The following is a 42246-nucleotide window of genomic DNA, read 5'->3' on the forward strand; positions in this document are numbered from 1 at the left end:
GACTGACCGGGGCAAGGTGGCTGCAACGCGATGACTGCAACGAGGTCATTGCGGTGCGGTGACCGGGACGCGGTGCCCGGAGCGCGGGCACTCAGGCAGCAGCAGCGACAACATCGCAGCCATAAGACACAACAATGGGCGGGCTGAGTGCTTTGCTGAAGCGGATAAGGCTCGCGACGGATAAATCCAGGAAATAGTCTTTATTATTTACGCAGACATGCACGCTATTTACTTGGGATTGAGCAAGCGGAGTTTGATCCTAATCGCTCAAGCACTGGGTGACTTCCTTGCGAGCGGGGTAATTCTGAGCCAAAAATGCTGCTACCAGTCGTTGTAGTCAGTTTTACCTACCGGCGAGTTTGGACTGAATTTCCGCCGTTAGCTTGTTGATATCCCGGTCAATGGTGTCTTGGGCGACGCGACGCTGCGGGTCATTCATACGCTCGGAGTTCTGCACGGCGGCTGTCAATCCATCTAGGCGTGCCAAGACGTCGCTACGGAATTTTTCGCTCAGTACATCTTCATTGCGCACCTTCTGGCGGATGGCCTGGACGCGTCCCTTGAGTTCTGTGCCTTGGTTGGAGAAGTTTCCGGATGGTGTCGTGGGCAGACCTGCTGCGCGGGAACGCTGATTGGTCTGGTTCTCCTGCCATGCGGTCAGGCCACGGTAGACCAGCGGGATCAGCACGGGGATGAGGATGCGGGAAGCGCCCACGAGCTGTTTGGCTTTTTTCTTGGTCAGGCCGGATTCCTCGATTTTTTTAAGTTCGGTCTTTGCCAGCTGCGCTTCGTGCTTTTGCTTGCGTTTTAGGCCTTTCTTTTCTTCTTTAATTAGGCGCTTTTCTGCACGGTCCAGCAGCTTGGCGGTGTGCTTATCGGCTTTGGCTTCTTCTTTGGCTAGCTGGCGGGCTTTTGCTTCAGCTGCCTTGATTTCTGCTTTGGTTTTGGCGCGGGCTTTGCGGATGGATTCAAATAGTCCCATGGGTGTGCCTCCTGCTCCAGGTGTGTTTGCTTTTGATTCTTCGGTTCAACTTTACCCATGTTGTGCCGTTAGGCTTGGTGGCGGTGGAAAGAATGGATCGTGATGAGACAACGCTTGTGCGGGCGAGCGACCTCGTGGGGTGTAGGTATCGTCTGCGGCAGCGTTTGAGCCATCCTGCTGTCCCGCCGCTTCCGGAAGCATTGGAGCGCCAGCCCCAGGTGGATGCCGGGCGTGCGGCGGTGTTCGGGCTTCTGCCGAGGCGTCGGGCGGTGGGGGATGGGCGCAGAAAATCGTTCTCGGCGGTTCATCTCGACCCAGCCTTGCCTATCGACGAGCGCGAGGCCGCCACGCGCGCCGCCATCAAGGATCGCACGACGTTGATCGTGGATGGGGCGCTGACCGGCAGGATTGATGGTGTGCCGGTGCTCGCCGAGGTGGATATCCTCGTGCGTCAGGATGATGGCACGTATATGCCGGTGGTTGTGTCGAATCATCGCGTTGCGCGCCCTGCCTCCACGCACACGGCGAGTTTCGTGCCTACGCGTCGCCTCGGCTTGGGCACCCCGATCGAGACTCATGCGAAACTACGCCACCACACGGTCGATGGTTATCGCGTGGCACTCGCGCATGTGCTTCTCGACGTACACTCGGCCGGCACCGCCGCCGCCATCGGCCAAGACCGTGAACGCGCCTACCTGGTTGATCCGTTAAATTACGTGGAGCCGATGCGAACTGCGCTGGCGCAGCCAACCCCGACGCAGCCGTCGCGCCTCAAACAGTGCGCGAGCTGCCGCTACTGGGCGTTGTGTGAACCCGAGCTGAAGGCGATGGATGACATTTCGCTGGTGTTCCCGGGACAGAAGGCGGGGGTGTTGCGGGAGGAGGGGATTGGGACCGTCGAAAAGGCTATCGGTGCTGGTCTGGGTGAGACTAGCCGGATTGCGCGCGCCTGGCGTGAGGGGATCCCGGTGTTGGCGCGCACGGATTTTACGCCACCGGCGGAGTTGCGCGGGGACGTAGAAATCGACGTGGACGTGGAGGCCTATCTTGACCAGGGCGCCTATCTGTGGGGTGCTTTTGATGGGACTACATACCGTGCTTTTGCCACGTGGGAGGACGTCGGCGCTGACAGCGCAGCCGAGGAGACCAACTTCTTCGCCTTCTGGTCGTGGCTGCAAGCCACCCGCACTACCGCCCACGCGGAGGGTAAAACCTTCCGCGCCTACTGCTACGCGGCGGGCGGGGAAAACCACTGGCTCATGGCGTCTGCGCGCCGTTTCGCCTCCATCGATGAGGCCGCGGTCCGCGCCTTCATTGCCTCCGACGAATGGGTTGACGTCTTCGTTTCCGTCCGCCGCCACCTCGTGGGCACGGAAGGCCTAGGGCTGAAAGTCGTGGCACCCGTCGCCGGCTTTGAATGGGAGGATGCGGATATGGATGGAGAGCGGTCCGTGGCGTTACGCCGCGAAGCTCGCTTTGGCAGTATCAGCGCCCGCGATACCCTCCTTCGGTATAACGAGGATGACTGTCGCGCTACCGCCGCCGTACGCCACTTCCTCAGCGCCGGCGCGCCGGGGATTCCGCGGCTTCACTCACTGGGCTGAGCGGATGTGGGGTGAGCGCTTCACGGTGACAGCCAGCCACACGGCGATAGCTGCCAGCACTGCCGACACACCGGCAATCGCTGCGATGAAGCCGCGCCAGCCGGTGTGCTGGAATAACAGGCCCGTGGCAGCGCCCAAGGCGGAGGAGCCGACGTAGTAGAAGAACACGTACGCACTCGACGCTTCCGCGCGGTCCCGCGTGGCTACCTGCCCCACCCAGCCAGAAGCCACCGAGTGTAGGGCGAAGAAACTCGCGGTGAATAACAACAAGCCGACCAGCGTCAACCACAGATTGCCGCTCATCAGGGTGGTTGCACCGAGGAACATAAGGGCAGAGGCAATCACCAAAACTCGCCCGCGCCCGACCCGCTGCACATAATTGCCGGCCCTGGCGGAGGACCACGTACCGGAGAGGTACATGAGGTAGACGAGGCCGGCGAGGGCCGTCGGCAAGCCAAAGTGCTCTACCGCGCGGAACCCAAACATGTTGTACACGGAGACAAACATGCCCATGCCCAAGAACGCGGTGGCATAGAGCCCCACGAGGTGGCGGTTGGTCAGGTGGCGCAGCATCGCAGTGACTTCATTGCGGGGGTTGAGTCTTTTCGGCGTGAAACGCTGCTGCACCGGGAGTAAAGCCCACATGATGAGCGTGAAGGTCAGGGCCGTTGCAGCACCCGCGAACATTGCCCACCGCCACGTAGTGACTTCCATGGCGAAGGAGGGGATGAGGCGCCCCAGCAGACCGCCGATGGAATTGCCAGCGACGTAGAGCCCCATCGCGCGAGCAGCATCGCGAGAATCAATCTCCTCCGCGATCCACGTCATGGCCACCGCCGGGGTGCCCGCGATGAGACAACCCTGGATGAAGCGCATGATGATGAGCTGGTTAGCTGACTGCGCCAAGGGGAGCGCCAGACCAACCGTGGTGGCTAGCAACGCGGAGACGATGAGAACCCTGCCACGCCCAAAACGCTCGGAGAGGATCGATGCCGGGATGACACACAGAGCCAGGCCGCCCGTTGCCGCGGAGACAGTCCACGCGGCTTGCCCCTCCGTCATTCCCAGTTCGGAGGTGAACACCGGCAGTAGTGCCTGGGTTGCGTACAGGGCATTAAAAATGGCGAGACCTGCGAAAAGCAGGGCAAATGAAGCGCGACGGTACTCCGGGGTACCTTTCCGGATCCCCTCCCGCATAGACACCTCACAAAATATTTCTCAAAAGGTCTTGTGTTCTTAGGGCAGCCTTACCTATACTTGCTATCGAGATCGGGTGAACCGAATCTCGTTGCGAAAATCAGGTTGCGTTTTCCCGGATTCCTCCAGCGCCGGGAAAACGTGAAGGGACCGCCACATTCTGGGTAGTGGCGGTCCCTTTTCATATCGCTACAAGGGGGCGACGGAGGGCCGTCGAAAAAGCTATAGAAGCTTAAGCAGAAGCCTTAGCAAAACGCTCTGCAACATCATCCCAGTTGACAACGTTCCAGAATGCCTTGGCATAATCAGCCTTCACATTCTTGTACTGCAGGTAGTAAGCGTGCTCCCACATGTCCAGCATGAGAACCGGAGTGAAGTCAACGGAGATGTTGCCCTGCTGATCGGTCAGTTGCTGGATGACTAGGCGGCCAGCGATCTTGTCGTAGCCAAGCACTGCCCAACCAGAACCCTGGAGGGACAGAGCGACACCCTCGAAGTGCTTCTGGAAGGCCTCGAAGGAGCCGAAGTCACGGTTAATAGCCTCGGCGAGCTCACCTTCCGGTGTGCCGCCACCGTTCGGGGACATGTTCTTCCAGAACACGGAGTGGTTGGTGTGGCCGCCCAGGTTGAACGCGAGGTTCTTGGACAGTGCACGCAGCTTGTCCGGGTTGGCGTCACCGTTACGCTCTGCCTCCAGCGCCTCCAGTGCAGCGTTGGCGCCAGCCACGTAGGTGGCGTGGTGCTTGCTGTGGTGCAGCTCCATAATCTCGGCAGAGATGTGCGGCTCCAAAGCGTCGTAAACGTACGGAAGTTCAGGAAGTTCGTAAACAGCCATTGGTAAACCTTTCCTCTGGGTTTGCTCTTACTCGGCCCATGATAGGCAAAAACCCAAGATCGGGTTGGCGTGCCCGGCCACGAGCTAGAACCCCGGGGCGAAGAGCCCTCGACATCGAGCCAAGATCAAGGACAATGGACTCCATGGTTTTCTTCTTTGGACGCACCCCGCAGCTCGTGGACCCTGATGAGGCTCTGCCCGGCCGGACGGAACCGGTGCTGGCTAGCCCCCGCCCGCACGCAGTGTTGGGCACACCGATTACTGGCCCGTGGCGTGAAGGGCAAAAACGTCTGCTAGTGGGCATTGGGTGCTTCTGGGGTGCGGAGAAAATCTACTGGCAGACCCCGGGGGTGGAGTCCACATCCGTGGGCTATGGCGGTGGTGTCACCCCGAACCCGACGTACCGGGAGGTGTGCTCCGGAGCCACAAACCATGTTGAACTAGTGGAGGTTGTGTACGACCCGGAGCAGGTCAGTCTGAAAGAACTGGCCAAGATAGCGCTGGAGGCACATGACCCAACCCAGGGCTTCCGCCAAGGCAATGATGTGGGGACGCAGTACCGGTCCGCGTTTTATACCACCGGACCTGATGCGGACAAGGAGGCGGAACTCATCCGCGGGTGGGTCGCGGAGTACGGCAAAGCGCTGAAAGATGCTGGGTATGGGGCCATCACCACGGAGGTGGCCAGCGGTGTGGATTACTACCTAGCGGAAGAAGAGCACCAGCAGTACCTACATAAAGTTCCCAATGGGTACTGCCCGCATCACTCCACCGGGGTGGCCTGCGGGATCTAATCCGCGCCGAAGGTTTCTTTCGCGGACTCCTTGGCTGCGCCAGCGGCGGTGGCACGCAGGCGGGTGGAGTCGTGCCTGATCCAGTCATGGATCCGGTCGATCACGTCTTCGGAAAAACAGGTGTCCAGCACGGCATTCCAATAGGCCACTGTTTCACGGTGGTACTGGTGGCCGTGGCCGCCGGGTGGGTTGAGGGAGATCAACTGGTCCACGCCCACTTGCCAGCCGGTGATGAAAGGCATCCACCGCATGGATTGCAGTACGTCAACATGCTGGGCGGCAGGAGCCTTGATACCACGGGAACCAGGCTCATGCAGCCAATCAGGTTGGCTGACAAAGAGGCGCCAGTCCCACCACACGACAGGGTCGGAGGCGTGTTGGGCAAAAACGGTGCGGGGGAATTCCCACTCCTGCTCGTAGGCGGAGCCATCGAAGGTGTGGTGCAGGTGGTCCGGATGTGCGGTGAAGCGGACGTGGCGTCCGCCGTCTACAACGGGGAGACGCTGGGGGCTGCCTAGGTCGCGCCGGCGTGTGAGCTCGGCAATATTGCGGGCGAATCCGGGCGCGCCGGTGAAAACTCCGCCGTCGGTGCTGGTGATGAGCTCATCTGGGGTGGAGAACGAATCGGTCACGCCGTAAGCGCCGAGGGATTCCCCACCAATATAAAGGAGCGGGCGTTTGTCTTCCGGCATGGCAGCCAAGCGTTCTTGGACGGCTTTGAGCAGAGTTTGTGCACTGCGGACAGGTACTTCACGGTCTGAGGCATAGGAGTAGGCCGAGGGCATGAAAGAGTACTGCATGGCCACGATGGCGCAGTCGCCCTGGCTGAGGAACTCGAAGCTGGACGTGTGGAAGTCACTGATCCAGCCGGTGCCGGCGGCACTCATCACGGCGATACGCTTGCGGGACCACGCATTGGTGCGGTCCATCTCCCGCAGAGCCATCTCGGCTTGGTGCTCGGGCGTGCGGTCCCGCAACCCAATGAACACACGGATCGGCTGTTTAACCTGGGAGGACGGAACATCAAGCACGGTGGCAATATCGTGTGAGCGTGGCCCGCCCGCCACCACGGCGCGCCCTTGTCGGCCTAGGTACTTCCACTTCTCCAGGGAAGCGGGGGAGCCGGACCGTTCCTTCTCCCGGGGCTTAGCCGCGCCGGGCAGGAACTCACGGTCAAGGGCATCCGCCTTGCGGTACGCAGTGTTGAGGATCTGGCGGATGACCACCTTGTCTGTCAGCACGGCCCCCAGCGCACTCATGCCTGCCACGGCCAACGGCCAGGACACCACTGGTGGCATCCAGCGGCGCAGCTGGCGGTTGAAGCGCTCCGTGGACATCTGGATACCTTCACCGACTAGCAGCAAAGCGCCATAACCCAGTGAACCAAGGGCGATGCCCGCCAAGGTTTGCAAAGGGCCCCGCTGGTGGGGGTCTTCGACGAGGCGTTCGTGCTCAGAACGTCGTAAAGCAGCTGCGAGATACGTGCCCACCGTGACGGTGCCCATGGCTAGCTGAACAAACGACGCGCTCTTCTCGCGGAAACGGCGCAGCCCGGATAACCCAGCCGCATCGCTGATACTGGTCACCAGATTGGCGGCACCCACGCCCACCGTGTGACCAGCTGCCTGGCAAATAGCCACGTTCGCCGTGGTCACCCACCACGGGTGCGGCAAAAGCGACGGCGAAATAGCGCCCCACGCAGCAACTTCCGCGCCCAAAATGCCCGCCGTGAAGTTCTCCGGTAAACGCCGCAAACCGGACATCCGCACCATCGGAGTCAAGTCCGCGAACAGTTCCATGGCATACAACGGTGCGCGCACGGCACGCTTGCGGTGAGGGCGCAACCGTTTAAGGGCATTCCGCGGAGATGTGAACATATGGTCCATTGTGGCAAATGAAGAAGACATGCGGTGAGCAGAAGGTGAACAACGCGTGATAGTTCGGTGATTTACCCGGTGTGCGGTCGCCTTATCCGGGAGTCGGGCCTACCCTGGCAGACATGATGTTGAAGCCGGACCCGCACATCATCGCCCACCGTGGAATGTCCGGGTTGTACCCAGAATCCACACTGCGTTCCTTTGAGGAAGCATTGAAACTTGATGGGGTGCACGGCATTGAATGCGACGTGCGGCTCACGCGCGATGGCCGCCTGGTGGTCCACCACGACCCCTTTATCAACCGGACCTCCGACGGGGCGGGGCGCATTGCCAAGATGGATTTTGAGCACATCCGCGCATTCAACTTTGGCACCAAGGAAGACCCGCAGCAGATTCTGCTTCTGGACGAATTGCTGGACCTCCTCGAGGACTACCCGGACAAGCACATCTATATTGAAACGAAACACCCCACCCGCTACGGCCCTGAAGTGGACGAACAGACTGTGCGCACCCTGTGGTACCGCGGTATGAAGGAGGACCCGCGCGTCCACCTCATTTCCTTCTCCCACACCGCGATGCGGTACTTCAAGCAGGTTGTGCCTGATTTGGAAACGTTCTACCTGTTCCGCCTGCGGGAGATGAAGTGGAACAAGAACAACACCATGTTCTCCCGCCCTTACGGCGTGGGCCCGGCGTTGGCGCACCTCCGATCCAAGCAGGAACTGTTGGGCTACCGCGGGTTGAAAACATACACGTGGACCGTCAACCTGCCCAAGGACATGTTGTGGTGCCGCGAAAAAGGCGTGGATGCCTTTGCCACGGACCTGCCCCACTTGGCAGTGGACGTGTTCCGCGAGCACCCCATTACGCCAGTGTCTGCAGGGTAGCTCCAGCTCATTAAACTAGCGCACTAAGCTAGTGGGCATGGCCAAAAAGAACCGTAAGAAGGAAGATCTGCCTGAGGGCATGAGCCGCCGTCAAGCAAAGTTGGCGGCACGCGCAGCTGAACGCGCAGCGTTGCAGAAGGATCCGCGCCCGTACTCCGGTCTTGCCGCTGAGGCGGACCTTGTTGCTTTGCAGGAGTTCGTGCCGTCCGCCACCGCAAAGATTGAGGTCAACGGCACCCCGGTCACGTTGGCTACGGTGCTGCCTGGCGCCGGTGCCGCGTTGGTTCGCCCAGAGGAGGACGGCGGGGAGCGCATGGTGGCGCTCCAGGTCCAGTCCCACTCCATCAATCCGGGCCGCGACCTCGCGTACGCCCTCAACTGGGTTGTGAACGCGCAGCCAGGTGACACGCTCGGCTCCACCGTTGCGGATGGTTCGCAGCCAGAGCTCTCCACGCTTTTCGACGCTGCCCAGACCCTCACCGTCACCACCCACGACGACTTCAACTGGTGGTTCACTGACTCAGCCGCCGTGAACCCTCAGATCCAGCAGGCACTGGCCCGCGCCAACGATGCGATCATTCCGTCGGTGCAGGTTGCCTCGGAACTGCCGGGCGCGATCTGGTGGGTAAACCCGGGTGGTGGCAAGGCCCACATTCGGTGGGTCCGCCAGGAAGATGATGAGCGCCTGCTCCTCAACGCCCTAGCCCGCATCGCTGCTCGCGGTGAGCTCAACCTCGGTGAAGGCACCAAGTTCGCCGGCACCTTCCGCACCCATGGCCTCGTCGTCCCCGTCTTCGACCTGGACCCGACGGTGGAACCCGCCTCCTACGCCGATGCGCTGAGCACGCTCAACGCTGCCATCGAAAAGGAATACAGCAAAGACGCCCAGCTGAACGCGGATGAGCGCAAACAGCTGGAAAACATCAAATCCCGCCAGGTCACCATTTAGAAACCGCTCATGTCCACTGCATTTTCCCCCGATTCTGCTGCTTCTGCTGCTTCCGCGCAGGCGCTGAAGCACCGCCCGAAAGGGCTGAACACGCGCCACCTCAACTTCATCGCCTTGGGCTCCGCCATCGGCACCGGTCTTTTCTACGGTTCGGCAGGCGCCATCCAGGCTGCTGGTCCCTCCGTGCTGCTGGTGTATCTGCTTGGTGGCGCGGTGGTGTACTTCATGCTGCGCGCCCTCGGTGAGATGGCGGTGCGCCATCCTGTCACCGGTTCTTTTGCGGAGTACACCCGTGCGCACATGGGCGGTGCCGCCGGCTACCTCACCGGCTGGATGTTCGCTTTTGAGATGGTCATTGTGGCCCTGGCGGACCTCACCGCTATTGGTATCTACATGGGCTTTTGGTTCCCCGACGTGTCCCGGTGGGTGTGGATTGTCGCCGCGCTCCTCATTGTCGGTGCCGCCAACATAGCCAGTGCTAAAGCCTTTGGTGAGTTGGAGTTTTGGTTCACGGTGATCAAGGTCGGCGCGGTTGTTGCCATGATCATTGCCGGTGCTGCCGTTTTGGCGTTCGGCCTGTCTAGTGCTGAAACCACCGGTCCCGCCAACCTGGTCAATGATGGCGGTTTCTTTCCCAACGGTATTGAGGGCATGATCGCGTCCTTCATCCTCGTCCTCTTCGCTTTCGGTGGTACTGAGATCATCGGTGTTGCCGGTACGGAGGCCAAGGACCCGAAGGAGGCAATCCCGCGCTCGATCAACACGGTGCCGGTGCGCATCCTGCTTTTCTACGTGCTGTCCATCCTGATCATCCTGATGATCAACCCGTGGCGTTCCATCACCGGCGACCAGTCTCCCTTCGTGCAGATCTTCTCTGCCCTGGGTGTGAATTGGGCTGCTGGCCTGCTTAACTTCGTGGTCATCACCGCCGCTCTGTCCGCCATCAACGCGGACCTCTTCGGCGCTGGTCGCGTGCTCACCGGCCTGGCCAAGCAGCACTTCGCCCCGAAGATCATGGCTAAGACGGTGCGCGATGTCCCGGTGATGACCACGGTGATCCTCATTGCCGTCATGGTCATCGGTGTTGTGGCCAACACTCTCATTCCGGACCGTATCTTTGAGATCGTGGCATCCTTGGCCACCTTTGCCACCATCTTCGTGTGGTTGATGATCCTCCTGGCGCACCTGGCCTCACGCCGTCACATGACCCCGGAGGACGTCGCCGCCCTACCGTACAAGACGCCGTTCTTCCCGTACGGCCAGTACTTCGCGGTGGCGTTCATCCTGTTCACCTTCGGCATCATGCTGTGGTTGCCGGACTTCCGTGTTGCGTTTTTCGTCGGTGTCGCGTTCAGCATCATCACCGTCGCGATGTTTTACATCACGGGCCGTCATAAGCTTCCCGGCGTCAATGATCATGTGCCCGGAGCCACGCCTATCGACGACCCCAGGTAACTACCGCATTCCCCCAAACAGCTGCCCGGCGGCGGCGTCATCCCACACGGCGACGTTGCCGACCTCGGTGTCAGCGAAGTGGGAAATGGGCACCGTTTCCGTATTAATCCCACCGCGCATAGCCAGGGCGAGCCGCGCCAGGTGCCACACGTGATCATTCTTGCCCACGGTGAACAGGTTGCTCCCCTTCAACGCCAATGGCACCACCCGGAACGGGTTGAACAGCACCTTCGGTGACACAACCGTGTGCATCAACGCGCCGAGGAATTCCCGCTGACGAGCCACCCGGTCAAGATCACCCATCGCCGTGGCACGGGTACGCACATACCCCAGCGCTGTCGGCCCATCCATCACTTGGCAGCCCGCCTGAATATCCAGGTTGGCCAGCGGATCCTGGATTGGTTCTGGTGGGCACAGCTCAACACCACCCACCACATCTGTTAGGCCGGCCAAACCGCCCATGCCCACTTCCGCATAACGGTCCACCCGCAAACCCGTGGCATTCTCCACCGTCTGACTGAGCAGTTTCGGCCCCCCAAAGGCAAAGGCCGCATTGATCTTGTCATAGCCGTAACCAGGGACTTCCACATAGGAGTCTCGTGGGATCGACAGCAACGTTGCCTTCCCCGTCGGTGGGATGTGGAACAGCATGATGGCGTCGGTGCGTCCTGTACCAATATCGCCACCCGTCCCTAGCCGCGCCACGTCTTCTTCTGACAAGCCCTGGCGGGAATCCGAACCCACGATCAACCAGTTCGTCCCCGCTGTATTAGCAATCCGCGCATCCGGCAACGCATCCACCCGCGTCAGCCGCGCATCCGCCACCAACGTGACAACAACTGCGCCCACCAGCACGATTGAGAGCACCCAGCCCAGGAGGTTGAGCGGGTTGCGCCGCCGCCGTGGCTTAGGCATCGGCCGCGGTGCGGGCCGTCCCACGGGCCTCGGCGCTGGCCGCCCACCCGGCCGCCCACCTGGTCGCGCACCGGGTCGCTGAACTGGCCTCGCGGCCTGCCGCGGAGGCAGTGGAGTCCGCCTCGGCTGGTAGGCACCCTCACCAGGCATATGCTGGCGGGGCCTGGGTGGGAGGCGCCTTTCCGGCCTATCCGCTCGCGGCGGTTGCGCCGAGCGCTGGGAGGAGCGTCGGCGGATGGGGCGACCGTACCTATCCAGGACGGGTTCCCCATCTTTGCCCAGCAGAAATTCCCCCGGGTGATCCCGGGGGTCGTTGGAATGCGGGTTGGACATGGGGGACATTCTAAACGGTCCAATCCACAAATCCCTGGTGCGTTACAACCCGAGCCATGACAAGTCGAGGTACAGGTACCCCACGTAAGCCACCACGTCGATGAGGAAGTGCGCCAGAATGAGTGGCCACACCTTCCCAGTGCGGGTGAAGAACCACGCGAACACGACGCCCATCACAAAGTTCCCCAAGCCGGCCGAAAAGCCCTGGTAGAGGTGGTAAGAACCCCGCAGTATCGCCGATCCAGCCACAGCGCCCCACACCGGCACATTCAACTGTCTCAGCCGAGTGACTAGCCACAGCACCACCACGATTTCCTCACTGAAGGCATTCACCGCAGACCACAAGAGCAAAAGTGGCACGCGCGAGGCATCCGTCGCCGGCACCACCTCCGTCGAGAACCCCAGGTGGTACGCCCCCACGTACAGGGCCAAACCCGGAATACCGATGAGCGCCGCCAGCCCCGCACTCCATGCGAGATCCCGCCACGTAGGCCGCTCCACAGGCCGTTCCAGTAGGTAGAGCGCCAACGCGCCCCACGCCAGCAACGTCACCGCGGAGGCGAGCTGGAGGGAGATGTCGAGCCAGGGGAGGGCCGAGACGGCGTCGTTAAGCACAACCTTGTGTTGGTTGAGTGGGGACCGGGCGGCGTCGATAAGCCTTAAAAGGGCCTTGACCCCCGCCATACCGAACGTGACGCACAGAACAATGGCCACCTCGGCAACAAGTCGCTTCATGCGTGCAACTGTAGGCTGGGTAGCTATGACTGCAACCGTCGCGTATCTAGGGCCCGCGGGCACGTTCACGGAGGAGGCGCTGTGGCGGCTCGTGGATGGGCTCGGCGAGATCACGCCGCTGCCCGTCGATTCCCCCTCTGAGGCCCTCAATGCTGTGCGCGAAGGCCGCGCGGATTGGGCTGTCGTCGCGATTGAGAATTCCGTCGATGGCGCCGTGACCAGCACATCTGACGCATTCCTCGAAGCGCCCGGCGTGCAGGTGTACGGGGAGGTGGAGCTGCCTATCAGCTTCGCCATCATGACACAGCCAGGTTTTTCGCTTGCCGACGCCCAGCGGTTCTCCACCCACCCCGTCGCCCAACGCCAAGTCCGCCATTGGCTTGCGGCGAATTTGCCGGCGGTGGAATACCTCGCAGCGACCTCCAACGCCGCTGCCGCCCAAGCGGTGGCGGAAGGGAAAGCCGATGTCGCCGCCGCGCCGCTGCGTTCCGCCGACCTGTTTGGGCTGGAGGTCCACGCCACCGGCATCGCGGACCTGGCCATCGCCCGCACCCGCTTTGTGCTGGCAGGACCCACCGGGGTGCCCACCCCGCGCACTGGGGATGACCGCACCTCTGTCGTCTTCCAGCTCCCTAACGAAGCCGGCACTTTGGTAGGCGCCCTGCACGAGTTCGCCTACCGCGGTGTGGATCTCACACGCATTGAATCCCGCCCGACTCGGGAGGAAGCCAACACCTACAACTTCTACGTCGACTTGGTCGGCCACATCGACGACATCCCACTCGCAGAAGCGCTGCGCTCCCTCTGGCTCCGTGCCACCCGGGTGACGTTCCTTGGGTCGTGGCCGCGCTACCGCGACTCGGATTCTGGGGTTGTTCCGTCGACGATGATGGACCCCGCCCGCCTGGCCCAAGCCGAAGATTGGGTTCGGGCTGCCCGCACTGGAGATCTAGGAGAGTTAGGAGACTAGTCATGCTGATTCTTTTACGCCACGGCCAAACCACCTCCAACGTCGACCGCAAACTGGATACTCTTCTCCCCGGTGCACCCCTGACTCCCCTCGGCGAGGAGCAGGCTTTGGCTGCGGGCCGAGCGATTTCAGCTGACTACCAGGTAGGGAGGGTCTTTTCCTCCGAAGCGTTACGCGCCCGGCAAACCGCCGCTATCGCCTTTTCTTCCCTGGTCGGCGACATCCCTGCCCTGCCCGGCCTCCACGAAATCCAGGCTGGACGGTGGGAAATGCACAACTCGTCCGCAGCCCACGAGGCCTACCTCACCGCCTTCCGCGGCTTCTACCGCCGGGACCTCGCCGCCACCGTCGAAGACGGCGACTCCCTGGAGACCTTCCTCACCCGTTACCGCGCTGGGGTGCTGGCCGCGCTTGACCCTGCCTTGTATTCTGCCGGTTCTGCGGGTGCATCGGGTTCTAGCCGCGGTAGCACCGTGATCGTTTCGCACGGCGGCGCCATCAGGGCGTTTACTGCCAATGCCTGCCAGGTTGACCCCCAGTTTGCCGAACAGTCCTACCTCCCCAACTGCGAATACGTCGTCCTAGACCCAGGTGAGGACCCCGCCGGCACTTTTGGGGATTGGCAGGTCGTGCGCTGGGGCAAGTATGACCTCGCCGGGTTGCGCGGCTAACCCCACCCCAACTCATGCAACTCATTTTCCTCTAGCCCGAAGTAGTGCCCAACTTCGTGGAAGACGGTGACTTTGACCTCGTGGCGGAGTTCCTCAATATCTGAGCAGATGGCTTCGAGCGCGTCTTTGTAAATGAACACGGCATCCGGCAGGTAGCCGGTGTGGTTGGCATGTTGTTCGGTGAGGGGGACTCCCTGGAAAAGCCCGAGCAGGGTGGGGTTGTCCTCGTTGTAGGGCCGGGCCAGGATGACCATGTTGGTCATGGAACGGGCGAAGGATTCAGGAATGAGGTCGAGGGCATCGTTGATGAGGGACTCGAACTCTTCGTCGCTGATGGGGTCCATGGTTTAAGGCGCATTGTAAGGCTGGGGTGCAACGGGGGCGGGGCCAGCAGCTCTACCCTGCTCAGAGCGCAGCGGTCGACGCTCTGGCGGCGGGGCAGGAACGGAGCCATCGACGGTGAGCGCCTCACGGCCGTCCTTGGCGGAGCCGGTGAGGGAGGCGAAGCGATCGTCTTTAGCAAACATGAGGCCGCAGTTGACGGTTCGGCTGCCACCATCCCAAGCTCGGGTGGTGGAGGTGCCCCAGTAGATCTGCAGGGTGGTTTGGTAGAGGTTTTCTTCGCCGCCGACGTATTCTTCGGCAGTTTTGGCGCAAACGTCGCCGAGGTACTTATTTTGTTCGTCGACAGAGGGGGTGTGGTCGGCGAAGACGGGGGCGAGGTCGACTTTGCCGGTGATTTCGATGTGGTGTCGGTCGGAGCATTTGACGACGTTGAGGTTGTTGGCCTGGTCCGTGATCAGGCAGGTTCCGGTTTCGGCGACGCGGGCTTGGTCGCGTTCGGCAGCTTTGCCGGTGGTAAGGATAGGTACGCCCTCGGTGTCGGTTTCTTGGAGGCCACACAGCATGGTGCGGTCACCGTCTTCCCATGCGTCGGTGGGCGGCAGGATGGGGGCGATGGAGTAGCGGCCGGAGGGGTCGTAGCGTCCGCCGAGGTAGCGGATGGATGCGGTTTGGCAGAGCTCTTCGCGGAGCTGGGCCTGACGGGTTTGGTTTGGTGGTGGGGCGCCGGGGCCGAATTCGGCGGTGGGGTAGGTGTTGAGGTCTTCGCGGGAGGAGACTTCGAAGCGGTGTTCTTTGTTGCAGTCGGTTTCTTCGAAGTCGCTGATGGTGCCTTTGTCGTCCATGTCCCAGGTCAGGCAGGTGCCTTCTTTGGCGGCGGTGAAGGGGATGACGCCGTTGGCATCGGGTTCCGGGGTGCCGCCGGTGCTGGCGCCTGATTGTTTGTCGGAAGCCAGGGTTAGTCCGGTTGTTCCGGCGTATGTGCCCATGCACAGTGCGCCGGCGAGTCCGGCGATGAGCAGGGTGCGCAGTCCTGTGCGGGAAAGCGAAGTGCCGTTATTCATATACACCATCATGCCTGCAGCTCGTGGGCCCAGTCCAACGGGTAGGGTTGGGGCTTGTGATTGATCTGAAGTTTCTGCGTGAAAATCCGGATGTTGTTCGTGCCTCTCAGCTGGCTCGTGGTGAGGATCCGGCGTTGGTGGATGCGCTGTTGAAGGCTGATGAGGAGCGGCGCGCGGCCATCGCTAAGGCGGATGAGTTGCGGGGGGAGCAGAAGGCGTTTGGCAAGAGGATTGGTCAGGCTGCTCCGGAGGATCGTCCGGCGTTGCTGGAGGGTTCGAATGAGTTGAAGGCGAAGGTGAAGGAGGCGGAGGCTGCGCAGTCGGGGGCGGAGGAACGTGTGACGCAGTTGCAGTATTCGATCTCCAATGTCATCGCGGGAGCGCCCGCGGGGGGTGAGGAGGACTTCGTTGTTCTTGAGCACGTGGGGGAGGTGCCAGAGTTTGATTTCGAGGTTAAGGATCACTTGGATCTGGGTGAAGAGCTGGGGCTTATCGACGTCAAACGGGGCACCAAAGTCGGTGGCGCCCGCTTCTACTACTTGGTGGGTGACGGTGCGTGGCTGCAGCTGGGCATGTTGATGCTGGCGGCACAGAAGGCGCGTGAGGCTGGTTTTAAGGTGATGGTCCCGCCGGTGCTTGTGCGTCCGGAGATTATGCAGGGCACAGGCTTTCTGGATGCGCATGATGAGGAGATTTATTATCTCGAGCGCGATGAGCTGTACCTGGTGGGTACGTCGGAAGTGGCGTTGGCGGGTTACCACAAGGACGAGATCATTGATTTAAGCGAGGGGCCGTTGTTGTATGCGGGGTGGTCGAGCTGCTTCCGTAGAGAAGCGGGCTCGTACGGCAAGGACACGAAGGGTATTTTGCGTGTCCACCAGTTCGACAAACTGGAGATGTTTGTTTACTGCAAGCCTGAAGATGCAGAGGAGATGCACCAGAAACTGCTGGGGCTTGAGCGTGAGATGCTTGCCGCGGTGGAGGTTCCGTACCGCATTATTGATGTCGCGGCGGGAGATCTCGGGTCATCAGCTGCCCGCAAGTTTGATACGGAGGCGTGGGTGCCCTCGCAGGGCACGTACCGTGAGCTGACGTCGACGTCGAATTGCACGACGTTCCAGGGTCGCCGCCTAGCTACTCGTTACCGTGATGAGGAGGGCAAGACGCAGACCGCTGCCACCCTCAACGGCACTCTGGCAACAACACGTTGGCTGGTGGCCATTTTGGAGAATAACCAGCGGGCTGATGGCTCGGTGGTGGTGCCTGAGGCACTGCGCCCGTGGGTTGGAAAAGATATCCTTTCCAAGAACTAACTGTCTGTGAAAGGGGTCCCAACATGACTGGGGACAAGGAGCCGAAGCGGTGGATTGGCCCACTGTTTGAGGTGCCGGCAGATTTTGTGGAGCCGGCACCGCACCCGGTGGAGTCGAAGGAGCGTTTCTACCAGGCCATCATTGGTGGTTTTAAGCGCATCATGCAGGCCCAGGGTCTGCGGTTTTATGTCCACGGTGCGGAGAATCTCCCGGTGCGGGACGGCGCGCTGTTGGTGATCAATCACACGGGCTACTACGACTTCATTATTGCCGGAATTGGGGCGCATCTGCGGGGCAAGCGCCTGGTGCGGTTTATGGCGAAGAAAGAGGTCTTTGACACCAAGGTGGTGGGCTCGCTCATGCGGGGGATGAAGCATGTGCCGGTGGATCGGGCGGCGGGAGCGGACTCGATCGTTGAGGCAGCGAAGTGGCTCAGCAGTGGTGGCCTGGTGGGGATCTTCCCGGAGTCCACGATCTCGCGTTCTTTCGAATTGGCAGAGTTCAAAACGGGTGCGGCCCGCATTGCGGATGAGGCTGGTGTGCCCATGATCCCCACGGTGATTTGGGGTTCGCAACGCATTTGGACCAAGGGGATCCCTAAAAACCTGGGCCGTTCCCACATCCCGATTGTGCTCAGCTATGGGGAGCCTGTGTACACCACCGGTGATGCGGAGGAGGACACGCGCCGGGTGAAGGCAGCGATGCAGGAGCTGCTGGAATTCAACCGCGAAGAGTATGCCCGCCGGTTCGGGCCCTTTGAGCCTGGCCAGAAGTGGATGCCCGCATCACTCGGCGGTGGCGCTCCAACTCTGGAGGAAGCCACGGTGATCCAGGAGAAGGAACGCGCAGCGAAACTCGCCAAGAAGCAGGCGAAGAAGCAGGGGTAAAACATGACGAGTTACCGCGTTGAAAAGGGCGTTTTCTACATCCCTGAAGATGTCCCTGCACTGCCGGAGCAGCCAGGCTGGAAAAATGAACGCTGGTACCGGGCGGTGCTCAACACGGTGGTGCCTATCCTGCGGCTTCAGGGTCTGAAGTTTTACGTCAACGGCCTGGAGAACATGCCTGCGGAGGGGCCAGTTCTGGTTGCTGGGAACCACATTGGGTACTACGACTTTGTCACCGGTGCGTTGCCGGGTTTGCTGCGTGGGCGCCGGCCGACGCGCTATATGGCCAAGAAAGAGCTGTTTGATCATTGGCTGGTGGGGCCAGCTGCGCGGGGTACGGGGCAGATTGAGGTGGACCGGTCGATGGGTGCGGGTAGCGTCGATAAGGCTATTGAGCGGCTGACTGACAGCGATCAGGTTGTGGGAATTTTCCCGGAAGGCACCCTGGCGCGTTCCTTTGAGCTGGAGGAGTTCAAAACGGGTGCGGCGCGTATTGCGAAGGCCTCGGGTGCCACGTTAATCCCATCTGTTTCGTGGGGCACGCAGCGGATTTGGGCGAAACGCGGGAAAATTGAGATGGGTCGGACAAAGTATCCGATCATCACGAATATCGGGCCCGCGGTGTCCACGGAGGGGTCGCACGAAGAAATTACGGTCCGGCTGAAAGAAGCGATGCAGGTGCTTCTCGAAGGCGCCCGGGAAGAATACAACGACCGCTTCGGCCCCTTCCCGAAGGGCTTAGACTGGATGGCAGCGTCGATGGGGGGATCGGCGCCCACGGTAGAGGAGGCAAAAGTGCTTGACCAGCGAGCCAAGGCCAAGCGGAAGAGCCGGAAGAAGCAGAAGAAAGGGTAGGTCGATTCCCCGTGTCAACCCCTCAGCCGCCGAAGCTGATTGTGAGCGATATTGATGGCACGTTGCTGGATAGCAATGGACGCGTGAGTTCGCGTCTGCGCGACACGATTACGCGGGCGGCGCGCATGGGTACGAAGATCGCGCTGGCCACGGGGCGGCCACACCGGTGGTTGACGCCGGTGCTGGATCAGTTGCCGTTTACCCCGGACTGCATCTGCGCTAACGGCGCGGTGGTGTATGACCCGTCACGGGATGAGGTGCTGGTGCGCCATGAGTTGGACACGGAGGCGTTGGGGCGCATCGCGGAGATCGCGCGTGAGGCTTTGGCAGGCTATGGCACCTACGGTTTCGGCGTGGAGCGCGTGGGCAGTTCCGCCTTTGACCCGGAGGAAGAATGCTTCCTCATTACCCCTGGTTACAGCCCTGATTTGTGGGATATCGGCTATGGGGTGGTGGACGTTGCGGAGCTGACATCGGTGCCCGCCGCGAAGATTCTCGTGCGCCACCCGGAGATGAGTTCGCAGGAGCTTTTCGACGTATTGGCGCCGCTCATCGACCCCGAAGATGCTCACGTGACCTACTCCATGAACGAGGGGCTGCTGGAGTTCAGTGCACCGGGGGTGAATAAGGCGACGGGTGTGTCGATCGTCGCTACGCAACATGGCATTGAGCGTGAACGGGTCCTCGCTTTTGGTGATATGCCGAATGACATGGAGATGTTGGCGTGGGCTGGCATGGGTGTGGCCATGGCGAATGCGGAGCCACTCGTGCAGGATGCGGCTGATGTGGTGACCACGTCGAATGATGATTTTGGTGTAGCGCGTGTCCTTGAGAGTTGGTTCTAGGGTTAAATAACCCCCATGCCATACATCGCCGCGATTGACCAGGGAACAACGTCCACCCGGTGCTACATCACCACTCCCGACGGCGAGGTGGTGGGCACCGCCCAGTTTGAGCACAAACAAATCATGCCGCGCGAAGGATGGGTGGAACACAATCCCCGTGAGATCTGGCGCAACACGCGCCGGGCACTCTCGGAGGCCTTGGTTGCCGCGGATCTCGATGTGGAGGACCTGGCTGCTGTTGGGCTGACCAACCAGCGTGAAACAGCGGTGATCTGGGATAAGGAGACCGGAAAGCCGATCTATAACGCCATTGTGTGGCAGGACACCCGCACGGAAGACGTGGCCCCGGACGGGGATAAGACGCGGTATCTGAAAAAGACAGGGTTGTTGGCTAATTCTTATCCGGCGGGCCCGAAGTGGGCGTGGATCCTGGACAACGTGGAGGGCGCGCGCGAACGCGCGGAAAAGGGCGAGCTGTTGGCCGGCACGATTGATACGTGGCTGATCTGGAACCTCACGGGTGGGGCGCGGGAATCTCGCAGGTCCGTGTTCGCAGGCATGTTCGGGTTTGCCAAGGGTCACGCACAGCATGTCACGGATGTGACCAACGCATCGCGCACGCTGCTCATGGATTTGGAGACGCTGAAGTGGGACGAGGAACTTTGCGCGGAAATCGGGGTGCCGCGGCAGATCTTGCCGGAGATCAAACCCAGCTTTGGCAACTTTGGGTCGATTCGCCGGCAGAAGAGCTCACGCGATGTGCCCATCACAGGTGTGCTCGGCGACCAGCAGGCGGCACTGTTCGGGCAGGGCTGTTTGGATAAAGGCACGGCGAAGATGACCTATGGCACGGGCTTGTTCATGCTTCTCAATACCGGCGACAAGCCGCATTTCTCCGAACACGGTTTGCTCACCACTGTTGCATACCAGAAGGCGGGTAAACCACCGGTATATGCGCTAGAGGGCTCCGTGGCTGTGGGTGGTTCGCTCATCCAGTGGCTGCGGGATCAACTGGGCATCATCAGCAACGCGGCTGAATCAGAGAAGGTGGCCAGTCAGGTGGAGGATTCCGCTGGCGTAGTTATCGTGCCGGCCTTCTCCGGACTGTTCGCGCCACGCTGGCGGCCGGATGCCCGTGGTGTGATCACAGGCATCACGCGCTACACCGACCGGCGCCACATCGTGCGGGCTGCCTTAGATGCCACCTGCCTGCAGACGTTGGAGGTGGTGCGGGCAATGGAAGCGGATGCGCAGATAAGCATTGATGCTTTGCGTGTGGACGGCGGCATGACCGCGAACAGCCTACTCATGCAAATGCAGGCCGATGTGTTGGAATCCACCGTCGTAAGGCCTGACAACATGGAAACTACCGTGATGGGTGCGGCGAGTGCCGCCGGGATCGGGGCAGGGCTTGTGGATGAGCCGCTGAGCCTTGGGCAGGAAAAGACCTGGGAAAACACAATGGCCGGCCCCGACCGGGACCGGCTCATTGCACGGTGGGAGGAAGCCGTGGCTCGCTCCCTTGATCTGGCTTGATGTAGCTTGATCTATTTAACGTCGATATCCAGGTTGCCCGTGGTCACTCGGTAGGTGATGGAACCGCGAGCGAAGTCAACGCGGATATCGCCGTTGTTGGCGGCGGTGTCAGACTTCACCGGCTTACCCAGCGGACCCAGGTCCAGGCCCTGCTTGATCCACGCATCGGCGATCTGCTCAGGCAAGATCACCTGGTTGCCATCGGCGCTGAGCAGGGCAATTCCCTTTTCGAAGATGCCGTACTCGTCGCCACCGACACCTTGAAGCACACCGTCGAGCTTGCCGAGCATCGGCTCAAACTGACTCCACTTCTGCTTCGCCTCCGGGCTGCCCACGGCGTTAATGAACTGGCCGACGTACGGGCGGATGCTGGCCAGCGTCATGCCCGGGATAATTTCCAGGTTTGCCACATTGCTCACCTGCTTAGGCAGCATGTCGTTGCCGGCAGCAAAAAGCAGGAGCGCGCCACCAACGGTGCCTGCCGCGGTGGCAATAGCAGCCGGGTCACCATTCAGAATGCCCTCAAAGGAGACGTTGCTAGAGGTGTTGGCCAGGTTGTTGATGGTCGTGGTTGTGCCATTATTATTCGGAACAGTACCGGTCTTTGGTGGTGTTTGCTGCGATGGAGTGGGCGCAGTTTGCTGTGGGTTTGACGTTGGCGGAGTGTAAGCCTGGTTGGAGCGCACCGCGTTGGCCTTGTTCTTGGCCACATTACGGATGTACCCCATCTGGCCGTACAAGTTATCGCCCGGGCAGCTGTTGTAGTGGAAGTCGCGGTGAGCATTCACAACATTGAAGTTCGCGCCCTGGCCCCGGTTGTACCTGGTGCCACGGAAGTTTGCGTCGGAGGTCAGCCAGACCTTGCCGGTCGGATCAAGGCCTGCGGTGCCAGCCTTCCAACCGATCATTTCACCCATCGCGTTCAGGGACTCTTGGGTGGGCTGCGCGCTCATGTAGTTACCCAGCATCGAAATGCCCCAGGTGTGGGCGTTGAAGCCACCAACGTGTGCGCCCTGCGGGTTGCGGTCCAGCCCGCCAGCGCGGCCTTCGTAGATGTTGCCGTACTTATCTACGAGGGCGTTGTACCCAATATCACCCCACCCGAGGTTGTTGGCGTGGTAAGCCCAAATTCCGCGGACGATGCCCGGTGCCTGCGCAGCGGTGTAGTTATTGGAACCGGCGGTGTGGTGAATAGTGATCGCCTTGGTCGGCTCCGAGTAGTACGGGGTACGGCTCTTGCCTGCGCCCCAGGAGGAGCGGGACACTACGCGCGGCATGCCGTTGGTGTTGTACTGCGCCGGGGCGATTGCGCCATCGGCTGTGCCTTCACCACCTTCAATGAACACAGCGTCAAGGTCAGCAGCGGTGGTCACTGGGGCGTTGTCGGCGTTGCCTTCGGCCGGTTCATCTGCCAGCTCTTCAACGTCTGCAACCGGGGCGATCTCGCCATAGTCGGTAGGCAGTGCGCGGTCTCCCAGCACGGACGGACCTGTGCCGGAGGGGAATCCAGACAGGTCAACAGGGGAGGAGTCAGGCAGGTCGCTGTCCGCAGTGCCCACCGGCGATTCAGACGGCGTATCAGCCGGTGCATCCTCTGCTGGAGCATCGTGTGCGACGAGGTCAACGTTTGCTGTGGAGACCTGAACCCTCTTGGTCTTCTCCACGTAGATCGGCTCGGTGCCGTTGGCAACGCCGTCAGGGCCGACTTCGGCGTCCATCTCGTACCACTCGGACCAGGTGCCGTCTGGGCGCTCGGCGCGGACGAAAGCGGCAATGTCACGGTCGCCTTCCCAGGTCAGGCCGAAAACGGAGAATTCCTCATCGCGGACGAACTCTTTCACCGTGCGGGCTTCATCGCCTTCGCCTTGGGTGGCCACGGCTGGATCATCAACGATGATGGATTTCGCGTCAGCCAGGGATGCTGTGGAAGAGGAAACCTGAATGTTGGCGGAGCCGACGTCCTGGGTCTTGAGGATCTCGTTGCCGCCGAAGACGCTCGCCGCGATGACGGCGAGGGTGCTGGCAACAGCGATGACCGGGGTCTTCTTCCTGGTGGAAGGGTTGAGGTGGCGTCGTTGTTTCACGTTCTACGCTCCTGAGTTAATAGTTACAGCTGTGACTAATCTAGACGAATAGCAACTATAGATCACTTGTGGGGCTTTTGTGAATAGTGTGACTTGCTGGTGTGTCGCGAGTGTGTCGCGCCTATCTAGCGCTTCCACCCCATTTCCCAGTAGCCTTGGGCCCATGACTTCAGGTGACACCAATACGTATGACCTCATCGTTGTCGGCTCCGGCTTCTTCGGCCTCACCATTGCGGAGCAGGCAGCGTCGGAGCTGGGTAAGCGGGTACTCGTCGTCGAAAAGCGCGAGCATATCGGCGGCAACGCGTACTCCGAAAAGGAACCCGATACGGGCATTGAGGTGCATAAATACGGGGCGCACCTGTTCCACACCTCCAATGACCGTGTGTGGGGGTACGTCAACCGCTTCGCTGAGTTCACTGATTACCAGCACCGCGTGTTCGCCATGCACGATGGCACGGCGTACCAGTTCCCCATGGGGCTGGGCCTGATCAACCAGTTTTTTGGCAAGTACTACGGCCCGGACGAGGCGAAAGCGCTCATCGAGGAGCAGCGCGAGGGTCTCGACCCGGCCGCAGCAACGAACCTGGAGGAGCGTGGCATCGCGCTCATCGGCAAGCCGCTTTACGACGCATTTGTGAAGCACTACACCGCCAAACAGTGGCAGACCGACCCGACAGACCTGCCGCCGGAAATCATTTCCCGCCTACCAGTGCGCTACACCTTCAACAACCGCTACTTCAACGACAAGTACGAAGGCCTCCCCGTCGACGGTTACGCCGCCTGGTTGGAGAAGATGGCATCGCATGAGCTTATCGATGTCCGCTTGAACACCGACTGGTTCGACGTCCGCGACACCGTCCGTGGTGAATCCCCCGATGCCCCGGTGGTGTACACCGGCCCGCTGGACCGCTACTTCGACTACGCTGAAGGTCGCCTTGGCTGGCGCACCCTCGACTTCGAGCAGGAAGTCCTAGACACCGGGGACTTCCAGGGCACCCCGGTGATGAACTACAACGATGCGGATGTCCCGTACACCCGCATCCACGAGTTCCGCCACTTCCACCCGGAGCGCACTGAGTACCCCGACGATAAGACCGTCATTGTGAAGGAATACTCCCGCTTCGCGGAGGACGATGATGAGGTGTATTACCCCATCAACACCCCCGAAGACCGTGAGATGCTCAAGCGCTACCGCGAGCTCGCCGCCGCCGAGTCCCGCGAGAACAAGGTCCTCTTCGGTGGCCGCCTGGGCACCTACCAGTACCTGGACATGCACATGGCCATCGGCGCAGCACTCTCCGTCTTTGACAACCACGTGCGCACCTACTTCGTCGACGGCAAACCCATCGACCAGCCGCGCGGGCACTAGGGGCTAGCGTGCGGAGGGACTTGGTCACCGAGGGGATTGAGAAAATGGTCAACTCCATTGCGAGCGGCCACTTCCCCGAAGGTGAAGCCTTGCCCGGTGAGCAGGCGCTCGCTGATTTTCTTGAGGTTTCACGCCCGACCATGCGTGAGGTTGTTCGCGCACTCGCTGATCGGGGCGTGCTCGAAGTCGTACACGGGCGGGGCACCTTCGTGCTGCCCCGTAGTCAGTGGCGCGATATGGAAACCCTGGTTGAGGTGTGGCGTCAGGTCTTGCCGCAAGCTGAGGTCAATCAGCGCCTCACTGAAGTGCGCCGGATGATCGAGGTTGGCTCCTGCGGGCATGCCGCTAACAACCGCACGGCGGAGGATATTGAGGAGCTTGAGGCCTGTCTTGCGCGCTTCGCTAAGGCCGCTGACAGCGGTGACCTTGAGGGTGTGAACAGGGCAGACGTGGATTTTCACAACCAGATCCTACGTGCGACGGGCAACCCATTCCTCATGGCTGTCATGCGTCCGCTGGAGGGTGCGTTGGCGGATTCGCGCCGGGCCACCACCGCGGATTCGGCGGTGCGCGTCCGCGCTGACCGGCACCACAAGAAGATCCTGGAAGCCATTAAGGCGGGGGATGCGGAGGGGGCAAAAAATGCCATGCGTGCCCACATGGATCAAACATGGTCGGACCTACGAACGTCCGATAGGGGCAACAATCGGGGGTAGTTTCTCTGTGATGCAACTCACATAACAAGGTTAAATGCGTTGCAGGTACTAACCTTTCAAGTGACTCCTCAGAGGTCTGAGGATTTGGCGAGAAGAAAGCGAGTCACAATGGTTTCCCTGCAAACCCTGCTTGAGGGCTACCCCGAACCCGTCCGCGTCCCCGCATCGGCCATCCCCACCACCGACACCACGCTTGTGGTGCTGGATGATGACCCGACGGGCACCCAGTCCGTAGCTAACCTTCCGGTACTGACCCGTTGGGAAGAAGATGACATGGCCTGGGCACTCCAGCAGGACGTCCCCGCGATCTATGTCATGACTAACTCCCGTTCGTTGGGCCCGGCAGATGCACGCGCGATCAACCTCGACGTGGCTCGCGCGGCTATTGCAGCAGCGAAGAAGCTGGACAAGAAGGTTGCCTTCGTTTCCCGCTCTGACTCCACGCTGCGTGGGCATTACCCGCTTGAGCCGGACACGCTCGCGGGGGTCGCAGAGGCGAACGGCCAGACCATCGACGGCTATGTCATTGTCCCGGCTTTCGGCGATGCCGGCCGCATCACCGTCGGCGGCGTGCACTATGCGGGCAATGACACTGATGGCTACCAGAAGGTGGAAGACACCGAGTTCGCCCAGGACGCCACCTTTGGTTACAAGCACTCCCGCATTGCTGACTGGGTGGAAGAGAAGACTGGCGGCGCGGTGAAAGCCGCCGACGTGATTGAGATCCCGCTGGATGTGGTGAGGGGGGAGCAAGGGGGCGTCGAAAAGCAGTTGCTTCAAGCGCGCGACCGCACCCCGATCGCCGTGGACATTGTCGCGGAAGATGATCTGCGTTTGCTGTCGCTCGGCCTGATCGCGGCTGAACGTGCTGGTAAAAACTTCATTTACCGCGTTGGCCCGCCGTTTGTGCGCGCGCGGATTGGACAGGATGTGCCGGAGCCGGTGCGCCCGGAGCGCGTGGCGGAACTTCGGCAGAACACGGGCAACGTGGCCGGCGGTCTCATCGTGATTGGTTCGCACGTGCCCACCACGACGCGTCAGCTCGCGCGGCTGAAGGAGACCAATGGCGCGCCCGTCGTGGAGATGGATGTGGCGCGCGTGATCGGGGAGGACCGCGAAGACTACATCGCGGAACTTGCCGGCGAGATTGAACAGTTGCTCACCCGTGGCAACGTCATCTTCCATACCTCCCGTGAACTCGTGCGCGGGGCAACCCCGGATGAGTCGCTCGCGATTGCCCGCAAGGTCTCTGATTCTCTCGTCACCGTGGTTAACCGTGTGGTCAACCGCATTACGCCTGCCTTCGTTATTGCCAAGGGCGGCATTACGTCCTCCGATGTTGCATCGAAGGGCCTGGAGATGACCCGCGCGATGGTCATTGGCCCGATGCAACCCGGAATCATCTCCATGTGGCAGCTGCTTGACGGCCCTGCCGCTGGCGTCCCGTACATCGTCTTCGCTGGAAACGTGGGCACCGATGACTCGCTCGCCGAGGTCGTCGCCGCATTGTCCACTGATCACAACTAAAACTCACCTAAGGAGTACCAACATGTCACAGCACACCATCACCGTCATTGGCCTTGGCGCCATGGGCCTGCCCATTGCCACGAACCTGCGCAACCATGACTTCGCCGTCCGTGGCGTGGACATCGCCGAGGGGCGCCTGGCACTCGGCCGCGAGGCTGGCCTGGATGTTTTCAACACCGCGCTCGAAGCCGTTGAAGGCGCCGACGTTGTCCTACTCGCCGTGCGCAACCACGCGCAGCTCACTGATGTTCTCTTTGGTGAAGGCGGCATCGCCGAACGCATGAAGGACGGCGCCGCAATCTTGCTCATTTCCACCGTGGGCGTTGCTGCCGTGGAACAGACCGCAGCCATGCTCGGTGACATGGGCATCTCGCTTATCGACGCCCCCGTGTCCGGCGGTCCCGTCCGCGCCGGCGAAGGCGACCTCTTGGTCACCGTCGGTGCTGAACCTGCGGTGGTTGACCGTTACCGCGATGTGCTTGAGGCAATGGCCGGCAACCTGGTGATCGTCGGTGACAAGCCGGGCAAAGGCCAGGCCCTGAAGACCGTGAACCAGTTGCTGTGTGGCGTGCACATTGCCGCTGCTGGTGAGGCCCTCGCCCTGGCGGGTGAGCTAGGTCTGGACCAGAAGGCCACGCTGGATGCCCTTATGAGCGGTGCTGCCGCATCCTTCATGCTGGGTGATCGCGGTGAGCGCATGCTGGATGCATACACCGAGGGAGGCGCGGAAGTGAAGAGCCGCATTGACATCTTTGTCAAGGACATGGGCATTGTCACCGCCGCCGCGAAAAACGCCGGTATCGCCGTGCCTGTCGCCGCTGCTGCTGAGCAGCAGTACCTCCAGGCCTTCGCCCGCGGGATGGCTGCGAAGGATGATTCCTCCATCATCACTATTTCTTCCCCGACCGGCCCGAAGGGTGATAACGCATGATTACCGGTACCGGTTTGATTTGGCTCGGCCTCGCGGCCGTTGCCGTCCTGCTCGCCCTGGTGATTTGGGTGCGCATGCCCGCCTTCGTCGCCCTGCTGCTGGTCTCCCTGGCCACGGCAGTGCTCTCCGGCATCCCGCTGGCTGAATCCGTCGGCGTAGTCACCGGTGGTGTGGGCAAGACACTTGGCTCCGTCGCCGTGGTGGTGGGCCTCGGCGCCATGCTGGGTAAGATCATCGAGGAATCCGGCGGCGCCACCGCCCTTGCCCAATACTTCACCGGCAAACTCGGCCGCAAACGCATCGTCGCCGCAGTGGTCATCGCCGCATTCATCCTAGGCATTCCAGTCTTCTTCGACGTTGGCTTCATCATCCTCGCGCCGATCATCTTCGGCTTCGCCGCCGTGGCCAACATCAACCCAATCAAGATCGGTCTTCCCGTCGCCGCAGCACTTCTCACCGTTCACGTTGTTCTGCCACCGCACCCAGGTCCGGTTGCAGTAGCAGAGCTTCTCGACGGCGACGCCGGGCTCCTCCTCACCATCGGCCTACCCATCGCTGCCGTGACCGTGGCCTTGGGTTACCTGATTACCCGCCGCATTGATGTCAGCGGCATTGAGCGCGCCGCATCCCCGGTTGAGGACGCCGGTGTGAACGAGGTGGAAAACCCACCGTCACCGTGGACCATCATCGGCCTCATCTTGCTGCCGATTGTCCTCATCATGGTGGGCACGACCAGCGCCATGGTCCTGGAAGAAGACTCCTTCGCCCGCGATGTCGCCTCCTTCATCGGTGCGTCCCCGGTTGCCCTTCTCATCGCTGTGCTCGTGGCCTGGTTCGTCCTGGGCAGCCAGCGCGGCTGGAACCGCCAGGAATCCTCGGATGTCCTCGACTCCGCCCTGCCGGCCGTCGCCGTGATCATCTTCGTCACCGGCGCTGGCGGTGCCTTTGCCAACGTGCTCGTTGAATCCGGCATCGGCCAGGTTCTTTCCGACCTTCTCGCCGGCACCGGCCTGCCGCTTATTCTCACCGCGTTCCTGCTCACCGCCGCTCTCCGCGCCGCGCAGGGTTCCGCAACGGTGGCACTTCTCACCACCGCCGGACTCATCGCACAACCCATCGCGGATGCTGGCCTGAGCAGCGTCCAAGCCGCACTCGTCATGGTGGCCATCGGCTTCGGTGGCCTGGGACTCAGCCACATCAACGACTCCGGCTTCTGGATCGTGACCAAGTACCTCGGACTCAACGTCAAACAAGGCCTCCGCTACTGGACAACCGTGTCCACCATCTTCGGTGTCATCGGCTTCCTGCTCACCTGGGCGGTCTACGCGGTGGTGTAGCGCGCTCTCACTCCGGCCAGATGGAGAACTGCTCCATTGCGTCTGACGCATGGTGAGAGCGTAGGTACTCGCGCATGTACGGCAGTTCGTAGTCGACGTAGCCATGGGATGTTGGGCGGATCATCTCCGCGTCGATAAGCCTCTTGCGATAGGTGCCCGCGTATTGCGAATCGACGCCCAGGCGCGCCGCGATGTCCAACATGCGTGATGGGCCATCATCGGTGGACATTGCGGTGAGGAAGGTGCGATCGACCTCCGATAGATCAGCAAGCGATGGTTCGTGAACGAGTTGTCCGAGCTTCCTGCGGGCAGCTCCGATGCCATGTGAAACCGCTTCTTCATCGATCTCGTTGTCAGTGAGATTGCGGAAAGCGTGTTGCCCAACGAGCTGGATCATGAATGGGTATCCGCCAGTCGCATTGGATGCGGCGTCAAGGGCCTCCGGGGTCCATGACACCCCAACTTGAGCGGCGGTCTCCTCCAATGCCATGCGTACCTCTTCGATTGGGACCATTCCGGTTTCAATCCTGTTTGCGCGCCGTAAGAAGGTCACGGGGTTGCGGCCTTCATCAGCAGCGAGAAGGGGTTTCACAGCGCCGGGGATGCCGGCCATTGCAACCGCAATTTCACGATCTTCCCGGACAAGATGTTGGATTGTTGTGCCGAATTCGACGATCTCGTCCATGTGCGCGTAGTGCAGCTCATCCAAGGTAATCAACAGCCCGACCGGTTCCTGGCCAAGGCGGGCATCAATTTCTGCTTGGCAGTCAAACAGTTCATCGAGCACCGACCGCAACGTCGGGGTCGGCGAATATGCGGGAACAGATTCGGTGTCAAAGCCAAGGTAGGGGAGTTTGATTCCGGAGAGGCGGCGCTTGGGTTCGCTGGAAAGCTCCTGCACGAGCTTGTACGCACGGTCGCGGATGCGATCGATGAAACCGCGAGTCGTGGTCTCGGAGATGACGTGCCAGGAGTGAGATTTGGCGACTGCTTCGAATTCATTCAGCAAAACAGTCTTGCCCACACCTCTGGGACCGGTGATGATGGAGATTCGTTCGTGGCTTCCCGGACCGTCCTGGATGGCGGCGTCAAAGTCGCGGAGATACTCATCGCGCCCCGCGACCACCACCGGTGTCTTTCCAACCGTTGCGGTGAAAGGGTTCTTGGGGCGCCGCTGGATCGCTGACATTCCGCCTCCTTACTATTTCTTACTATCTTTACTATTTTTACTATCTTTACTACTTCGGCGCGAGGGGACGTGATCGAACGCTCAAGTTCTGCACCCATGTACTACCCTTTCCCGAGTGCCACGCGAACGTAACCAAACCCGATTGACCCGCCAAGGTGTCACCGCTTTTCTTGCCTTGCCGGCGGCCCCGGTCCTGATGGTGCTTATCGGCTCGCTGGGGACGCAGGCCGCGGCCGTGATTGTCACGGACATGCTCGGTACCGTCGGCGCGCCGGGGGTGTCGGGCCTGCGTATGGCGGCTGCCGCGGTGATCATGGTGGCGCTGTTCCGGCCGAAGCTGGCTGGCATGACACGGGCCCGCGCTATCAACATCGTGGTGTACGGCGTGGCCATGGGCATGATGAGCATGATGGTCTACGCCGCCATCGCGCGCCTCCCGCAAGGTGTTGCCGTGACCATCGACTTCCTTGGCCCCTGCGTCGTCTCGTTCCTCGGGTTGACCATGTGGCGCTCGCGCCTGTGGGCCGTGGTCGCGTTCATCGGTGTTGCCCTCATCGCGCAACCGTCCAATGACCTGGACATCGTCGGCATCGGCTTTGCCGCACTCGGCGCCGTGTTCTTCGGTGCCTACACACTCTTCGCCGCGCGCATGGGCAGCACCGACGGTGGTGGTATGCCGGATCTCGCCTTGTCAGTGGTCGTCGCCGCGCTTATTCTCATGCCGTTCTCCGTGCCTGCCGTTCCGCTTCTTAGCGGGCCTATGTGGATCACCATCATCATCTCCGGTTTCATCGGCGCCGTCATCCCTTATGTCATGGATACGATCGCGGCGGGGATTGTGTCGGCGGCGGTCGTCGGCACGCTTTTTGCCCTTGACCCTGTGATCGGCGCGATTCTGGGCTGGGCCTTCTCCGGCGACGAGCTGACCTGGTCCATGGTGGCGGGCATCGTGATGATCGCGGTCGCTGGCGCGATCATCACGTGGCGTGGGGCCCAGGAGTCGCCGGATATTGGGGAGTAATAAACAACTCCAAACAACTAGAAACAACTATGTCTGCCTGCGTAAACGTGCTTCTTACAGCGTGTTTTTCGGAGAGTTGTTTGCCTAGTTGTTTCAGAGTTGTTTTAAACAACTCATGAACAACTCTTGCTAAACTAGGTGCATGCTGGATGCAGGTTTTGAGATTGTGGAGGAAGCGCTATCGGCGATTGAGGCTGGCGATAGCGCTGGCAATTGGGAGTCCCAAGTGCTGGATTTCAAGGAAGATCCTGCTGTCCACCCGAAAAACAAGAACCCTGATGCGAGGTTGGTTGAATTTCTTGTTGATGAGGTCATCTGTTTCTCGAATGCGGACGGTGGCGTTGCTTCCATCGTCCTTGGCGTCAATGATAAGAAGGCGGGACCTTCTGCATTCACTGGAACTGACCGCCCTTGTGAGTGGTTGGTGGAGAAGATCTACAGCAACACTCAACCGCATATCCAGGTTGAGGCCTTTGCGATTCAACGGTGCGATGCCCGCCTAGTGGTCTTACGCATTCCTCGCGGGATGGCTTTGTATCAGCGTCCTAAAGGTCAGGCAAGCAAGCGTGTTGGCAAGAGCTGCGTCCCCTTGACTGAAGACGAGCGCCGCGGCATCCACTTGTCTCGCTCTAATCCGGATCTCAGCGCCGGAAAGTCGTGGCGTGGGCCCGAAGACCTCAACGTGCAAGCTATTGAGCGAGCAAAGGTTCTGCTTGCTAACAGGAAAAGTGCGCTCGGTGACACATCGCCTGTTCCGCAGACGGGCCTCGAGCTCTGCAGTGAGTTAGGCTTGCTCACTTCCGATGGCGCTGTGACTTTCGCGGCAGAAATATTGTTCATGCAGCCGTTGCACAACCGGACAGTGGTGCGCCATTTGCTTCGCGAGGTGCCTAGTGGTGACCCCAAAGTCACCGAGATTTCCGCACCGTTGATTACCGCTTCAGAGCAGGTACGTGCGCTTATCAAGGTCAATACGACGCAAGAGATTGCTCGTGTTCAGCTCCCGAACGGGCAGGAATTCCCAATTCCAGCATTCCCTGCCACCGCCGTCGATGAGATTGTGTCCAATGCCTTCGCGCACCGTGATTGGGGAGCGACGACCGCGATCGTCGTTGATCAGTCGCCTACCAGCTTGACGGTGTGGTCCCCCGGTGGTTTCCCTGTCGGTGTGGCTGAAGAGAAGATCCTGACTACCCAATCCATTCCGCGCAATCCGGTCCTCATGGCGGCGTTGCGACAGTTGGGGCTTGCGGAAGAATCTTCGCGTGGTTTTGACCGCATGTGGGTTTCCATGCTTTCTAGTGGCAGGCAAGCCCCAAGCCTGAATGCCAACGGGCCGTTCGTTGAAGTCACTTTGCCTTCGGGAAGTGTGGATTCAGGTTTCATCAGAGCGTTGTACCTGCTGCGTATTGAATTCGGCGAGTCCATTTTTGACAGCGTTAATGGCCTCCTGGTCACACGGCATTTAGCCAACAATCAGATCCTCATGACATCTACTGCCGCCAGGTTGATGCAGGTCTCGGACGCGCAGGCCCAGGAAACCTTGGCGTGGTACTCGAGCCAGGGCTTCCTGGAGCAGTTGCGGGATGCGCCGGAGTGGATCCTCTCCGCGCGTGCACGGGCAGCCTTTGATGGGGAAACGTCCACCGTGGTCAGCTCTGTCACCACTGAGGATTGGGTCCTCGCCCAACTCCGCGAAGGGAAGTCCCTGAATGCACGCGAGGTCGCTGATGAGTTGGGCGTTGAGCGGGAGGCAGTGAGCAGACTTCTCCGTCATCTGCGCGATGTAGGCAAAGCGAAGATCGCTGGCGATAGTCCAACGCGCGGCCCAAGCGTCCGATGGGTGTCCTCCTAGTTCGGATTCCGCGCCCCTCGCAAACAACTCCAAACAACTCGAAACAACTATGTCTGCCTGGGTAAACGTGCTTCTTACAGCGTGTTTTTCGGGGAGTTGTTTGCCTAGTTGTTTCAGAGTTGTTTGAAACAACTCCCGGACAACTTGCACTCTTTAGCCACTTACGGGCACGAACGTTGCCACCAGGTAGCGGTTGATGTCGCATACGAAGCCCGTGAGCTTGGCCACCAGCATGTCCGATGCTGGGGATCCGGCCTTCCGCCGCGGGCGCAGCAGAGCGCGCCCAAGGAAACGTAGCCATGTAGCCTCTCTAACTCGAGTGAACAGAATTGGCTTCGGTGGCGTTAGCTGGTTTTACGCGATTCCCAAACGCCAAGCAGTTGCCTTTCAAAACGCAAAGTGAAACCGTTTCAAAGCGCAAAACGCCCAGGTAGGAGCATGTGATTCTGGTGGCTAAAAGTCCCCGGCAACAGTGCGGGATGCTGGTGCTTCGACTTGCTGCTCTTCTGCCGGCCGATTGGCCAGCGCCCAGGCAGCCACCGCAACCGGCAGCGCGATGAACATGAACGACGGAATGTAGGCCAACGTGACGCCCAGCGTCACGTTGTCGGTTTCCGGCCAGGTCCAGTTGGCGTACATGAAAAGCAGGATCAGGGTGGTGACCGGCCAGCGCACCGGGGATTGGCGCCCGGCGATGGTGAGCACGAGAGGGATGAGCCAGATTGAGTAGTAGTTTTGCAGCAGTCCGCTGGCCATGAAGCCGCCGGCAAAGCACACGCCCGTGGCCACAAAGGTGAACAGAACTGGGTCTGTTTCTTTCCACTGCCACATCAGGGCGACCGCACCGAGTGATGCGACGATGACGAAAAGTGTCAGCACAGTAACTACTGCATTCGGCCATTCGAGGATGATTCCGAGTCCGCTGACTGAACCGTTGAATCGCGGCCGGGGTTCGCTGAGATAAGGGACCAGGTTGGTGAAGAACAGCTCTGGTTCCGCGATGGTGAACCACCCGAAGGCGAACAGAGCTGCGGCGACGAGCGCCGCGATAACCACCACGGCCACCTGCCAATAGGCAAGGGAGACGATGAACAGCACCGCGAACTGGGGCTTGATGGACAGTGCCACGCCGGCGAGAGCGCCCGCTACCCATGCTTCTGGCCGTGTGAAGTGATTGCGCCAGCCGACCTTTAGCGCCCGTAGGCGGAGGGAGAACCAGATGAATAGGACCTGCAACAGCAGCATGAAGCCGTTGATATTGGTCAGTGCCAACGTTGTGCGGACTGGTTCCGGTGTGATGAAGAAGAAGCTCACCGCGAGCGGGAAGACAATGTGGAACCAGCGTGGGCGAACCATGTGCGCGGCCACAGCGATGGCAGCGATGATGCACAGTGCGCCAAGAGCAGCCATGACCGCGCGCGCCACTTCTTGTGAACCGAAGACTGCAACCGGGGCGATCAGCACAGTGCCCGCAGGGGTGTACAGGTAGTGAGGCATATCGACGGTGTAATCCGAATTAAAAACTGGCTCGCCGGAAACATAGTTATTGGCTGCGGTCCAGATCGGAATGAAGTCCGTGCCCGAATTCATCTGGGGGAACACTATGGCCGAACGGAGAAGGATGAAGGCCATCACCGTGTACAGCAGGGGAACCGCCACGCGAAAGACTTCTGATACCGCCGGGGTGCGGGCGGGGGTGGGGGACTGTGGGGCGTCGATAAGCACAGCGGGGAGGTTAGCACGACAAAATAGCCTTCCAGGGCCACCGAGGTTAACTAAACGGTTAACAAACATCACGGGATATGAACTTGAAGGTGAACTGCGCATTAACTTGCGTACGGTGCAAAGCTGAAGCGAATTATATTCATGCCATTAATGCAGGTGAATGACCATGGGTCTTAATGGGGTAATTAAATGCTTGATGTCCACCAACTATCTGCTAAAGTTAACGACAGGTTAACAAAGGGCTAACGTAAGAGTTCGCCCCGTAGGCCTCGTCCGAGGAGGTTCCCCTCCACGGAACGACCACATTCAACTTCATGGCTATCACGTTCAAGGAAAGGAGGATGCCATGATCGCAATCAATAACATTTCCAAGGACTTGCACGCCCGGTTTGATGGAGTCGTGGGCGTACACGTTGTCGACGCTGTGCTTGAGGCAGTTCTTGCAGAGCACGTAGAGCGCGCGAAGGTAACCCAGTGGGTTCCGCTTCTCGCTGGTCGCGCAGCCGCAGAAGAGCTTGCCGGCATTGCAAACGGCACCCTCGACCCCGCCAAGTACGGCGAGACCCTGATCGCCGCTTAACTGGCCGCGAACAATCGAGCCTTTGCCACGAGCCCTGGCCTGGATTTCTTATCCGGGCTAGGGTTTTCGCGTTCCGGCTATTCCCCGGCACGTGAGACCGGCCTGCCTAAACTTGCACCCCTGAGAGCCGAAAACCCGTCGGGTGCCTGAACGCACTACGCTAAAGACGAAGTTCTGTTGAGAAGTCTGATTAGGCATCGAAAGTGAGATCTGTGGAAACAACGACTGCAGTAGATGTACTTCAGCGTGTGCTGATGCCAAAGAAGGGCGAACCACACGACGTTCGCATGCTGTACCTCATTGAGGCGGAGCAGAATAAACAGCGTTTGACGTGGTCGGGCCGTACGAGTTTTAACATTCTTGCGGGGGAGGAGGTCTCTTTCGAAACATATTTCAATGCTTTCCCAGCGTCGTATTGGCGCCGCTGGTCGCAGTTGGACACCGTGGTGCTAGCCATGGATGTCCAGGGAGCGGCGACGATTTCGGTGTACCGCTCCAAGCATGATGGTGTGCGCATCTCGGTCACGAATGTGGAAGCGAAGGATGCGCGGGTGGAAATCCCGTTGAAGCTGGCCAACTTCGAGGATGGTGGCTGGCTGTGGTTCGACGTGAATGCGGAGTCGGACGCAACGATCACGGACGCTGGTTGGTTCGCGCCGCATGAGCCGAAGGAGCAGGTGCTGCCCGGTGGGAGCACAATCGCACCAGCGGAGAAGAAGGTGGCGGTGGGTATCCCTACCTTCAACCGTCCGCGTGATGCTGTCAACGCACTACATGCGCTGGCGGAGGACCCGTTCGTGTTGGAGGCGATTACGGATGTGCTGATGCCGGACCAGGGTAACCAGCACCCGGCGGACGAGCCGGACTTCAAGGAGGCCGAAAAGAATCTTGGCGGAAAACTGAAAGTATTCCGCCAAGGAAACCTCGGTGGTTCGGGCGGCTACTCCCGCATCATGTACGAAGCGCTCAACCAGACGGACGCGCCGTTCATCCTGTACATGGATGATGATATTGCGATTGAGCCGGATTCGATTCTGCGTGCAGTGCAGGCGGCCCGTTACGCGAAGAGCCCGATTCTTGTCGGTGGCCAGATGCTGAACCTGCAGGACCGCAGCCAGTTGCGCACGACAGGTGAGATCGTGGATCCGAACATCTTCATGTTCTCGGCCGCGAAGCACGCGGTCTACGACCATGACTTTGCTAAGTACCCGCTCGGTTATGTGGGCACGGAGGAAGAAGACCTCGACCCGCGAAAGACCACCTCGCGCCCGCTGCACCGCCGCATTGATGTGGATTACAACGGCTGGTGGATGAACCTTTTCCCGCGCGTGGTCGCGGAGAAGATGGGTCTGCCGTTGCCGCTGTTTATCAAGTGGGACGACAACGAGTATGCGTTGCGCGCCAAGGAAGCAGGTCTTCCCACGGTCACGTGGCCAGGCGTGGCCATCTGGCACATGGCCTGGGCCGACAAGGACGATGCCATCGACTGGCAGGCCTACTTCCACATGCGTAACCGCCTCATCGTGGCCAGCATCTATGGTCCGGAGAATCCGGAGGCGATGCTGAAGAACATGCTGAAGTCCACGCTCAAGCACTACGTGTGCATGGAGTACTCCACCATCGCGATTCAGAATGAGGCGATGAAGGACTTCCTTGCCGGCCCGGACCAGCTCTTTGACATCCTCGAATCCTCGCTGCCGCGGATTCAGGAGATCCGGAAGGGTTTCCCCGATGCGCAGGTGCTGCCGTCCGCGGCGGATTTGCCGGCAGCAACAGGCGCGCCGGGTGTGCCCACGAACAAGATGGGTGGGCGTCTGGCCAAGATCAAGAAGATTCCGTGGGCCGCGAAGTCTTTGCTTCACCTGCGGAAGCCGGAGGATCGTGCGCATTGGGAGGCGCCGCAACTCAATCTGACGGCGGAGGAGGCGCGCTGGTACACGCTGGCTCGCGTGGATTCCGCGACGGTGTCCACAGCCGGTGGTACGGGCGTGGCCTTCCGCAAGCGTGACAAGGAGTTGGCAAAGACCCTTCTGGATGAGCAGAAGCGTCTGCGCGCGGAGATCAAGGACCGCTGGGCGGAGCTCAAGCGCACCTACCGTGAGGCGCGACCGGAGCTGACCAGCCACGAGAACTGGAAGAAGATCTTCGATGAGCAATAACAACTCTTTGACTGCTTTTGAAGTGAGCGGTTTACGCGAACTTCAAAAGCTGCTTTTCGACGCACCCGGGGTCCTCCCCACCGCCCGCGGCCTCAGCCATTTCGGCGAACATGCGCTTGGGTGGCTGGGCATTTCGGCGGCAGGTGCGGCTCTGGATGAAAAGCGCCGACGGAAGTGGCTGGCCATGGGTGCTGGCGCTTTCACGGCGCACGCGGCATCCGTGGTGATCAAGCGCATTGTTCGGCGCCGTCGCCCACATGATCCCAGGATCAAAGTGGGTGTGGGTACGCCGTCGAGGTTGAGTTTTCCGAGTTCGCACGCGACGTCGACAAGCGCTGCGATGGTGCACCTTGCAGACATCACTGGCTCGAAACTGCCGTATGCGGGGATTCCCATTATGATGGCATCCCGAATGGTTCTGGGCGTGCACTATCCCACGGACACTCTGGCGGGCGCGCTGCTGGGGGCGGGGGTGGCGCGAGCCGCGATTGAGATTGAGAGGCAGACAGCATGACCGAGCCGAGCACTCCACCGTTGCAGGAAGAGCCGTTTCTGAAATCCGAGCCTCACACCGAGGGTGTGGACTACAACCGGAAGAAAACTCCACCGAAGAACCTGCCTGACGCGATGATCAAGGGCTTGCGCCCGAAGCAGTGGGTCAAAAACGTCCTGGTTTTGGCGGCCCCGCTGGCTGCGGGCACTGAGTCTTTCACGTCCCGCACGGTGTGGGATATTGTGCTAGCGTTCATCGTGTTCTGCTTCGGTGCGTCCTCGATCTACCTGGTCAATGACGCGCGCGATGTGGAGGCGGACCGCGCTCACCCGACGAAGCGTTTCCGCCCAATCGCCTCTGGCAAGCTGCCCATTGGGTTGGCGTATGCGATGGCGGCAACGCTCATTGCGCTGGCCATCGGCTTGTCATTCCTCGCCTCCGATGGTGCGGCATTGGCAACCGTCATTGGGGTGTACATCGTGTTGCAGCTGGGCTACTGCTTCGGCTGGAAGCACATCCCAGTGATTGATATTGCGCTGGTGTCCTCCGGCTTCATGCTGCGTGCCATGGCCGGTGGTGTCGCGGCGAATATTGAGCTATCACAGTGGTTCCTGCTGGTCGCGGCGTTCGGTTCGCTGTTCATGGCCTCCGGCAAACGCTACGCGGAACTGCTGCTGGCGGAGCGCACGGGCGCGAAGATCCGCAAATCGCTGCAAGGCTACACGCAGACCTACCTGCGTTTCGTGTGGACACTGTCCGCCACAGCCGTGGTCATGTCGTACGCACTGTGGGGCTTCACGCTTTCCGACGGTGTCGCCCCCGCCGAGGGTCTCTGGTACCAGATCTCCATGGTCCCCTTCATCATCGCCATCCTCCGCTACGCCGCCGAGGTGGATAGCGGCAACGGTGGGGCACCGGATGAGATCGCTCTGGAAGACCGAGTTCTGCAGATGCTGGCCCTGCTGTGGATCTTCACCATCGTGATGGCCGTCTATGTGGTTCCAGCCATAAGTTAAGATATCCCGCATGGAAAAAAGCGCTCGTTCTTCGCTGCTCTTGTCAGCCCTCATAGCGGGCGCTTTCGCATTCTGGGGTGGTTTCAGCCGCCGTTGGATCAGCGATGACGGGCTGATCGTTCTGCGCACCGTGCGCAACATCCTGGCCGGAAACGGCCCCGTGTTCAACGTTGGTGAGCGCGTTGAGGCGAACACATCCACCCTGTGGCAGTACCTCATTGTTGCCTTCTCCTGGGTGCCCGGGATGAAGCTTGAGGACGTAGCGATGTGGCTGGCGCTTGCCTTCACCGTCATCGCTGCGGTGGTAGGTACCGTTGCCGCGGGCAAACTCTGGGGGCAGCACGCGGTACTGCCATTTGGCATCATCATCTACCTTGCCCTGCCACCCGCCCGGGACTTTGCCACCTCCGGTTTGGAATGGGGGCTGTCCCTAGCGTGGCTGGCCGTGTGGTTCGCGCTGTTAGTGCGCTGGGCAGACCGATCAGAAAATCCCGCCACACTGTACTGGCTTGCCTTCTGGGCCGGCCTGTCATGGCTGGTCAGGCCAGAACTAGCCTTGTACGGCGGGTTGACCGGTATCCTGCTGCTTGCCCTGAACCGACGCAACCGGCGTCGCATCGGCGGAATTCTGGCTGCGGCGTTACCGTTGCCCGCGGCTTACACCATTTTCCGCATGGGCTACTACGGGCTGCTTACCCCGCACACGGCTGTAGCTAAGTCCGCCTCCGAATCCGCTTGGCGTACGGGCATCGCCTATGTATGGGACACCGTGCGCCCCTACGGGCTGCTATTGCCTATCCTCATCGCCGTCGTGTTCGGGGCGATGTTCACCTACCAGCGCGGCGGTAAACAGGCCCTGGTAGCCCTCCTAGTTTTCGGCTGTGGCGCGCTGCATCTTATATACGTGGTGAAAGTCGGAGGGGACTTCATGCACGGCCGCATGGTGCTGGTACCCCTCTTTGCCATGCTGCTGCCGGTGATGGCAGTGCCAGCCACGGTGGTCACAGGTGTGGCTACCGCGGGTCTTGTCATCTGGGCGGGCATAGTCATCTACCGCGGGCACGACTTGGGGTTTGATCCCTTTGATGAAAATCCCGTGGACCTCACCATCGTGGACGAACGAGAATTCTGGACAGCCGTTTTACAGCGCGAATCCGGAAACCCGCCACGCTACGCCGAAGACTTCTACGCCTCAGACATGATGCACGGATGGCCAGAAGCCTGGAACGAAATCCATGCCGATAAGGCCAACACCTCCGCTGTGGTGAGTCTCGTTCGTATTCAAGACCATCCAAGCGTGTTCCAGTGGCAAACTCGCCCCCGCTTGACGGGGAAGGACGTACAGACAGACCTCGGACAAATGCCCCCCACGGCCTACCACATAAATTTGGGTATGACCGGGATGCTATCCGAGCTCGATGACCGCATCCTGGACTCAGTAGGTCTGGCAACGCCACTCGCCGCGCGCCAACCACGACTGCCCGACGGGCGAATCGGCCACGACAAACAATTGCCGTTCCACTGGCAATTAGCGGATACGGGGGTGGATGTTGAGGGGCTGCCGGAGTACGTCGATAAGCAACTCGTACGGCAAGCACGCGCAGCGCTGCGCACGCCAGACATCAATGAACTGATTGCCACCTACCGCGAACCCATGAGCGCCAAACGCTTCGTGAAAAACATGGGCTGGGCAGTGACAAAGGGCCGCACACTCACTGTCAACGACCACCCCGACGTGTACCTTGATGCCAACACCCTCGAGCGCATCGCAGCCGGAGAAGACGTTGGGCTAGACGGCCCGCCTGTGTACTGGTTGAGCGAATAATTAGAAAACTTTTAGGCACCGTTGATAACATCGCGGTAACACTCCGCAGACAATCTGCGACATATGGGGATGTAACCCCAAAAATTTTCCCGAAGATTTGAATGGTGACAACATGAACGCGACTCTCTCTGTGCGCCGCGCCCTGATCGCGCTGGTAACAGCAGTTGTAGCAGCGATGAGCATGATGCTCGTTGCGCCGAATGAGGCACAAGCCAACCCGCGCGGGTGGCTCCGCCCAGACGCAACAGGACACTGCCACTGGGACCCAGTTGGCTACTGGGTACAACGCTGCGATGTCTGGTCCCCGTCGATGAACCGCAACATCCCGGTACAAATCGTGCCGGCAGCACGCGGTGGCAACGCTGGCCTGTACCTGCTGGACGGCCTGCGGGCGACGGAAAAGACCAACGCCTGGTTCCAAGACGTCAACGCGGCCGCCATCTACGAGAACTCCAACATCACCCTGGTTGCCCCAGTTGGTGGCGAAGGTTCCTTCTACGCCGACTGGACCGCCGACCCCAAGTACGGCAACGGAAAAACCTACCGTTGGGAGACCTTCCTCACCCGCGAGCTGCCCGGCTACCTGCAGCAGCACTTCGGCGTAGCTCCGAACAACAACTCCATCATCGGACTGTCCATGGGCGGCACCGCCGCAATGAACCTGGCAGCCAAGCACCCGGACCAGTTCCGTCAGGTGCTCAGCTTCTCCGGCTACCTCACCACCACGCTGCCAGGCATGCAGACCCTCCTGCGCGTGGCCATGCTGGACGCCGGCGGCTACAACATCAACGCCATGTACGGCTCCCTGCTCAGCCCGTCCCGCTTTGAGAACGATCCCTTCCTCAACATGCACGGCCTGCGCAACACCGACGTATACATCTCCGCCGCCAGCGGCATCCCAGGCCCGGCCGACGCCGGCTACCTGCCCCAGCACCAGCTGGCCGGCTCCGCCCTCGAAATCGGTGCACTGGCAAGCTCCCGCATCTGGGAAGGCAAGGCCCGCCTGACCGGTATCAACGTAACCACGGATTACCCGCCACTGGGCCTGCACAACTGGAAGGAGTTCGGCGGCCAGATGGTTAAGACCAAGGCGCGCGTACTCAACCACATGAATGCGTGGTAATCGCTTTACCGCTTAATCGCGAGTTCGCTCGCGTGAAAAGGTCCCTCCCAGATGGCTGGGAGGGACCTTTCGTGTGTATGGAGGTCCCAAGCTCTAGGGACCGGTGCAACGAACACGAGAATCCGCCAGTTTGGCTATCCGGTTTGGCTATTGCCTCGAACGCCGATCCGTGAGCTGGGGTTTTTCCTCGCGGCGATCGCCATTGTCAAACCGAACCACACAGCCTGTTTTTGGGCATGCCGAAAGG

The 42246-nt window shown here is 60.6% G+C and carries 36 protein-coding genes; 25 read left to right on the plus strand and 11 right to left on the minus strand.

The window, feature by feature from the left end:
* Positions 1 to 343: 343 nt before the first annotated feature.
* Complete coding sequence (locus tag HMPREF2129_RS07730) at positions 344 to 982, minus strand: DUF6474 family protein (RefSeq protein WP_034665093.1); 639 nt, start codon at positions 980 to 982, stop codon at positions 344 to 346.
* Between the two features lie 92 nt (positions 983 to 1074).
* Here HMPREF2129_RS07730 and HMPREF2129_RS07735 point away from each other — a divergent pair, with 92 nt between their 5' ends.
* Complete coding sequence (locus HMPREF2129_RS07735) at positions 1075 to 2586, plus strand: TM0106 family RecB-like putative nuclease (RefSeq protein ID WP_052093006.1); 1512 nt, start codon at positions 1075 to 1077, stop codon at positions 2584 to 2586.
* Here HMPREF2129_RS07735 and HMPREF2129_RS07740 read toward each other — a convergent pair.
* Together HMPREF2129_RS07740 and HMPREF2129_RS07745 are read right to left on the minus strand one after the other, a co-directional pair.
* Positions 2575 to 3783: an MFS transporter gene (locus tag HMPREF2129_RS07740; protein ID WP_034665095.1), complete on the minus strand. Its 1209-nt coding sequence runs from the start codon at positions 3781 to 3783 to the stop codon at positions 2575 to 2577. The two genes, HMPREF2129_RS07735 and HMPREF2129_RS07740, sit on opposite strands and share 12 nt — an antisense overlap.
* A 232-nt stretch (positions 3784 to 4015) precedes the next feature.
* A complete protein-coding gene (locus HMPREF2129_RS07745; protein WP_034665098.1) occupies positions 4016 to 4618 on the minus strand; it encodes a superoxide dismutase in 603 nt (200 codons plus the stop codon).
* A gap of 143 nt (positions 4619 to 4761) precedes the next feature.
* On the opposite strand from HMPREF2129_RS07745, the gene msrA reads away from it, so the two are divergent.
* Positions 4762 to 5412, plus strand: coding sequence for a peptide-methionine (S)-S-oxide reductase MsrA (gene msrA, locus HMPREF2129_RS07750; RefSeq protein ID WP_034665152.1), 651 nt, complete (start codon positions 4762 to 4764; stop codon positions 5410 to 5412).
* On the opposite strand, the gene HMPREF2129_RS07755 is transcribed toward msrA, so the two are convergent.
* On the minus strand, positions 5409 to 7289 hold the full coding sequence (locus tag HMPREF2129_RS07755) for an alpha/beta-hydrolase family protein (protein WP_232218124.1): 1881 nt from the start codon (positions 7287 to 7289) through the stop codon (positions 5409 to 5411). The two genes, msrA and HMPREF2129_RS07755, sit on opposite strands and share 4 nt — an antisense overlap.
* Positions 7290 to 7411: 122 nt before the next feature.
* Here HMPREF2129_RS07755 and HMPREF2129_RS07760 point away from each other — a divergent pair, with 122 nt between their 5' ends.
* From HMPREF2129_RS07760 to HMPREF2129_RS07770, 3 genes are read left to right on the plus strand one after another with little or no spacing between them, the layout of a single operon-like run.
* Positions 7412 to 8176: a glycerophosphodiester phosphodiesterase family protein gene (locus tag HMPREF2129_RS07760; protein ID WP_052093008.1), complete on the plus strand. Its 765-nt coding sequence runs from the start codon at positions 7412 to 7414 to the stop codon at positions 8174 to 8176.
* Positions 8177 to 8213: 37 nt separating this feature from the next.
* Positions 8214 to 9125, plus strand: a complete 912-nt coding sequence (locus HMPREF2129_RS07765) for a DUF5926 family protein (protein ID WP_034665159.1) — start codon at positions 8214 to 8216, stop codon at positions 9123 to 9125.
* Between the two features lie 9 nt (positions 9126 to 9134).
* On the plus strand, positions 9135 to 10580 hold the full coding sequence (locus HMPREF2129_RS07770; RefSeq protein ID WP_052093010.1) for an amino acid permease: 1446 nt from the start codon (positions 9135 to 9137) through the stop codon (positions 10578 to 10580).
* On the opposite strand, the gene HMPREF2129_RS07775 is transcribed toward HMPREF2129_RS07770, so the two are convergent.
* Positions 10581 to 11828 carry an LCP family protein gene (locus HMPREF2129_RS07775; protein ID WP_084576686.1) on the minus strand — a complete coding sequence of 416 codons (1248 nt, stop codon included), beginning with the start codon at positions 11826 to 11828 and terminating at the stop codon, positions 10581 to 10583.
* Positions 11829 to 11870: 42 nt separating this feature from the next.
* On the minus strand, positions 11871 to 12563 hold the full coding sequence (locus HMPREF2129_RS07780; RefSeq protein WP_034665100.1) for a CPBP family intramembrane glutamic endopeptidase: 693 nt from the start codon (positions 12561 to 12563) through the stop codon (positions 11871 to 11873).
* 25 nt (positions 12564 to 12588) lie between these two features.
* On the opposite strand from HMPREF2129_RS07780, the gene pheA reads away from it, so the two are divergent.
* Positions 12589 to 13533 carry a prephenate dehydratase gene (gene pheA / locus HMPREF2129_RS07785; protein ID WP_034665102.1) on the plus strand — a complete coding sequence of 315 codons (945 nt, stop codon included), beginning with the start codon at positions 12589 to 12591 and terminating at the stop codon, positions 13531 to 13533.
* Positions 13534 to 13535: 2 nt separating this feature from the next.
* Positions 13536 to 14204 (plus strand): histidine phosphatase family protein, encoded by a 669-nt coding sequence (locus HMPREF2129_RS07790; RefSeq protein ID WP_034665105.1) that lies wholly within the window; start codon positions 13536 to 13538, stop codon positions 14202 to 14204.
* On the opposite strand, the gene HMPREF2129_RS07795 is transcribed toward HMPREF2129_RS07790, so the two are convergent.
* Together HMPREF2129_RS07795 and HMPREF2129_RS07800 are read right to left on the minus strand one after the other, a co-directional pair.
* Positions 14201 to 14548 carry a metallopeptidase family protein gene (locus HMPREF2129_RS07795; RefSeq protein WP_034665107.1) on the minus strand — a complete coding sequence of 116 codons (348 nt, stop codon included), beginning with the start codon at positions 14546 to 14548 and terminating at the stop codon, positions 14201 to 14203. The two genes, HMPREF2129_RS07790 and HMPREF2129_RS07795, sit on opposite strands and share 4 nt — an antisense overlap.
* 3 nt (positions 14549 to 14551) lie before the next feature.
* Complete coding sequence (locus HMPREF2129_RS07800; RefSeq protein WP_232218125.1) at positions 14552 to 15610, minus strand: septum formation family protein; 1059 nt, start codon at positions 15608 to 15610, stop codon at positions 14552 to 14554.
* 56 nt (positions 15611 to 15666) lie between these two features.
* On the opposite strand from HMPREF2129_RS07800, the gene serS reads away from it, so the two are divergent.
* The 5 genes from serS to glpK are packed head-to-tail and all read left to right on the plus strand — an operon-like array spanning position 15667 to position 21046.
* Positions 15667 to 16923 carry a serine--tRNA ligase gene (serS, locus tag HMPREF2129_RS07805; protein ID WP_034665109.1) on the plus strand — a complete coding sequence of 419 codons (1257 nt, stop codon included), beginning with the start codon at positions 15667 to 15669 and terminating at the stop codon, positions 16921 to 16923.
* 23 nt (positions 16924 to 16946) lie between these two features.
* A complete protein-coding gene (locus HMPREF2129_RS07810; RefSeq protein WP_052093012.1) occupies positions 16947 to 17810 on the plus strand; it encodes a lysophospholipid acyltransferase family protein in 864 nt (287 codons plus the stop codon).
* 3 nt (positions 17811 to 17813) lie between these two features.
* Positions 17814 to 18665 carry a lysophospholipid acyltransferase family protein gene (locus HMPREF2129_RS07815; RefSeq protein WP_034665112.1) on the plus strand — a complete coding sequence of 284 codons (852 nt, stop codon included), beginning with the start codon at positions 17814 to 17816 and terminating at the stop codon, positions 18663 to 18665.
* Positions 18666 to 18676: 11 nt separating this feature from the next.
* A complete protein-coding gene (locus HMPREF2129_RS07820) occupies positions 18677 to 19510 on the plus strand; it encodes an HAD family hydrolase (protein WP_034665115.1) in 834 nt (277 codons plus the stop codon).
* Between the two features lie 15 nt (positions 19511 to 19525).
* Positions 19526 to 21046, plus strand: a complete 1521-nt coding sequence (glpK, locus tag HMPREF2129_RS07825; RefSeq protein ID WP_034665118.1) for a glycerol kinase GlpK — start codon at positions 19526 to 19528, stop codon at positions 21044 to 21046.
* Positions 21047 to 21057: 11 nt separating this feature from the next.
* Here glpK and HMPREF2129_RS07830 read toward each other — a convergent pair whose 3' ends face one another.
* Positions 21058 to 23130: an N-acetylmuramoyl-L-alanine amidase gene (locus tag HMPREF2129_RS07830; RefSeq protein ID WP_034665121.1), complete on the minus strand. Its 2073-nt coding sequence runs from the start codon at positions 23128 to 23130 to the stop codon at positions 21058 to 21060.
* A gap of 163 nt (positions 23131 to 23293) precedes the next feature.
* Between HMPREF2129_RS07830 and glf the strand changes: the two genes are divergently transcribed.
* The 5 genes from glf to HMPREF2129_RS07855 all read left to right on the plus strand — a co-directional run bounded on the left by glf (position 23294) and on the right by HMPREF2129_RS07855 (position 29013).
* Positions 23294 to 24502 (plus strand): UDP-galactopyranose mutase, encoded by a 1209-nt coding sequence (gene glf / locus HMPREF2129_RS07835; RefSeq protein ID WP_034665123.1) that lies wholly within the window; start codon positions 23294 to 23296, stop codon positions 24500 to 24502.
* 8 nt (positions 24503 to 24510) lie between these two features.
* Positions 24511 to 25218 (plus strand): FadR/GntR family transcriptional regulator, encoded by a 708-nt coding sequence (locus HMPREF2129_RS07840; protein ID WP_034665126.1) that lies wholly within the window; start codon positions 24511 to 24513, stop codon positions 25216 to 25218.
* A gap of 108 nt (positions 25219 to 25326) precedes the next feature.
* A complete protein-coding gene (locus tag HMPREF2129_RS07845) occupies positions 25327 to 26745 on the plus strand; it encodes a four-carbon acid sugar kinase family protein (RefSeq protein ID WP_052093015.1) in 1419 nt (472 codons plus the stop codon).
* Between the two features lie 22 nt (positions 26746 to 26767).
* On the plus strand, positions 26768 to 27676 hold the full coding sequence (locus HMPREF2129_RS07850) for an NAD(P)-dependent oxidoreductase (RefSeq protein ID WP_034665128.1): 909 nt from the start codon (positions 26768 to 26770) through the stop codon (positions 27674 to 27676).
* Complete coding sequence (locus tag HMPREF2129_RS07855; protein WP_034665175.1) at positions 27676 to 29013, plus strand: GntP family transporter; 1338 nt, start codon at positions 27676 to 27678, stop codon at positions 29011 to 29013. The genes HMPREF2129_RS07850 and HMPREF2129_RS07855 overlap by 1 nt, the downstream gene beginning before the upstream one ends.
* Positions 29014 to 29020: 7 nt before the next feature.
* Here the strand turns inward: HMPREF2129_RS07855 and HMPREF2129_RS07860 are convergent, their stop codons facing one another.
* Positions 29021 to 30202, minus strand: coding sequence for an ATP-binding protein (locus HMPREF2129_RS07860; protein ID WP_198021540.1), 1182 nt, complete (start codon positions 30200 to 30202; stop codon positions 29021 to 29023).
* Between the two features lie 115 nt (positions 30203 to 30317).
* Between HMPREF2129_RS07860 and HMPREF2129_RS07865 the strand changes: the two genes are divergently transcribed.
* Both HMPREF2129_RS07865 and HMPREF2129_RS07870 read left to right on the plus strand, forming a co-directional pair.
* Positions 30318 to 31223: an EamA family transporter gene (locus tag HMPREF2129_RS07865; protein WP_232218126.1), complete on the plus strand. Its 906-nt coding sequence runs from the start codon at positions 30318 to 30320 to the stop codon at positions 31221 to 31223.
* Between the two features lie 142 nt (positions 31224 to 31365).
* Positions 31366 to 33078, plus strand: coding sequence for an RNA-binding domain-containing protein (locus HMPREF2129_RS07870; RefSeq protein WP_034665130.1), 1713 nt, complete (start codon positions 31366 to 31368; stop codon positions 33076 to 33078).
* Between the two features lie 453 nt (positions 33079 to 33531).
* Here the strand turns inward: HMPREF2129_RS07870 and HMPREF2129_RS07875 are convergent, their stop codons facing one another.
* A complete protein-coding gene (locus HMPREF2129_RS07875) occupies positions 33532 to 34803 on the minus strand; it encodes a glycosyltransferase family 87 protein (protein WP_034665133.1) in 1272 nt (423 codons plus the stop codon).
* Between the two features lie 346 nt (positions 34804 to 35149).
* Here HMPREF2129_RS07875 and HMPREF2129_RS07880 point away from each other — a divergent pair, with 346 nt between their 5' ends.
* The 6 genes from HMPREF2129_RS07880 to HMPREF2129_RS07905 all read left to right on the plus strand — a co-directional run bounded on the left by HMPREF2129_RS07880 (position 35150) and on the right by HMPREF2129_RS07905 (position 41999).
* Positions 35150 to 35383 carry a three-helix bundle dimerization domain-containing protein gene (locus HMPREF2129_RS07880; RefSeq protein ID WP_034665135.1) on the plus strand — a complete coding sequence of 78 codons (234 nt, stop codon included), beginning with the start codon at positions 35150 to 35152 and terminating at the stop codon, positions 35381 to 35383.
* 212 nt (positions 35384 to 35595) lie between these two features.
* Entirely contained in the window at positions 35596 to 37542 is a 1947-nt protein-coding gene (locus HMPREF2129_RS07885) for a glycosyltransferase (protein WP_034665138.1), read from the plus strand.
* Positions 37532 to 38056 carry a phosphatase PAP2 family protein gene (locus HMPREF2129_RS07890; RefSeq protein WP_034665140.1) on the plus strand — a complete coding sequence of 175 codons (525 nt, stop codon included), beginning with the start codon at positions 37532 to 37534 and terminating at the stop codon, positions 38054 to 38056. The genes HMPREF2129_RS07885 and HMPREF2129_RS07890 overlap by 11 nt, the downstream gene beginning before the upstream one ends.
* Complete coding sequence (locus tag HMPREF2129_RS07895; protein WP_034665143.1) at positions 38053 to 39051, plus strand: decaprenyl-phosphate phosphoribosyltransferase; 999 nt, start codon at positions 38053 to 38055, stop codon at positions 39049 to 39051. Before HMPREF2129_RS07890 ends, HMPREF2129_RS07895 begins: the two co-directional genes overlap by 4 nt.
* A 10-nt stretch (positions 39052 to 39061) precedes the next feature.
* Positions 39062 to 40876, plus strand: coding sequence for a hypothetical protein (locus HMPREF2129_RS07900; protein ID WP_034665146.1), 1815 nt, complete (start codon positions 39062 to 39064; stop codon positions 40874 to 40876).
* A gap of 112 nt (positions 40877 to 40988) precedes the next feature.
* On the plus strand, positions 40989 to 41999 hold the full coding sequence (locus HMPREF2129_RS07905; protein ID WP_034665183.1) for an alpha/beta hydrolase: 1011 nt from the start codon (positions 40989 to 40991) through the stop codon (positions 41997 to 41999).
* The last annotated feature ends 247 nt before the right edge of the window (positions 42000 to 42246 follow it).

The organism is Corynebacterium tuscaniense DNF00037 (assembly GCF_000759055.1).
Classification (GTDB): domain Bacteria; phylum Actinomycetota; class Actinomycetes; order Mycobacteriales; family Mycobacteriaceae; genus Corynebacterium; species Corynebacterium tuscaniense.

Excerpts from the sequence above, each read along its gene's own strand:
- HMPREF2129_RS07815 (WP_034665112.1), top strand. The coding sequence starts at position 17,814 with ATGACGAGTTACCGCGTTGAAAAGGGCGTTTTCTACATCCCTGAAGAT.
- HMPREF2129_RS07740 (WP_034665095.1), bottom strand. The coding sequence starts at position 3,783 with ATGCGGGAGGGGATCCGGAAAGGTACCCCGGAGTACCGTCGCGCTTCA.
- glf (WP_034665123.1), top strand. The coding sequence starts at position 23,294 with ATGACTTCAGGTGACACCAATACGTATGACCTCATCGTTGTCGGCTCC.
- HMPREF2129_RS07900 (WP_034665146.1), top strand. The coding sequence starts at position 39,062 with ATGGAAAAAAGCGCTCGTTCTTCGCTGCTCTTGTCAGCCCTCATAGCG.
- HMPREF2129_RS07735 (WP_052093006.1), top strand. The coding sequence starts at position 1,075 with ATGGATCGTGATGAGACAACGCTTGTGCGGGCGAGCGACCTCGTGGGG.
- HMPREF2129_RS07905 (WP_034665183.1), top strand. The coding sequence starts at position 40,989 with ATGAACGCGACTCTCTCTGTGCGCCGCGCCCTGATCGCGCTGGTAACA.
- HMPREF2129_RS07890 (WP_034665140.1), top strand. The coding sequence starts at position 37,532 with ATGAGCAATAACAACTCTTTGACTGCTTTTGAAGTGAGCGGTTTACGC.
- HMPREF2129_RS07790 (WP_034665105.1), top strand. The coding sequence starts at position 13,536 with ATGCTGATTCTTTTACGCCACGGCCAAACCACCTCCAACGTCGACCGC.
- HMPREF2129_RS07770 (WP_052093010.1), top strand. The coding sequence starts at position 9,135 with ATGTCCACTGCATTTTCCCCCGATTCTGCTGCTTCTGCTGCTTCCGCG.
- HMPREF2129_RS07850 (WP_034665128.1), top strand. The coding sequence starts at position 26,768 with ATGTCACAGCACACCATCACCGTCATTGGCCTTGGCGCCATGGGCCTG.
- HMPREF2129_RS07760 (WP_052093008.1), top strand. The coding sequence starts at position 7,412 with ATGATGTTGAAGCCGGACCCGCACATCATCGCCCACCGTGGAATGTCC.
- HMPREF2129_RS07795 (WP_034665107.1), bottom strand. The coding sequence starts at position 14,548 with ATGGACCCCATCAGCGACGAAGAGTTCGAGTCCCTCATCAACGATGCC.
- HMPREF2129_RS07860 (WP_198021540.1), bottom strand. The coding sequence starts at position 30,202 with ATGTCAGCGATCCAGCGGCGCCCCAAGAACCCTTTCACCGCAACGGTT.
- msrA (WP_034665152.1), top strand. The coding sequence starts at position 4,762 with ATGGTTTTCTTCTTTGGACGCACCCCGCAGCTCGTGGACCCTGATGAG.
- glpK (WP_034665118.1), top strand. The coding sequence starts at position 19,526 with ATGCCATACATCGCCGCGATTGACCAGGGAACAACGTCCACCCGGTGC.
- HMPREF2129_RS07745 (WP_034665098.1), bottom strand. The coding sequence starts at position 4,618 with ATGGCTGTTTACGAACTTCCTGAACTTCCGTACGTTTACGACGCTTTG.
- pheA (WP_034665102.1), top strand. The coding sequence starts at position 12,589 with ATGACTGCAACCGTCGCGTATCTAGGGCCCGCGGGCACGTTCACGGAG.
- HMPREF2129_RS07765 (WP_034665159.1), top strand. The coding sequence starts at position 8,214 with ATGGCCAAAAAGAACCGTAAGAAGGAAGATCTGCCTGAGGGCATGAGC.
- HMPREF2129_RS07895 (WP_034665143.1), top strand. The coding sequence starts at position 38,053 with ATGACCGAGCCGAGCACTCCACCGTTGCAGGAAGAGCCGTTTCTGAAA.
- HMPREF2129_RS07845 (WP_052093015.1), top strand. The coding sequence starts at position 25,327 with ATGGTTTCCCTGCAAACCCTGCTTGAGGGCTACCCCGAACCCGTCCGC.
- HMPREF2129_RS07780 (WP_034665100.1), bottom strand. The coding sequence starts at position 12,563 with ATGAAGCGACTTGTTGCCGAGGTGGCCATTGTTCTGTGCGTCACGTTC.
- HMPREF2129_RS07810 (WP_052093012.1), top strand. The coding sequence starts at position 16,947 with ATGACTGGGGACAAGGAGCCGAAGCGGTGGATTGGCCCACTGTTTGAG.
- HMPREF2129_RS07880 (WP_034665135.1), top strand. The coding sequence starts at position 35,150 with ATGATCGCAATCAATAACATTTCCAAGGACTTGCACGCCCGGTTTGAT.
- HMPREF2129_RS07730 (WP_034665093.1), bottom strand. The coding sequence starts at position 982 with ATGGGACTATTTGAATCCATCCGCAAAGCCCGCGCCAAAACCAAAGCA.
- HMPREF2129_RS07755 (WP_232218124.1), bottom strand. The coding sequence starts at position 7,289 with ATGTTCACATCTCCGCGGAATGCCCTTAAACGGTTGCGCCCTCACCGC.
- HMPREF2129_RS07775 (WP_084576686.1), bottom strand. The coding sequence starts at position 11,828 with ATGTCCAACCCGCATTCCAACGACCCCCGGGATCACCCGGGGGAATTT.
- HMPREF2129_RS07800 (WP_232218125.1), bottom strand. The coding sequence starts at position 15,610 with ATGAATAACGGCACTTCGCTTTCCCGCACAGGACTGCGCACCCTGCTC.
- HMPREF2129_RS07870 (WP_034665130.1), top strand. The coding sequence starts at position 31,366 with ATGCTGGATGCAGGTTTTGAGATTGTGGAGGAAGCGCTATCGGCGATT.